The sequence below is a fragment of the Actinoplanes sp. NPDC049599 genome (assembly GCF_044465625.1).
Taxonomy (GTDB): Bacteria; Actinomycetota; Actinomycetes; order Mycobacteriales; family Micromonosporaceae; genus Actinoplanes.
The window spans coordinates 1-56,539 of the sequence record NZ_JBITLX010000040.1 but is presented as its reverse complement, the minus strand read 5'-3'; the positions used below and the strand labels follow the sequence as shown (position 1 = coordinate 56,539).

54 protein-coding genes (1 of these 54 cut by a window edge) are annotated in these 56,539 nt (G+C 70.4%); 30 read left to right on the top strand and 24 right to left on the bottom strand.

From position 1 onward, the window contains the following. Positions 1–355, bottom strand: partial view of an NADPH:quinone reductase gene (locus tag ACIBQZ_RS39950; RefSeq protein ID WP_396094160.1) — the 5' portion only. It extends 665 nt beyond the left edge of the window; only the first 355 of its 1,020 coding nucleotides appear in the window; it begins with the start codon at positions 353–355; its stop codon lies off the left edge, out of view. 250 nt (positions 356–605) lie between these two features. Here ACIBQZ_RS39950 and ACIBQZ_RS39945 point away from each other — a divergent pair, with 250 nt between their 5' ends. The 5 genes from ACIBQZ_RS39945 to ACIBQZ_RS39925 all read left to right on the top strand — a co-directional run bounded on the left by ACIBQZ_RS39945 (position 606) and on the right by ACIBQZ_RS39925 (position 4,043). Further along, a complete protein-coding gene (locus tag ACIBQZ_RS39945; protein ID WP_396094159.1) occupies positions 606–1,115 on the top strand; it encodes a fluoride efflux transporter FluC in 510 nt (169 codons plus the stop codon). Beyond that, positions 1,112–1,462, top strand: a complete 351-nt coding sequence (locus tag ACIBQZ_RS39940; protein ID WP_396094158.1) for a DUF190 domain-containing protein — start codon at positions 1,112–1,114, stop codon at positions 1,460–1,462. Before ACIBQZ_RS39945 ends, ACIBQZ_RS39940 begins: the two co-directional genes overlap by 4 nt. Then, positions 1,459–1,833 (top strand): fluoride efflux transporter CrcB, encoded by a 375-nt coding sequence (gene crcB / locus ACIBQZ_RS39935; protein ID WP_396094157.1) that lies wholly within the window; start codon positions 1,459–1,461, stop codon positions 1,831–1,833. The genes ACIBQZ_RS39940 and crcB overlap by 4 nt, the downstream gene beginning before the upstream one ends. Positions 1,834–1,945: 112 nt before the next feature. Beyond that, positions 1,946–3,205, top strand: a complete 1,260-nt coding sequence (gene eno, locus ACIBQZ_RS39930) for a phosphopyruvate hydratase (RefSeq protein WP_396094156.1) — start codon at positions 1,946–1,948, stop codon at positions 3,203–3,205. Between the two features lie 115 nt (positions 3,206–3,320). Then, entirely contained in the window at positions 3,321–4,043 is a 723-nt protein-coding gene (locus ACIBQZ_RS39925; RefSeq protein ID WP_396094155.1) for a DUF2202 domain-containing protein, read from the top strand. A 266-nt stretch (positions 4,044–4,309) separates the two neighbouring features. Here the strand turns inward: ACIBQZ_RS39925 and ACIBQZ_RS39920 are convergent, their stop codons facing one another. From ACIBQZ_RS39920 to ACIBQZ_RS39890, 7 genes are read right to left on the bottom strand one after another with little or no spacing between them, the layout of a single operon-like run. After that, positions 4,310–5,674, bottom strand: coding sequence for an ATP-binding protein (locus ACIBQZ_RS39920; protein WP_396094154.1), 1,365 nt, complete (start codon positions 5,672–5,674; stop codon positions 4,310–4,312). Next, positions 5,664–6,356 carry a response regulator transcription factor gene (locus ACIBQZ_RS39915; protein WP_396094153.1) on the bottom strand — a complete coding sequence of 231 codons (693 nt, stop codon included), beginning with the start codon at positions 6,354–6,356 and terminating at the stop codon, positions 5,664–5,666. The genes ACIBQZ_RS39920 and ACIBQZ_RS39915 overlap by 11 nt, the downstream gene beginning before the upstream one ends. Positions 6,357–6,371: 15 nt before the next feature. After that, positions 6,372–6,653 (bottom strand): metal-sensitive transcriptional regulator, encoded by a 282-nt coding sequence (locus tag ACIBQZ_RS39910; protein WP_396094152.1) that lies wholly within the window; start codon positions 6,651–6,653, stop codon positions 6,372–6,374. A gap of 10 nt (positions 6,654–6,663) precedes the next feature. Then, entirely contained in the window at positions 6,664–7,065 is a 402-nt protein-coding gene (locus tag ACIBQZ_RS39905; RefSeq protein ID WP_396094151.1) for an OsmC family protein, read from the bottom strand. A 9-nt stretch (positions 7,066–7,074) separates the two neighbouring features. Next, positions 7,075–7,587: a DsrE/DsrF/DrsH-like family protein gene (locus ACIBQZ_RS39900; protein WP_396094150.1), complete on the bottom strand. Its 513-nt coding sequence runs from the start codon at positions 7,585–7,587 to the stop codon at positions 7,075–7,077. Between the two features lie 15 nt (positions 7,588–7,602). Further along, the gene (locus tag ACIBQZ_RS39895) at positions 7,603–7,917 is read right to left on the bottom strand and encodes a TusE/DsrC/DsvC family sulfur relay protein (protein ID WP_396094149.1); all 315 of its coding nucleotides are present in this window, start codon (positions 7,915–7,917) and stop codon (positions 7,603–7,605) included. An 8-nt stretch (positions 7,918–7,925) separates the two neighbouring features. Then, positions 7,926–9,167 (bottom strand): NAD(P)/FAD-dependent oxidoreductase, encoded by a 1,242-nt coding sequence (locus ACIBQZ_RS39890; protein ID WP_396094148.1) that lies wholly within the window; start codon positions 9,165–9,167, stop codon positions 7,926–7,928. A gap of 174 nt (positions 9,168–9,341) precedes the next feature. Between ACIBQZ_RS39890 and ACIBQZ_RS39885 the strand changes: the two genes are divergently transcribed. Further along, positions 9,342–9,716 carry a thioredoxin family protein gene (locus ACIBQZ_RS39885; protein WP_396094147.1) on the top strand — a complete coding sequence of 125 codons (375 nt, stop codon included), beginning with the start codon at positions 9,342–9,344 and terminating at the stop codon, positions 9,714–9,716. A gap of 72 nt (positions 9,717–9,788) precedes the next feature. On the opposite strand, the gene ACIBQZ_RS39880 is transcribed toward ACIBQZ_RS39885, so the two are convergent. Beyond that, positions 9,789–10,055 carry a metal-sensitive transcriptional regulator gene (locus tag ACIBQZ_RS39880; protein WP_329018098.1) on the bottom strand — a complete coding sequence of 89 codons (267 nt, stop codon included), beginning with the start codon at positions 10,053–10,055 and terminating at the stop codon, positions 9,789–9,791. A gap of 197 nt (positions 10,056–10,252) precedes the next feature. Between ACIBQZ_RS39880 and ACIBQZ_RS39875 the strand changes: the two genes are divergently transcribed. From ACIBQZ_RS39875 to ACIBQZ_RS39825, 11 genes are all read left to right on the top strand, one after another. Then, positions 10,253–11,638 (top strand): rhodanese-like domain-containing protein, encoded by a 1,386-nt coding sequence (locus ACIBQZ_RS39875; RefSeq protein ID WP_396094146.1) that lies wholly within the window; start codon positions 10,253–10,255, stop codon positions 11,636–11,638. A gap of 36 nt (positions 11,639–11,674) precedes the next feature. Continuing rightward, a complete protein-coding gene (locus ACIBQZ_RS39870; protein WP_396094145.1) occupies positions 11,675–12,187 on the top strand; it encodes a redoxin domain-containing protein in 513 nt (170 codons plus the stop codon). Beyond that, positions 12,184–13,383, top strand: coding sequence for an FAD-dependent oxidoreductase (locus ACIBQZ_RS39865; RefSeq protein ID WP_396094144.1), 1,200 nt, complete (start codon positions 12,184–12,186; stop codon positions 13,381–13,383). Before ACIBQZ_RS39870 ends, ACIBQZ_RS39865 begins: the two co-directional genes overlap by 4 nt. Before the next feature lie 98 nt (positions 13,384–13,481). Further along, complete coding sequence (locus ACIBQZ_RS39860; protein WP_396094143.1) at positions 13,482–13,802, top strand: rhodanese-like domain-containing protein; 321 nt, start codon at positions 13,482–13,484, stop codon at positions 13,800–13,802. A gap of 33 nt (positions 13,803–13,835) precedes the next feature. Beyond that, positions 13,836–15,188: a rhodanese-like domain-containing protein gene (locus ACIBQZ_RS39855; RefSeq protein WP_396094167.1), complete on the top strand. Its 1,353-nt coding sequence runs from the start codon at positions 13,836–13,838 to the stop codon at positions 15,186–15,188. 80 nt (positions 15,189–15,268) lie between these two features. Next, complete coding sequence (locus ACIBQZ_RS39850; protein ID WP_396094142.1) at positions 15,269–15,868, top strand: rhodanese-like domain-containing protein; 600 nt, start codon at positions 15,269–15,271, stop codon at positions 15,866–15,868. Then, a complete protein-coding gene (locus ACIBQZ_RS39845; protein ID WP_396094141.1) occupies positions 15,865–16,833 on the top strand; it encodes a sulfite exporter TauE/SafE family protein in 969 nt (322 codons plus the stop codon). The genes ACIBQZ_RS39850 and ACIBQZ_RS39845 overlap by 4 nt, the downstream gene beginning before the upstream one ends. Further along, positions 16,830–17,885, top strand: a complete 1,056-nt coding sequence (locus ACIBQZ_RS39840) for an SLAC1 anion channel family protein (RefSeq protein ID WP_396094140.1) — start codon at positions 16,830–16,832, stop codon at positions 17,883–17,885. Before ACIBQZ_RS39845 ends, ACIBQZ_RS39840 begins: the two co-directional genes overlap by 4 nt. Positions 17,886–17,918: 33 nt before the next feature. After that, on the top strand, positions 17,919–18,254 hold the full coding sequence (locus ACIBQZ_RS39835; RefSeq protein ID WP_396094139.1) for an ArsR/SmtB family transcription factor: 336 nt from the start codon (positions 17,919–17,921) through the stop codon (positions 18,252–18,254). Beyond that, positions 18,251–19,321, top strand: coding sequence for a permease (locus ACIBQZ_RS39830; RefSeq protein WP_396094138.1), 1,071 nt, complete (start codon positions 18,251–18,253; stop codon positions 19,319–19,321). The genes ACIBQZ_RS39835 and ACIBQZ_RS39830 overlap by 4 nt, the downstream gene beginning before the upstream one ends. A gap of 29 nt (positions 19,322–19,350) precedes the next feature. Further along, entirely contained in the window at positions 19,351–19,602 is a 252-nt protein-coding gene (locus ACIBQZ_RS39825; protein ID WP_396094137.1) for a thioredoxin family protein, read from the top strand. Here ACIBQZ_RS39825 and ACIBQZ_RS39820 read toward each other — a convergent pair. Beyond that, positions 19,592–20,710 (bottom strand): PIG-L family deacetylase, encoded by a 1,119-nt coding sequence (locus tag ACIBQZ_RS39820; protein WP_396094166.1) that lies wholly within the window; start codon positions 20,708–20,710, stop codon positions 19,592–19,594. The genes ACIBQZ_RS39825 and ACIBQZ_RS39820 overlap by 11 nt on opposite strands. Before the next feature lie 186 nt (positions 20,711–20,896). Between ACIBQZ_RS39820 and ACIBQZ_RS39815 the strand changes: the two genes are divergently transcribed. From ACIBQZ_RS39815 to ACIBQZ_RS39805, 3 genes are all read left to right on the top strand, one after another. Continuing rightward, entirely contained in the window at positions 20,897–22,630 is a 1,734-nt protein-coding gene (locus ACIBQZ_RS39815) for an aminotransferase class V-fold PLP-dependent enzyme (RefSeq protein WP_396094135.1), read from the top strand. 71 nt (positions 22,631–22,701) lie between these two features. Further along, positions 22,702–23,259, top strand: coding sequence for a dihydrofolate reductase family protein (locus ACIBQZ_RS39810; protein ID WP_396094134.1), 558 nt, complete (start codon positions 22,702–22,704; stop codon positions 23,257–23,259). A 40-nt stretch (positions 23,260–23,299) separates the two neighbouring features. Next, positions 23,300–23,668 (top strand): hypothetical protein, encoded by a 369-nt coding sequence (locus ACIBQZ_RS39805; protein WP_396094133.1) that lies wholly within the window; start codon positions 23,300–23,302, stop codon positions 23,666–23,668. A gap of 77 nt (positions 23,669–23,745) precedes the next feature. Here the strand turns inward: ACIBQZ_RS39805 and ACIBQZ_RS39800 are convergent, their stop codons facing one another. From ACIBQZ_RS39800 to ACIBQZ_RS39785, 4 genes are all read right to left on the bottom strand, one after another. Next, a complete protein-coding gene (locus ACIBQZ_RS39800; RefSeq protein WP_396094132.1) occupies positions 23,746–24,519 on the bottom strand; it encodes an MBL fold metallo-hydrolase in 774 nt (257 codons plus the stop codon). Further along, positions 24,516–25,334, bottom strand: coding sequence for a hypothetical protein (locus ACIBQZ_RS39795; protein WP_396094131.1), 819 nt, complete (start codon positions 25,332–25,334; stop codon positions 24,516–24,518). The genes ACIBQZ_RS39800 and ACIBQZ_RS39795 overlap by 4 nt, the downstream gene beginning before the upstream one ends. Before the next feature lie 74 nt (positions 25,335–25,408). Further along, complete coding sequence (locus ACIBQZ_RS39790) at positions 25,409–26,002, bottom strand: TetR/AcrR family transcriptional regulator (RefSeq protein WP_396094130.1); 594 nt, start codon at positions 26,000–26,002, stop codon at positions 25,409–25,411. A gap of 193 nt (positions 26,003–26,195) precedes the next feature. Continuing rightward, on the bottom strand, positions 26,196–26,852 hold the full coding sequence (locus ACIBQZ_RS39785) for an ArsR/SmtB family transcription factor (protein WP_396094129.1): 657 nt from the start codon (positions 26,850–26,852) through the stop codon (positions 26,196–26,198). A 131-nt stretch (positions 26,853–26,983) separates the two neighbouring features. Here ACIBQZ_RS39785 and ACIBQZ_RS39780 point away from each other — a divergent pair, with 131 nt between their 5' ends. The 5 genes from ACIBQZ_RS39780 (at position 26,984) to ACIBQZ_RS39760 (ending at position 32,315) form a co-directional block, all read left to right on the top strand. Then, positions 26,984–28,345, top strand: a complete 1,362-nt coding sequence (locus tag ACIBQZ_RS39780) for a rhodanese-like domain-containing protein (protein ID WP_396094128.1) — start codon at positions 26,984–26,986, stop codon at positions 28,343–28,345. After that, positions 28,342–29,589: an MFS transporter gene (locus ACIBQZ_RS39775; RefSeq protein WP_396094127.1), complete on the top strand. Its 1,248-nt coding sequence runs from the start codon at positions 28,342–28,344 to the stop codon at positions 29,587–29,589. Before ACIBQZ_RS39780 ends, ACIBQZ_RS39775 begins: the two co-directional genes overlap by 4 nt. Before the next feature lie 91 nt (positions 29,590–29,680). Then, positions 29,681–30,025 carry a PadR family transcriptional regulator gene (locus tag ACIBQZ_RS39770; RefSeq protein ID WP_396094126.1) on the top strand — a complete coding sequence of 115 codons (345 nt, stop codon included), beginning with the start codon at positions 29,681–29,683 and terminating at the stop codon, positions 30,023–30,025. Further along, entirely contained in the window at positions 30,025–31,122 is a 1,098-nt protein-coding gene (locus tag ACIBQZ_RS39765) for a hypothetical protein (RefSeq protein WP_396094125.1), read from the top strand. The genes ACIBQZ_RS39770 and ACIBQZ_RS39765 overlap by 1 nt, the downstream gene beginning before the upstream one ends. Positions 31,123–31,379: 257 nt before the next feature. After that, complete coding sequence (locus tag ACIBQZ_RS39760) at positions 31,380–32,315, top strand: hypothetical protein (protein ID WP_396094124.1); 936 nt, start codon at positions 31,380–31,382, stop codon at positions 32,313–32,315. Positions 32,316–32,389: 74 nt separating this feature from the next. Here ACIBQZ_RS39760 and ACIBQZ_RS39755 read toward each other — a convergent pair whose 3' ends face one another. Beyond that, positions 32,390–34,039 (bottom strand): glycoside hydrolase family 44 protein, encoded by a 1,650-nt coding sequence (locus tag ACIBQZ_RS39755; RefSeq protein WP_396094123.1) that lies wholly within the window; start codon positions 34,037–34,039, stop codon positions 32,390–32,392. A gap of 83 nt (positions 34,040–34,122) precedes the next feature. On the opposite strand from ACIBQZ_RS39755, the gene ACIBQZ_RS39750 reads away from it, so the two are divergent. Next, entirely contained in the window at positions 34,123–35,106 is a 984-nt protein-coding gene (locus ACIBQZ_RS39750; protein WP_396094122.1) for an NADP-dependent oxidoreductase, read from the top strand. A gap of 93 nt (positions 35,107–35,199) precedes the next feature. On the opposite strand, the gene ACIBQZ_RS39745 is transcribed toward ACIBQZ_RS39750, so the two are convergent. Together ACIBQZ_RS39745 and ACIBQZ_RS39740 are read right to left on the bottom strand one after the other, a co-directional pair. Continuing rightward, the gene (locus ACIBQZ_RS39745) at positions 35,200–35,754 is read right to left on the bottom strand and encodes a CHAP domain-containing protein (RefSeq protein WP_396094120.1); all 555 of its coding nucleotides are present in this window, start codon (positions 35,752–35,754) and stop codon (positions 35,200–35,202) included. A gap of 74 nt (positions 35,755–35,828) precedes the next feature. Further along, positions 35,829–36,269: a hypothetical protein gene (locus tag ACIBQZ_RS39740; RefSeq protein ID WP_396094119.1), complete on the bottom strand. Its 441-nt coding sequence runs from the start codon at positions 36,267–36,269 to the stop codon at positions 35,829–35,831. Positions 36,270–36,637: 368 nt separating this feature from the next. On the opposite strand from ACIBQZ_RS39740, the gene ACIBQZ_RS39735 reads away from it, so the two are divergent. Next, positions 36,638–37,045 (top strand): hypothetical protein, encoded by a 408-nt coding sequence (locus ACIBQZ_RS39735; RefSeq protein WP_396094118.1) that lies wholly within the window; start codon positions 36,638–36,640, stop codon positions 37,043–37,045. Between the two features lie 31 nt (positions 37,046–37,076). Here ACIBQZ_RS39735 and ACIBQZ_RS39730 read toward each other — a convergent pair whose 3' ends face one another. Further along, positions 37,077–39,872 carry a BTAD domain-containing putative transcriptional regulator gene (locus ACIBQZ_RS39730; protein ID WP_396094117.1) on the bottom strand — a complete coding sequence of 932 codons (2,796 nt, stop codon included), beginning with the start codon at positions 39,870–39,872 and terminating at the stop codon, positions 37,077–37,079. Positions 39,873–40,068: 196 nt separating this feature from the next. On the opposite strand from ACIBQZ_RS39730, the gene ACIBQZ_RS39725 reads away from it, so the two are divergent. Continuing rightward, positions 40,069–41,835 (top strand): hypothetical protein, encoded by a 1,767-nt coding sequence (locus ACIBQZ_RS39725; protein ID WP_396094116.1) that lies wholly within the window; start codon positions 40,069–40,071, stop codon positions 41,833–41,835. On the opposite strand, the gene ACIBQZ_RS39720 is transcribed toward ACIBQZ_RS39725, so the two are convergent. Beyond that, positions 41,825–44,233, bottom strand: coding sequence for a ricin-type beta-trefoil lectin domain protein (locus ACIBQZ_RS39720; protein ID WP_396094115.1), 2,409 nt, complete (start codon positions 44,231–44,233; stop codon positions 41,825–41,827). The two genes, ACIBQZ_RS39725 and ACIBQZ_RS39720, sit on opposite strands and share 11 nt — an antisense overlap. Positions 44,234–44,261: 28 nt before the next feature. Next, the gene (locus ACIBQZ_RS39715; RefSeq protein ID WP_396094114.1) at positions 44,262–46,595 is read right to left on the bottom strand and encodes a beta-L-arabinofuranosidase domain-containing protein; all 2,334 of its coding nucleotides are present in this window, start codon (positions 46,593–46,595) and stop codon (positions 44,262–44,264) included. A 627-nt stretch (positions 46,596–47,222) separates the two neighbouring features. Between ACIBQZ_RS39715 and ACIBQZ_RS39710 the strand changes: the two genes are divergently transcribed. Continuing rightward, positions 47,223–47,507: a hypothetical protein gene (locus ACIBQZ_RS39710; RefSeq protein ID WP_396094113.1), complete on the top strand. Its 285-nt coding sequence runs from the start codon at positions 47,223–47,225 to the stop codon at positions 47,505–47,507. Between the two features lie 200 nt (positions 47,508–47,707). Next, a complete protein-coding gene (locus tag ACIBQZ_RS39705) occupies positions 47,708–48,754 on the top strand; it encodes a hypothetical protein (RefSeq protein WP_396094112.1) in 1,047 nt (348 codons plus the stop codon). A 443-nt stretch (positions 48,755–49,197) separates the two neighbouring features. On the opposite strand, the gene ACIBQZ_RS39700 is transcribed toward ACIBQZ_RS39705, so the two are convergent. From ACIBQZ_RS39700 to ACIBQZ_RS39685, 4 genes are all read right to left on the bottom strand, one after another. Beyond that, the gene (locus ACIBQZ_RS39700) at positions 49,198–50,694 is read right to left on the bottom strand and encodes a phosphatidylserine/phosphatidylglycerophosphate/cardiolipin synthase family protein (protein WP_396094111.1); all 1,497 of its coding nucleotides are present in this window, start codon (positions 50,692–50,694) and stop codon (positions 49,198–49,200) included. Further along, the gene (locus ACIBQZ_RS39695) at positions 50,675–51,841 is read right to left on the bottom strand and encodes a hypothetical protein (protein ID WP_396094110.1); all 1,167 of its coding nucleotides are present in this window, start codon (positions 51,839–51,841) and stop codon (positions 50,675–50,677) included. The genes ACIBQZ_RS39700 and ACIBQZ_RS39695 overlap by 20 nt, the downstream gene beginning before the upstream one ends. An 8-nt stretch (positions 51,842–51,849) precedes the next feature. Beyond that, positions 51,850–54,891 (bottom strand): DEAD/DEAH box helicase, encoded by a 3,042-nt coding sequence (locus tag ACIBQZ_RS39690; protein ID WP_396094109.1) that lies wholly within the window; start codon positions 54,889–54,891, stop codon positions 51,850–51,852. 146 nt (positions 54,892–55,037) lie between these two features. Continuing rightward, the coding region (locus tag ACIBQZ_RS39685; RefSeq protein ID WP_396094107.1) for a hypothetical protein at positions 55,038–56,539 on the bottom strand (1,502 nt) is incomplete at its 5' end.

Genomic DNA, 56,539 nt, shown 5'->3' with positions numbered 1-56,539 from the left:
AGCCCACCCCGTCGGGCAGCGACACGGCCTGCGCGGCCGGCACGACGGTGAACTCGGCGGCCGTCCCGGTCGGCCGGCCCGCCGCCGCCATGAACACCCAGACGCGCCGGCCGATCCGGCCTGGATCGACGCCGCCGCCGACCGCGTCGATCGTGCCCGCGCCGTCGAGATGCGGGACGACCTCGGCGAACTGCTTCGGGTTGGTCGCACCGGACCTGGTCTTCCAGTCCGTCGGGTTGACGCCCGACACGGCGACGCGGACGCGCACCTCGCCCGGGCCCGGCTCCGGCACCTCGCGGTCGACAAGTTCGAGAACCTCAGTACCGCCGTTGTCGCGGTAGATGATGGCCTTCATCCTCCGGATGTTATCCGTCACGGCGGCGACCATGTCGCGCCGCCCGCGACAAGGAAGGGCAGAGACCTGACGTTGACCTGGTGACCTGGGCTTCTCCAGCCCCGCGGCCGCCTGGTGGCGGTTGTACAGTGACCGTGAGGTTTCTCGGAGCCTCGCGGCGGTGGGGCCCGCCGTCCCGGGCGACGGGAGAACCGCGGCAGATCCGCCAACGGTCCCTGCCAGCTTGCACGCCACTGGTGGGGGACTCGTGATGTCGCAGACCACTCGACTGCCGATGGACTCAGACGTCGATCTGCACGTCGCCCGGCAGCGCCGGGAGATGGTGCGGGCGCCGTGGTCGGTGCTGGGAGCCATTTCCGCCGGCGGCGCGTTCGGGGCGCTCGGCCGGTACGGTCTGGCCACCGCGTGGCCGCACTCGCCGGGGCAGTTCCCGTGGGCCACCTTCGTCACGAACGTCTCGGGTTGTTTCCTCATCGGGATCCTCATGGTGATGATCACGGAGGTGTGGTCGGCGCACCGGCTGATCCGTCCCTTTCTCGGGGTCGGTGTGCTCGGCGGGTACACCACGTTCTCGACCTACACCGCGGACATCCAGCAACTCGTGGCGGCCGGCGCGGCCCGCACGGGATTGCTGTATCTCGCGGCCACACTCGCTGCGGCGCTGGCCGCCGTGTATGCCGGCATCACCCTGACCCGGCTGATCACCCGCGGATATCGCAGCAGACGCGACCGCCGTCGCGGCGAGGAGGCGCAGTCATGAAGATCGAAGGGCCCGCCGTGCGGCTCACCATCTTTGTCGGCGAGGACGACGTCTGGCACCACAAGCCGCTGTACCACGAGATCGTGCACCGCGCGCACGTCGCCGGGCTGGCGGGAGCGTCGGTCCTGCGCGGCATCGAGGGTTTCGGTGCGTCGTCGCGGATCCACACGACGCGGCTGCTGTCGCTGTCCGAGGATCTGCCCGTCGCGGTGATCATCGTCGACCAGCAGGACCGAGTCCGCGCGTTCCTGCCGCAGCTTGACGAGCTCGTCACCGAGGGCCTGGTCATCATCGACCCGGTCGAGGTGATCCGCTACGTCGGACGCCCACCGAAGACCGCGCCATGACCGCGTTGCTCGTCATTCTCGGCGCCGCCGTCGGCGCTCCCCTGCGCTATCTGGCCGACCGGGCGGTGCAGGCGCATCACGACTCGGTCTTTCCGTGGGGGACGTTCACCGTCAACGTCGTCGGCTCCTTCATCCTCGGCGTCCTGATCCGCGGCGCGGCTCTGCACGAGGTGCCGGGAGGGGTCAGTGCCCTGCTGGGTACGGGGTTGTGCGGCGCGTTGACCACCTACTCCACCTTCGGCTACGAGACCGTGCGGCTGCTGGAGGACCGGGTCCGCGCGTACGCGGTACTCAACGTCGCAGCCAGCATCGGCGCCGGCCTCGGCGCGGCGTTCTGCGGCATCGCCGTTGCCGATGCGCTGTGGCCCTGAGCCCACGCAACGCCGAGCGCCAGGAGGGCTCATAGGACGGGACCTTGGACCCGGGACACGAACCGGCCGCGGGAGCCATGGTCGAAACATCGCCCTATCAAGGAGCTGTGACATGACGTTGTCCATCACCGGCCTGCGCGCCGTGGAAGTGCTCGATTCCCGCGGCCGGCCGACGCTGGCGGTCACGCTGAGCCTGCCGGACGGCAGCAGTGTGCGCGCCGGGGTGCCGTCCGGGGCGTCCACCGGCAGCCGCGAGGCCGTCGAACTGCGCGACAACGACCCGGCACGCTTTGCCGGCAAGGGGGTGCTGCGCGCGGCGGGCAACGTCAACGGCGAACTCGCCGACCTGCTGCGCGGACGCGCGTTTCCCGACCTGGCGGCCGTCGACCAGGCGATGATCGATGCGGACGGGACGGCCACCAAGTCCCGGCTGGGGGCCAACGCGATCGTCGGCGTGTCGATGGCCGCCGCCCGCGCGTTCGCCGCCACGGCCGGGGTGCCGCTGTGGCGCTACCTCACCCCCGACGGGGTGACGCCGCGGCTGCCCGTGCCGCACTTCAATGTCGTCAACGGCGGTGCGCACGCCCCGAACCGGCTCGACTTCCAGGAGTTCATGATCGCCCCGGTGGGTGCGCCCACCCTGGCCGAGGCGGTCCGGGCCGGCGCGGAGGTGTACGCCGCGCTGCGGCGACGCCTCGCCGACAAGGGCTTCGCCACCGGTCTGGGCGACGAGGGCGGGTTCGCACCCGACATCGACGCCCCCGAAGACGTCCTGACCGCTCTGGTCGACGCGATCACCGACGCCGGCTACACCCCGGGCCGTGACGGCGTGGCCATCGCCATGGACCCGGCGGCCAGCGAGTTCTACCGCGACGGCTCCTACCACGTCGCCGGGGAACGGTTGAGCAGCGACGACATGATCGCCCGGTACCAGGCGATCATCGAGGAATTCCCGGTGTGGAGCATCGAGGACGGCCTGGCCGAGGGCGACTGGGACGGCTGGATCCGGATGACCGAACGCCTCGGCGAACGGCTCCAGATCGTCGGCGACGACCTGCTGGTCACCAACCCGGCCATCGTCACCGAGGCGATCACCCGCCGGGCCGCGAACGCCGCCCTGATCAAGGTCAACCAGATCGGCACCATCACCGAAACCCTCGAAACGATGCGACTGTGCCGCAACGCCGGCTGGGCGCAGATGGTCTCCCATCGTTCCGGGGAGACCGAGGACACCTTCATCGCCGACCTGGCCACCGGCACCGGCTGCGGCCAGCTCAAGACCGGCGCCCCGGCACGCGGCGAACGGGTCGCGAAGTACAACCGGCTCATCGAGATCGAGGCCGAAAGCCGGATGGCGTACGGGCTGCGCTGAGGCTGAACAACCGCAGGAAGCGGGTCTCCATGCGTTCCCCACATCGGCTACATCCGGCCCGCACAGCGCGGCGTCACGGTAGGGGTGTCAGCCAGATCGATGAGTGGAGGAAGCGATGAGGACGACGACACGCCGGACGGCGATTCTGGTGGCCGCGGGTGCGCTCGGCCTTGGTGGGATCGTGGTGGCGGCACCGGCGCTGGCCGGGGCGGGTCCGTTCGCCGGCCTACCGGTGGCGGCGGCAACCCCCGGGCCGGGATGGTCCGGCGGCGGTATGGGCTCCGGTTACGGCATGGGCAACGGGTACGGCAACGGCCACGGCATGGGCGGCTCCGGGATGATGGGGGCCGGCGCCCGGGACGGCACGTGCCTCGACCCGGCGATCACCGCCGCGAAAGGCACCCTCACCGAGCAGCAGAAGACGACGCTGATCGCGATGGCGCAGGAGGAGAAGCTGGCGCACGACCTGTACACGGCGTTCGCCGGCAAGTACGACGCGGTCGTCTTCGACCGGATCGCCGCCTCGGAGACCCGGCACCTGGCCGCGGTGCGGACCCTGCTCACCCGGTACGGCGTCGCCGACCCGACGGCGGGCAAGACCGCCGGGCAGTTCAGCGACCCGACGGTGCAGGCGACCTACGACAAGCTGCTGGCACAGGGCCAGGCCGGCCAGGCCGCCGCCCTGCGGGCCGGCGTGACGGTCGAGCAGACCGACATCGCCGACCTCACCGCCGCCCTCGACGGGCTGAGCGCCCCCGACGTCACGCAGGTCTACACCCAGCTGCGGGCGGCCTCGCAACATCACCTGGCCGCGTTCCAGAACTGGTCCACCCGGTAACAGGGCACGTCAGACGCGGCGGCGGGGTAATACCCGCCGCCGCGTTTTGCGCGGCCGGCCGGTCTCCTGAGGCCCGCGTTCAGATCAGGGAATGGCGCCGAGCGCGGTGAGGCACAGCACGGTGGCAAAGCCGGCGACCAGCCACCGGGTTGGAGGTGGGGGTGGGGGTAGTGGCGACGGTGGGAGCGACCCGCCCAGCTGGACGACTCGTTCGCGGCGTTCCCACCGGGCGTAGCTGGTGGCAGCGACCGCGGTGGCGCGGCGACCTACCGATCCGGGTAGGCGAGCGGGAGGCGGATGGTGATGGTGGTGCCGCCGCCGGTGGGTGAGGCCGCTGAGACGGTGCCGCCGTGGGCGTTGACCAGTTCGCGGACGACGGCGAGGCCGATGCCGGAGCCGGCGACGGTCCGGGCCCGGGCTCCGCGCCAGAGCCGTTGGAAGACGTGTGGAAGTTCGTCGGCGGGGATGCCGGGGCCGGTGTCGGCGACCTCCAGGACGGCGAACTCGCCGCTGCGGTGTCCGCGTACGGTGACGCGGTCGCCGGGGCGGCAGTAGCGGGCGGCGTTGGCGAGCAGGTTGGTGATGGCCTGGTGCAGCCGGTCCGGGTCGGCGTGCACGGGCAGCGCGACCGTCAGGTCGGTGCCGGTGTGCAGGCCGGCGGCGTCGAGGGGGGCCTCGTGCGCGCTGAGCGCGGTGCGGGCGATCTCCGCCAGGTCGGTGTCGGTGCGGTGCAGCGACAGCGCGCCGGACTCGGCGGCGGACAGGTCGGCGAGATCCTGCACGACCCGGCCGAGGCGCAGGGTCTGGTCGTGCAGGGCGGCGAGGCGTTCGGTGTCCGGTTCACGCAGGCCGTCGCGGAGTTCTTCGAGGCCGGCCTGCACCGCGGCGAGGGGTGTGCGCAGTTCGTGGGCGACGTCGGCGGCAAGGCTGCGGCGCACCTGGTCGGCGCGGACCAGGTCGTCGGCCATGGTGTCGAACGCGTCGGCGAGCTCGCCGAGTTCGCCGGGACCGCCGGTGGCCGCGCGGGCGCCGGGTTCCCCGGCGGCGAACCGGCGGGCGGCGCCGGTGAGAGCCTGCAGGGGCCGGGTCAATCTCCGGGTCACATAGCCGGCGGCTGCCAGGGCGGTGAGCAGCGCGACGGCGGCAGCGCCGAGCACCCAGGACCACGCCACCGCCCGCCCGGCGGTGGCGGTCGTGGTGAACGCGAGCCGCACGCTGCCGACGGTCTGTGCGCCGGCGACGACGGGGGCCTCGACCACGGCGGCGGTGGCGGCGGCGTGCATTCCGCTCATTCCCGGCCCCATCCCCCGGCCCGGCCAGACCATCTGGTCATCGTCGTCCTGCACGACGAGCCGGGCGCCGGCGGCGCCGGCGATGGCCGACGCGGCGCTCAGGTCGGCGCCGGCCCAGCCGCCGGCCTGCTGGTATGCGGCGGCCACGGCTTCGGCGGTGCGGGCCGCGGCCTGCCGGCGGTCGCTCTGCTGGGCGCTGGTCAGGCCTCGGGCGGTGCCGACCAGGGCCGCGGCGGTCAGGACGGCGACCGAGGACAGCGCGACGAACAGGAACGCGGCGAGCAGCCGCCGGCCGAGCGGGCTGCGCAGCGGGCCGAGGAACCACCGGTCAGCGGTCACGGGACCACCCGAGGCGGTATCCGACGCCGAGGACGGTCTCGACGATGTCGGCGCCGTTGTCGCCGAGCTTGCGGCGCAGGTTCTTCACGTGCGAGTCGATGGTGCGTTCGTAGCCGGCGAACTCGTACCCCCGGACCCGGTTGACCAGCTCGTAGCGGGAGAACACCCGGCCCGGGGCGGCGGCCAGGGCGGTCAGCAGCCCCCATTCGGTGGGGGTCAGCTCCAGCGCGACGCCGTCGAGGTGGGCTTCGTGCCGGGTGTCGTCGATCCGCAGGTGTCCGCCGCCGTACGTGGCCGCCTCGGCCGCGCCGCTGGTGCCCTGGGTGCGGTGCAGGACGGCCTGGACCCGCAGGACGAGTTCGGTGGGACTGAACGGTTTGGTGACGTAGTCGTCGGCGCCGCGGCGGAGGCCGTCGATGCGGTCCTCGACCTGGCTGCGCGCGGTCAGTACCACCACCGGCACCTCTCGTCCCTGGCGGGCGGCGGCCAGGATTTCCAGCCCGTCCACGTCGGGCAGGCCGAGGTCGAGGACGATCAGGTCGATGCCGCCGGTGTCCAGCAGGCTCAGCGCCTCGGCACCGGAGCCGGTGGAGTGCACGGCGTGGCCGGCGCGTTCGAGGTACCGGCGGACGACCTCCCGCAGTTCCCGATCGTCCTCGACCACGAGAACCGCACCTGACATGGCTTGGTGACCTCCTCAGCTGCCTGTGTTCCGGAGTTGTCCGACATTCTGGAATGCTCGCTCGACCTCGGCGAGCGTCACACCCCGGCGGTCCCCGTCAGCGGTGCATTGCCGCAACTGGTCCGCGATGATCAGGTAGGCGGTCCGGTGCACGGCGTGGGACACCGCGGCGACCTGGAGCAGAACGGCTTCGTGGTCCCGGCCTGACTCCAGCATGCCGATCACCCCTCGCAGTTGGCCGGCGGCGCGGCGCAGCCGCCGGCTCACGGCCCGCGAGTGCGGCTGGTCGATGTCCATCTCACGCCTCCTACCCGACGGTGACGGTCACTTCGGGCGCCTGGACAAGGCTGTTGTGCACGGTGCAGTGCCCGGCCACCGCGGTCAGCGCGGGAATGCGCTCGGCGGGGAAGCCCACGGGTGGGTCGACGCTGACCCGGATCGCGGCGACCCGGGCGGGCCGGTTCGTGGCCATGTCGAAGTCGGCGTGCACGCGCAGCCCGGTGCGGTCGTCGCCGTGCCGGTCGAGGTACCTGCCGACGTAGAAGGCGACACACGCGGCGAGCGAGGCGGCGAACAGCTCGGTCGGGGTGGGCGCCTTGTCGGTGCCGCCGGCCTCGACAGGCTGGTCGACGGTGAGGTGATGTCCGCGTACGTGGATCTCGTAGACGTCGCCGTCGATGTGGCCGACGCTCACTTCTCCGCTGGTCATGACAATCTCCTAGATGAACAGCAGCTGGGCGCCGGCGGTCTTCTCGATGAAGTCAGCGGCGTTGATGATGTCCTCGACACCGTCGTACAGGTCGTCCTTGGCGAGGTGCATCATGTCGGCGGACATCCGGCAGGCCCACAGGTGGCCGCCGGAGGCGACGATCTGCTCCAGGAACTCGGGGACCTCCGGCACGCCGACGTCGGCGATCTGTTTTTTCATCTGGTGGGTGGCCAGCGCGGTCATCCCGGGCAGGCCCCCGATCCCTTGGGGCAGGTGGGTGGCGGTGTTACCCAGCATGGTGAATTTCAGGTCACCCATCCGCGACTTCGTGATCATGTCGAAGCCCCAGAACGTGAAGAACAGGTGGGTCTCGACACCCTCACCGAGCGCGGCGTTGGCCAGGACAAGACCTGGGTAGGCCATGTCCAGGGTGCCTTTGGAACAGATGATGGCCAGCTTACGGTCGGTGTTCTGATCGTCGTCGAAGTTCGGCACGATCGCCGGAACGGCTTCAGTGGTCATGGCAGTACTCCCGTTTCAGACACAGCCGTGGGGCTTGGGCAGACCGGCGATGTAGGCCATCTTCTTGGCCGGCTTCTTGGGGAACAGGGCGAACAGGTCCTTGGTGCCGATGCCGCCGACAGTGGACACGCGGCGCAGCGTGGCCGTCTCGCCCTGCGCGGCGTAGTCCTCCCGCAGGAACGTGATCGCCTTCCAGTGCGCGTCGGTCAGGCCGATGCCGATCTGCTCGGCGAGCTGCTCGGCCAGGTCGGGGTCCCACTCGTCGTAGCTGGTCAGGAAACCTTCGGCATCAACGTGGACCGTACGACCGGCGATAGTGGTCACAGGCATGGCTTGTCTCATTCCTCCGAGGTCGGGATGTGTTTGCCGGCCATCGACATGTGCGCCGGCAGCGGAATCGGCCGTCCGGGGAGCAGGACGTTCCAGTACATCCACCGGAACGCGAGCTTGCCCCAATGGTTCACGGCCGCCTCGTCGAGCAGCCGGAACGGGCCCACGGCCGGCACCGGGTAGCGGCCCGGCAACGGCTCGGTGTCGTAGTTGAAATCGATCAGCAGCGCCTTGCCGTCACCGGACTCGACGAAGCAGTTGGCGTGCCCGTCGAAGCGCCCGGTCATCGGCTTGCCGGCCACGTACGCGACGAAGTTGTCGACGAACACCTCCACGGCGAAGTGCGCGACCGACCCGGCCTTGGAGGTCGGGATGTCGTTGGCGTCGCCGAGCGCGAACACGTTGTCGTACGCCTTGGCGAGCATGGTGCCCCGGTCGACCGGCACCAGGTTCAGCTCGTTGCCCAGCCCGGAACGAGCGACGTAGTCGGCGCCCATGTTCAGCGGCACGGTGACCAGCAGGTCGAACGGGATCTCCCGCTCGTCGTACGACACCAGCGTGGTGCCGTCGACGCGTTCGACCAGGAAGTCCGGCTCGACGGTGATCTTCCGCTCGTCCAGCATCGACCCCAGCCGGGCGGCGGCGATCGGTTTGGTGAACGCCCCGGGCAGCGGTGTCGCGTAGACCAGCTCGACGCGGTCGCGCATGCCGCGCTGCCGGAAGTAGGCATCGGCGAGGAAGACGAACTCCAGCGGCGCGACCGGGCACTTGATCGGCATCTCGGTGATGTGCACGACCAGCCGGCCACCCTCGAACGCGTCGAGAGCCCGGGCGAGCGCGAGGGCGCCGTCGTAGGTGTAGAAGTCGAAGATGCTCCGGCGCCACTGCCCGCCGTCGAGCAGGCCCGGGGTCTGGTCCGGCCGCGGACTCACGCCCGTGGCGATCACCAGATAGTCGTACGGAAGGGACCGGCCGCCGGACAACAGCACCCGGTTCTCCTCGGCGACCACCCGGGCGACCTCGCCCCGGACGAACTCCACGCCGTCGACGACCAGCGGCCGGGTCGGCTTGACCACCTGCTCCGGGCTGTACATGCCGAACGGCAGGAACAGATAACCCGGCTGGTAGAAATGCGCCTCGCTGGGCTCCACCACGGTGATCTGCCAATCCGGGCCGGCCAGGCGATGACGCAGCTTGTTGACCACCATCGTGCCCGCCGTGCCGGCACCCAGGACGAGCAACCGTCGCATCGCGTCCACCTCCCACTGATCTCTGATACCCCCCACGGTATCCACAGATCAGGCGGCCCCGTAGGGGACTAAGTCCTGTTTCAGGACGGGACCATCAGGCCGGGCGGAATACCTCGGCGCCGCCGTAGCGTTGGACCATATACCCGTGGGGGTATCTGTCGAGGAGGGTTTCAGATGGCAACAGTGGCGTTGACAGCCGACACGTTCGAGCAGGCGGTGACCGGCGACGGCATCGTCCTGGTGGATTTCTGGGCCGGCTGGTGCGGCCCCTGCCGGCGCTTCGCGCCGGTCTTCGAGCAGGCCAGCGTCCGGCACCCGGATATCGTGTTCGCGAAGGTGGACACCGAGGCCGAAGCCGGACTCGCGGGCGCACTGCGCATCTCGTCCATCCCGACCCTGATGGCGTTCCGGGACGGGGTGGCGGTCTTCTCCCAGCCCGGCGCACTGCCGGCCGCGGCACTGGAACAGGTCATCGCCGCCGTCGCGGATCTCGACATGGACGACGTCCGCGCCAAGATCGCCGCCAAGGCCGCAGCCGCCAAGCGCTGAACACTCCCGCACGCGACGGGCCGGTGGGATCCAGGATCCCACCGGCCCGCACTTGCGACCCAACCGCCCCGATCAGGCCAAGGACAGAAACAGCTTCTCCATCCGTTCCAGGTTGGCGCTCTGGTCCTCGCCCTCGTCGGCGGTCATGCACTGCTGCAGACCGCTGGCGATGATTTTGAAGCCGGCCCGGTCCAGCGCCCGGGAGACCGCGGCCAACTGCATGACGACCTCGGCGCAGTCGCGGCCCTCCTCCAACATGCCGATCACGCCGCGAATCTGGCCCTCGGCCCGGCGCAGCCGCTTGATCACGTCGCCGGTGGCGGTCTCGTCGACCTGCATCACGCACTCCTTCACCCCGATGTTCCGACCACCAACGCTACCCCCGGGGGTATACGACCGGCATCATCCTTAGGGACGGGAGCGGCGGGACCTTGGTCCCGAGAATCAGAGGCGTTCGGCGGCACGCCTTCCGCATACCCCGGGGGGTATGCTCAGTCGGGTAGGGCTCACCCGTTCCGGATGCCGTGGAGGCGCACGTGATCTTCACCCAGTACTACTTGGACTGCCTGTCCCAGGCCTCGTACCTGATCGCCGACGAGAACACCCGCCGCGCCATCGTGGTCGACCCGCGCCGGGACATCGCCGAATACCTGGCCGACGCGGCCGCACACGGCCTGACCATCGAGGCGGTCATCAACACCCACTTCCACGCCGACTTCATCGCCGGCCACCTGGAACTGGCCGCGACCACCGGCGCCTGGATCGGCTACGGGCAGCGCGCCGAGGCCGACTACCCGATCCGCAAGCTCGCCGACGGCGAGCGCATCAGCCTCGGCGACGTCACGTTGCAGATCATGGAAACCCCCGGCCACACGCCCGAGTCGATCAGCGTGCTGGTCTACGAGCACGCGGGCGACGAGGTGCCGTACGCGGTGCTCACCGGCGACGCGCTGTTCATCGGCGACGTCGGCCGCCCGGACCTGCTCGCCTCGCTCGGCCACACCGCCGAGCAACTCGGCGCGATGCTCTACGACAGCGTGCAGCACAAACTCATGGCCCTGCCCGACCCGGTCCGGGTGTTCCCCGCGCACGGCGCCGGCTCGGCCTGCGGCAAGAACCTGTCCACCGAACGGGCCTCCACCATCGGCGAGCAACGCGCCACCAACTACGCCTGCACCCCGATGCCGGCCGAGCAGTTCCTTGCGATGGTCACCGAAGGACAACCGGCCGCACCGGGCTACTTCGTCCATGACGCCGTGCTCAACCGCCGCGACCATGCCCTGTTCGACGCCGGCAACCCGCCGACCCCGCTGACCACCGACGAATTCCTGACCGCCCGGACCGGCGGCGCCGTCGTGCTGGACACCCGCGACGCCCCCGACTACGCCGCCGGGCACCTGCGCGGCTCACTCAACGTGCCGGCCGACGGGCGATTCGCCGAGACCGCCGGCACGGTCGTCAAGCCGGACCAGCGGATCCTGATCATCGCCGCCCAGGACCGGGAAGAGGAAATCGTCACCCGGCTCGCCCGTATCGGCCTGGACAACGTGGCCGGCTACCTGCGCGAGCCCGAGGCCGCCTTCCTGACCATGCCCGACCAGATCGAGCGGGCCAGTCGGCTCACCGTGGCCGAACTGCGCACCGCCCTGGCCGGCGGGAACCCACCGGTCGTGCTCGACGTGCGCAACCCCGGCGAGGTCGCCGCCGGCAGCATCGACCAGGCGATGCACATCCCCCTCGCCCAGCTACCCAACCGGCTCGGCGAGATCCCCACCGACCGGCCCGTCGTCGTCTCCTGCCAGGGCGGCTACCGCTCCTCGGTCGCCGCCAGCCTGCTGCGCCACGCCGGCCACCCCGACGTCTCCGACCTGCTCGGCGGCTACCTCGCCTGGCAAACCGCCCACCAGCCGGCCACCGCCTGACCACCCCCGGACTGTTGCGAGGAGCTGAACGTCACCATGACCGATGATTCCCAGGTCGCAGCGCCGGCCGCGCTGCCGCGGATCGGCGACCCGGCACCCGACTTCGACGCCGACAGCACCCACGGACGAGTACGCCTGGCCGGGACCCAGGCGATCACCGACAAACTCGGCGTGCGGATCCCCTTCCCGATCATCGCCGACCTCGACATGAGGGTGGCCCGCGCCTACGGCATGCTGCACCCGAACACGTCGCAGACCGCCGCCGTGCGGGCGGTGTTCGTCATTGATCCGGAGCAGACCGTCCGGGCGGTGCGGTACCACCCGATGAATGCCGGCCGGATGATCCCGGAGATCCTCCGCCTCATCGACGCGCTGCAGACCTCTGATCGCGACAGCGTGTCCTGTCCGGCCAACTGGCGGCCCGGCGACGACGTCGTGCTCGGTGCGCCCACCACCGAGGCGGCGCTGGACGCGCGGCTGGCCGATCAGGACCTCAAGCTCATCGACTGGCGCCTGGCGACCGTGCCCGACCGGGGAGCGGACCGATGAGCGCCGCCCGGCACGACGTGGTCATCGTCGGCGGTGGCACCGCGGGCATCAGCGTCGCCGCCCGGCTGCGCCGAGCGGGAGTCGCCGACGTGGCCGTCGTGGAGCCCTCCGACGTGCACTACTACCAGCCGCTGTGGACGCTGGTCGGCGCCGGCCAGGCCACCACGCGCGAGACGGTGCGGCCGGAGGGGAAGGTCATGCCCCGGGGAGTCACCTGGATCCGCGACCGGGCGGTCGGTATCGATCCCGCCGCACACACCGTCACGCTCGGTGACGGCACCACGGTGGGCTACGACCAGCTCGTGCTGGCGCCCGGTATCCAGCTCAACTTCGACGCCGTACCCGGTCTCGCCGAGACGCTCGGCCGCGATGGGGTGTCCAGCAACTACCGGGTTGATCTCGCGCCACGGACCTGGCAGTTCATCCAGCAGGCCAGCTCCGGTACCGCGCTCTTCGTCACCCCGCCCGGCCCGATCAAGTGCGCCGGGGCCCCGCAGAAGATCGCCTACCTGGCCGCCGACTGGTGGCGCCGCCAGGGCCTGGCCGACCGGATGAAGCTGATCATGGTGTTGCCCACCGCGGCCATGTTCAGCCAGCCCGACTGGGGCCGGGTCCTCAAACGCGTCGCCGCGGACTACGGCATCGAGGTCCGCCACAACACCCAGCTGGTGGAGGTCGACGGCCCGAACCGGCGCGCCGTGCTGCTCGACACCGCGAACGGCACCAAGGAGGAACTCGACTTCGAGGTCCTGCACACCGCACCACCGCAGAGCGCCCCCGACTGGATCCGCAACAGCCCGCTCGCCGACCCGGACAGCCCGTACGGCTATCTCAAGGCCGACCGGCACACCCTGCGCCACCCGGACTGGCCGGATGTGTTCGCCCTCGGCGACGCCGCGAACCTGCCGACGTCGAAGACCGGCGCAGCCATCCGCAAACAAGCGCCTGTCGTGGCCGCCAACGTGCTCGCCGCCCGCCGCGGCGCACCACCGGTCGCCCGCTACGACGGCTACACCTCCTGCCCCGTGGTCACCGCACACAACCGGATGCTGCTCGCCGAGTTCGACTACACCCTCACCCCACGACCCACTTTCCCGGTCATCGACACCATGCGCCCCCGCTACGACATGTACCTGCTCAAGAGATACGCCCTGCCGCAGCTGTACTGGCACGGCCTGCTCCGCGGCCGGGCGTGAGGTTTCCCGGAAGACGTTGACACGACCACCGATCGCCGCGCTATCGTGGAGAGTAGATACCCCCGGGGGTATACGAACCGAGAAGGAGAACAGCCCAGATGCGCGAGATTGACCAGAGGAGCTTCGCCGCCGCCCACCGCGACGGCGCGCTCGTGATCGATGTGCGTGAGCCTTTTGAGTACGTCGAGGGCCACGTCCCCGGCGCCCGGCTGATGCCGCTCGGGCAGCTGTCGTCCCACGTCAGCGAACTGCCGCGCAATGCGCCGGTCTACGTCGTGTGCGCGAGCGGCAACCGCAGCCTGTCCGCCGCCGGCTACCTCATCGCCGCCGGCATCGACGCCTGGTCGGTCGCGGGCGGCACCGGGGCATGGATCCACTCCGGCCACCCGGTGACCCGCGGCATGCACGCCGCCGCCTGACCGTCAACGAAGGAGCTCACCACCGTGCCGCACATCCTGCCGATCGACACCACCACCCTGGGCGACCGCAGCTACCTGGTCCACGACGGCCGGGTCGCGTTCGTGGTCGACCCGCAACGCGACATCGACCGGATCCTCGCCCTCGCCACCGGCGCAGGCGTCCAGATCACCCACGTCTTCGAAACCCACATCCACAACGACTACGTCACCGGCGGGTACGCCCTCGCCGCCGCGACCGGCGCCGCCTACCACGTCAACGCCGACGACCCGGTCACCTTCGACCGCACCCCGGTCCGCGACGGCGACATCATCACGGTCGGCCAGGACATGCACGTACGTGTCCTGGCCACCCCGGGACACACCTTCACCCACCTGTCCTACGCCCTCGACCACGACGGGCAGCAGGTGGCGGTGTTCTCGGGCGGATCGCTGCTGTACGGCTCGGTCGGCCGGCCCGACCTGCTCGGCCCCGACCACACCCACACCCTCGTCCGGCACCAGTACGCCTCCGCCCACCGCCTCGCGAGCGAGCTGCCGGACAGCGCCGCGGTGTATCCGACGCACGGTTTCGGCAGCTTCTGCTCGGCGACCCAGAGCGCGGCTGACACCGCCACCATCGGCTCGGAGAAGCTGATCAACCCGGCGCTCACCCGCGACGAAGAGGCCTTCGTCGACGAACTGCTCGCCGGACTGGACGCCTGGCCCGCCTACTACGCCCACATGGCCGCCGCCAACACCGCCGGCCCGGCCGCACCCGACCTGTCCCCGCCGGAGCGGGCCGACGCCGAGCAACTGCGCAAACGCATCGCGGCCGGGGAATGGGTGGTCGACCTGCGCAACCGGGTCGCGTTCACCGCCGGCCACCTGGCCGGCACGCTGAACTTCGGCCTCGACGGCAGCTTCGCCACCTACCTCGGCTGGCTCATCCCGTGGGGGACACCACTGACCCTGCTCGGCGAAACCCCCGACCAGATCGCCGAGGCCCAGCGGGAACTGGTCCGCATCGGCATCGACCGGCCCGCCGCCCACGCCACCGGCACCCCGCAGCAGTGGGCCGGCGGCGAGGACCTGGCCACGATCCCGCGGGCCACCTTCGCCGACCTCGCCCTGATCCGCCACCACCGGCACGTCACCGTCCTCGACGTCCGCCGCGACCTCGAACGAGCCGGCGCGCACATCGACGGCGCCCTGCACATCCCGCTGCACGACCTGCTGCGCCGCCTCGACGACGTACCCGGCGGCGAGATCTGGGTGCACTGCGCCGCCGGTTACCGCGCCACCGTCGCCGCGTCGCTGCTCGCCGCCGGGGGTCGCCACGTCGTCGCTGTCGACGACGACTTCGACCAGGCCCGCGCCAACGGCCTGCTCACCCTCGCCGCGAGCTGACCCGCCCGGACCCGCGCCGGACCGGCCCAGGCCGGTCCGGCCGACCCATCCTGCCCGAAACCCGAGCCGAACGAGGAGCCATGACCTCTCCCGAGTTCACCAACCCCACGACCGTGGATGCCGCGACCCTGCGGGACCTGCTCACCACCGGCGGCGACCTGCGCGTCCTGGACGTGCGCACGCCGGGCGAGTTCGAGACCGCGCACATTCCCGGCGCCTACAACGTGCCGCTGGACCTGCTCCGCGAGCACCGCGCCGAGCTGCGGGCCCACCTCGACGACCAGGTCGTGCTCGTCTGCCGTTCCGGCGCCCGCGCCACCCAGGCCGGGCAGACCCTCGCCGAGGTGGGCCTGCCCAACGTGAAGATCCTCGACGGCGGCATGCTCGCCTGGCAGCACACCGACGCCCCGGTCAACCGCGGCCGGTCACGCTGGGATCTGGAACGGCAGGTCCGCCTCGTCGCCGGCGTCATCGTGCTGTCCAGCGTCCTCGGCTCCCTGCTGCTGCCCGGCCTGCAGTGGGTCGCGGCGCTGATGGGTGCGGGCCTGACCGTCGCCGCGCTCACCAACACCTGTGCCATGGGCATGCTGCTGGCCAAGCTGCCCTACAACCGCGGCACCGCGAGCTGCGACCTGACCACCATCGTCGGGCAGTTGCGCGAGACAGGGGCCCGGCGGTGACCGCCACGGTCGTGCTCACGGTTGTGCTCGCCGTGGGCATCGGTGTCAGCCTCGGCCTGCTCGGCGGCGGCGGTTCCATCCTCGCGGTCCCCCTGCTGGTCTATGTCGCCGACCTGCCCGCGAAAGAGGCCATCGCCACCTCGCTGCTGGTCGTCGGCGCCACCAGCGCCGTCGCCGTCATCCCGCACGCCCGCGCCCACCGGGTCCGCTGGCGAACCGGCCTGATCTTCGGGGTGGCCGGCATGTCCGGCGCCTACGCCGGCGGGCGCCTCGCCGCCTACATCCCCGGCACCGTCCTGCTCGCCGGGTTCGCGCTGATGATGCTCGCCACCTCGATCGCGATGATCCGTGGCCGCCGGCCGAAACCCGGAAAGCCCGTTCCGCACGAGCTTCCCGTGCTGCACGTCATCGCCGACGGCGTCATCGTCGGCCTGGTCACGGGTCTGGTCGGCGCCGGCGGCGGCTTCCTCGTCGTGCCCGCCCTGGCCCTGCTCGGCGGGCTGCCGATGCCCATCGCCGTCGGCACCTCCCTGCTGGTCATCGCGATGAAATCCTTCGCCGGCCTCGCCGGATACCTCTCCACCGTGCACATCAACTGGCCCCTCGCCGCCGCCGTCACCGCCGCCGCCATCCTCGGCAGCCTCGCCGGCGGAAGGCTCGCCGGACGGATCCCCGAGGTGATCCTGCGCAAGACCTTCGGCTGGTTCGTGGCCGTCATGGGCGTCTTCGTCCTCGCCCAGCAACTGCCCTCCGGCCTCTCCACCAACCCGATCCTGTGGGTAGGCGCCGCCGCGCTCGCCGCCGCCGGCACCGCCTGGGCGCTCACCCGCCGGCACCGACGGTCGGAGACCTCGCGGGACGCCCACCCGACGCCGCCGACGGAGATCCCCGGGCCCGTGCCGCCCGGGCCGGCGGCACGGCCGTCGGACCTGCCATCGGCCGACCACCATGGGGTGCCCTCGTGACCACCGGCGTGGCACCGGCACCAACCGGCGGCACGCTCACCCGGCGGGCCGGCGGGCTGGCCCACCTGCCGGTCAGCGTCTTCGCGACGGTGATGGGGCTGGGCGGGACCGCACTGGTATGGCGACGCGCCGCGGGCACCTTCGCCATCTCGCCGCTCCCGGGCCGGATCCTGGCCTGGACCGCCCTCAGCGCCTTCGCCGTCACCGGCACCGCCTACGCCGCCAAAGCGTTCCGGCACCCGGACGCCGTGCGCCGGGAATGGCGTCACCCCGTGATGCTGGCGTTCACCGCGACCATCCCCGTTTCTGCGATCATCCTCGCCGCGGCGCTGCTCGACGCGTCCCGGCCGCTGTCAGCGATCCTGTGGTGGGCCGGCAGCCTGACTCAGCTCGTCCTGACCCTGCACGTGCTGCGGGTGTGGATCGGCGACCCCCGCTTCGAGCCCGGTCACGTCCACCCGGCCTGGTTCATCCCGGTCGTCGGCAACCTCGTCGTCCCGCTCGCCGGAACCACCCACGCCCCGGTCGAGGTGTCCTGGTTCTTCTTCGCCGTCGGCGTGGGCTACTGGCTCGCCCTGCTCCCGGTCATCCTCAACCGCCTGTTCCTGCACGGGCCGCTCCCCCCACGGCTCGCACCGACCCTGGCCATCCTGATCGCCCCACCCGCGGTGGCGTACCTGTCCTGGCTGCACCTCGGCGGAGCCGTCACCGACCCGGCCGCCCGGATCCTGCTGCACCTGGCCACCTTCCAGGCACTCCTGCTCGCGGTGCAGGCGGGCCGGCTCAGCAGGCTGCCGTTCGCGCTGTCCGCGTGGGCGTACACCTTCCCGCTCGCCGCGCTGACCGCGGCGTTGCTAGCCGCCGCCCACGCCGGCATGAGCGGATACCGGCCCGCCGCCGCGCTCGCCCTGGGCGTGGTCAGCGTGCTGACCGCCGGCCTCACCGCACGAACGCTGCTCGCCGCGCGAAGAGGCGACCTGAGCCGCCCCGAGCCGGCAGCAGCGGAAACCAGGGGCGTCGACATACCCCACAATGCTGACCTTCGACCCTGATGACCTGGCCGGGCCCGGGCGCACGATCGAGACGTGGCTGGTCAAACTTTTCTTGAAGCAGACTCCGTCGCAGCGGCGAACCTGTTGGGCGCGGTGGCGAACCCGGTGCGGTGGCGACTGCTGGTGTTCCTGAGCGACGGGGTCACCCGGTGCGTGTGTGAGCTGCAGCCGGTCGCGGCCGTGTCCGCCGGTCTGCTGTCGTACCACCTGAGAGTGCTGCGGGAGGCGGGACTGCTACGGGCCGACCGGCGTGGCACCTGGGTCGACTACACGATCGTCCCGGACGTGCTGGAGCAGCTTCACCGGGCCCTTCCCACGCCTGGATACGCCGGCTCGGATCCGGCGGCGGACCAGGAGGTGGCCCGGTGAGTGAGCACATCGTCCCCGCGGAAAGCCCGGTCTCGCGATGGCGGCGCCCCGCCACGGGTGCGGCGGTCGGCGCCGGCGTGTTCGCGGTGTGGCTGGCCGCGTACCGGGTCAACGGGCCGTGGTGGGACCTGGTGGTGTACCGGTGGTGGGGGCTGGATCCCGAATCGCGGTGGGGATCGGGGCTGCACTTCTTCTTCTACGACACGGTGAAGATCGTCCTGCTGCTGGTGGGGATCATCTTCGTGGTCACCGTGGCGCGTTCGTACATGAGCGTGGAACGGACCCGGGCCTTGCTGGGCGGCCGGCGTGAGGGCGTGGGCAACGTGATGGCCGCCGGGCTGGGCGTGGTGACCCCGTTCTGTTCGTGTTCGGCGGTGCCGGCGTTCATCGGGTTCGTCGCCGCCGGGGTGCCGATCGGGGTGACCTTGTCGTTCCTGATCGCCAGCCCGCTGGTCAACGAGGTCGCGATCGCGTTGCTGCTGGGCATGTTCGGCCCCGGCGTCGCCGGGCTGTACGTGGCCGCCGGCCTGGCGGTGGCGGTGATGGCCGGCTGGGTGCTGGGCCGGCTGGGCGTGCAGCGCTGGGTGGAGCCGTTCGTGTTCGAGACCCGCCTGGGCGGGCAGGTCATCGACTCCACCGCCGGGCTGACGGTGCGCGAACGTGTCCAGATGGGCCGGGAGGAGGTCCGGTCGATCCTGGGCCGGATCTGGCCCTACCTGCTGGTGGGCATCGGACTGGGCGCGGTGATCCACGGGTGGGCGCCGCAGGACTTCTTCGCCCGCTACGCCGGGCCGGACAATCCGTTCGGGGTTCTGGTGGCCGTCGTAGTCGGGGTGCCGCTGTACTCCAACGCGGCCGGAGTGATGCCGCTCGTGGAGGCGCTGCACGACAAGGGACTGCCGATGGGCACGCTGCTGGCGTTCATGATGAGCGTCGTCGCGTTGAGCCTGCCCGAGCTCATCCTGCTGCGCCGCGTCCTCAAACCCCCGCTGCTGGCGGCCTTCGTGGCGGTCACCGCCGCCGGCATCGTCGCCGTCGGCTACCTGTTCAACCTCATCCTCGCCTGACCGCGAGGCTCACCCTTCGGGAGATTCTCATGCTGATCAAAGTGCTCGGCCCGGGTTGCGCCAACTGTGTGGCCCTGGAACGCGCCACCCGCCAGGCCATCGAGGAACTCGGCGTCGCCGCCGAGATCAAGAAGGTCACCGACTTTCCGAGCATCGTCGGTTACGGGGTGATGTCCACCCCCGCGCTGGTCGTCGACGAGCAGGTCGTGCTCGCCGGCCGCGTACCCACCGCGGGGCAGTTGCGCGACCTGCTGGCCGCTCTGCCGGCGTTCAGCGGCTGAGCTGGTCCAGGGCGGCGCGCAGCCGGACGGCGGCGTCGTCGGCGATCTCCTGGATCTCGGTCCGGCCGGTGACCTGGACCATGGTCTGCGGGTCCAGCGCCTGCACGAGGGTGGCGTCGGCTCCGTCGGCGCGGACGACGACGTTGCAGGGCAGCAACAGCCCGATCTCCGGGTCGAGACCCAGGGCGCGGTGCGCGAGCGACGGATTGCACGCGCCGAGGATCAGGTAATCCTCCATGGCCACGCCGAGTTTCGCGTGCAGGGTCGCCTGGACGTCGATCTCGGTGAGCACGCCGAAACCCTGATCCTTCAGCGCGGCGCGGACCCGGTCCACGACAGCGGCGGAGAACGGCTGCGGGAGGCGGGTGGTGTAGGCGTACGACATGTGCGGTTCTCCTTGGTTCGGCTGGTAGAGCACCCGCAGGTGCTCACGGTCACGCAGCAGCGCCAAGCGGCGGTGCAGCACGTGGTTGTGCAGCGACTGGCTGCGGTGGGCGACGATCGCCCGTCGTTGGCGGGTGCGGGAGACGCTGAGCCGCGCGTTGATCTCGTCCGGCCGGCGGCCGACGAAGGCGGTGCCGAACTGGTCGTTGAGCCGGTCGGCGATGTCGTGCGGAAGGGTCCAGGCCAGCACGGTACGGCCGGTGGCGCGGGCTGCGATCAGCGCGGCCCGGGTGGCCTGCTGGTGGTCGGGGTGGCCGGTGACCCCGCCGGTGTCGAACACGAGCAGGTGGCTCGGGTGTTGTGCGGCGATCAGCCGGCGGACCTGCCCGGCCAGGTGATCCAGCGGGTGCCGGTCGAGGTGACCGTCGGGGTAGTCGAGCAGTTCCACCGAGTCGAGACCGAGTACCGCCGCGGCCGTACGCAGCTCCGTGTCGCGGATGGTGGCCAGGTCGCCGGCGCGGCCGTGCAGGGTGGACGCCTCACCGTGGGTGAAGCACAGCAGCGATACGGGAATCCCGCAGGCGACGAGACGGTCCAGCACCGCGCCCAGCGCGAACGACTCGTCGTCCGGGTGCGCGACCACGGCGAGGACACGTTCCATGTCGCGGGTCAGCGCGGGGCGCTGGTCGGGCCGGCCGATGGCCGGATTCGTCGGACGGATCATCACCCGGTAAGCATACCCCCGCGGGTATTCTTGCCGGGGATGTGCGGCAGGCTCCGCGGCCATGAGGGGCGGAAAGGCCCGGCCGGCCGGGACCGGGGTCTCTGCCGTCGATACCCCGGTAGGTATTTGATGAGGGGAGTCCGGTTTCGGATCGGTGACATGCTGACAAGGACCGAGGGCGCGAAGATGACAACGCCGAAAGCGCGGACGCCGGCCGGAACCGGTGCGGCTCTGATCGAACGGATCCGGGCCGGGATCATCGGCGAAGGCCAGATCCTCGACGGCCCGTACGGGCCCCGCCGGATCACCTACGCCGACTACACCGCCTCCGGACGATCGCTGGACTTCATCGAGGACGCCATCCGCGACCACGTGCTGCCCCGGTACGCCAACACCCACACCGAGTCCTCCGGCACCGGCCTGGCCACCGGCCTGCTCCGCGAGGACGCGCGACGCCTCATCCACGACGCCGTCGGCGGCACCGACGAGCACGTGGTCATCTTCTGCGGCTCCGGCGCCACCGCCGCGATCAACAAACTCGTCGGCATCCTGGAACTGCGGCTGCCCGACGGCCCCGCCCGCCGGTACGGGCTGCTGGACCGGATCCCCGCCGAGCAGCGGCCGGTGGTGTTCGTCGGTCCCTACGAGCACCACTCCAACGAACTGCCGTGGCGGGAAACCTACGCCGAGGTGGTCGAGATAGGCGCCGACCCGGACGGGCACCTCGACCTCGCCGACCTCGCCACCCAACTCGAGCGGTACGCCGACCGGCCGCTGCGCATCGGCAGCTTCTCCGCCGCCTCCAACGTCACCGGCATCCTGACCGACACCGACCCGATCGCCGCGCTGCTCCACACCCACGGGGCGCTGTCATTCTTCGACTACGCCGCCGCCGCACCGTACGTGCCCATCCGCATGGCCGCGTCCGCACCGGGCGTGCCCGACGGGAAGGACGCGGTGTTCCTGTCGCCGCACAAGTTCATCGGCGGCCCGCAGACACCCGGCGTCCTGGTCGTGCGGCGCGACCTGATCCGCAACCGGGTGCCCACCACCCCGGGCGGCGGCACGGTCGCGTTCGTCGACCCGATCGGGCACCGGTACCTCGACGACCCGGTCGCCCGGGAAGAGGGCGGCACCCCCGCCATCGTCGAGTCGATCCGCGCCGGCCTCGTCTTCGCCCTCAAACAGGCCGTCGGCACCGAGGTCATCGCGGCCCGCGAGCAACGGCTGTGGCGGCGTGCGCTGCACCGCTGGGCCGCCGACCCGCACATCGAGGTGCTCGGCAACCGCCGGGCACCGCGGCTGTCGATCGTGTCGCTGCGGATCCGTCACGGCGCGAGGTACCTGCACCACAACTACGTGGTCGCGCTGCTCAACGACCTGTTCGGCATCCAGGCCCGCGGCGGCTGCTCCTGCGCCGGACCCTACGGCCACCGGCTGCTGGGCATTGACGCGACACACTCGCATGCGTTCCGCGACGAGATCGGCCACGGCTGCGAAGGCATCAAACCCGGCTGGGTCCGCATCAACTTCAACTACTTCATCTCCGACACCGTCGCCGACTACCTCATCGAGGCCGTCGACCTCATCGCCGTCGGCGGACACCGACTGCTCGCCGACTACCACTTCGACCCGCACACCGGCCTGTGGCGACACCGTCACGCCGCACCGGGAGCGCCGGTGCGCCTGGCCGACCTGCACTACACCGCCGACGGCACCCTGGCCGGCCCCGCACGGCAAGCCAGCGCCGGAGAAGAGGTCCTCGGCGGCTACCTACGCCACGCCGCGGAGGTGATCAGCGACCACCCCGACGACGTCGACGACGGCGCCACCGGGCTCCCGCCGGGCTTCGAAACATTGCGCTGGTTCCATCTGCCACCGGCCTGCCTGACCGCCGCCGGCGCTGTCCGCCGGAGATAGAGGTCGTCATCTGGGTGGCACTGGTTCTGAGCGCGAGTAGCGGTCCTGTAGGGGCGCTAGACTCGCCGGCCATGGGACCGCTCATCTTCAGCCTCAACCTCACCCTGGATGGTTGCGTCGACCACCAGGAGGGGATCGCCGACGACGAGACACACGCCTTCTTCACCCGGCTCATGGACGAGTGCGGGGCGATGCTGTGGGGTCGCGTCACCTACGAGATGATGGAGAGCGCCTGGCCGGCCGTCGCCCGCGGCGACGAGGAGGCGCCGCCGGCCCTGCGCGAGTGGGCGGTCAAGCTGCAGGCCAAACCCAAGTACGTGGTGTCGTCGACGCGCAAGGATTTCCCGTGGGCCAACAGCCACCACGTCGCCGGCGATCTGCGCGAGGGCGTGCAGAAGCTCAAGGACGAGAACCCGGCCGGGGTCCTGCTCGGAAGCGGCAAGCTCGCGACCGGGCTCGACCGGCTGGACCTGATCGACGAGTATCAGCTGCTCGTCCATCCCAGGATCGCCGGACACGGCCCGACGCTGCACGAGGGCGGGCTGCCCGGCACGCGCCGGCTCGAGCTGCTCTCGGCGGAGCCGCTCCGCAACGGCGCGGTGGCCATGCACTACCGCCGCGCGCGCTGAACCCCCGGAGTCCATCGCTGCAGCGGACGGGTAGAAGCCGGTGAGCCTGCATTACGAGTGGACGCTTTCGCTGCGCCTGCGGCCGGACGTGCCCGCGTCGTTCCTGGACGAGGTCCGCTTCCACCTCGGTCTCGTTGCGCGGTTGCCCGAAGATCCTGAGCTGGACATTGACTGGCCCTGCCTGGTCACGGAGCCGGACGATGCTCTGCCGGGCGGCGGTGTCCGGTCGTTGATCGCCCAGCAGCCGTACTCGAACCGGCCGGGCTCGTTCGGGTTGTTCGTGCGGACGTTTGTTCTCGACGATGCCATGTATGAGCTGATCTCGGTGGTGCCGGCCTGGTTGGCGCGGTGGTCGCTGACGCAGGGGTGGGTCGGTCAGGCGCGTGAGGAGCTGTCGCTGCACCCCTGATCGGCGACGCCGACCTCCTCGAGATCACCCCCGGCATGGCCGACCAGCGGCTCGGCTTCCTCGTCCCGGTCGCCTGATCAGCCTGCCTGACGCGGCTCAGTGCGCCGGCGGATCCGGCCACGGGCGGCGAGCCGGTCGAGGCGTCGTTGTTCCCGGCCGGCCCACCGCGCCACCCTGCCCGGGTCGAGGCGGCCGCCGTGGCCGACATGCAGCGACCCGGGGTTGAGGTCGAGCATCGCGCGCAGGCTGGCGAGGTTCGCCGCCGGGTCGTCGTGAAACGGCGGGTTCGCCGGCCGGCCGGTGATCGCCCCCAGGAACGAACTGGCGATCAGATCACCGGCCACCAGGTCACCGTCATCGGTGAGCACGGAGACCGACCCGGCGGTGTGGCCGGGCGTGGGCATGATGCGGGCGGCGACGCCGAGATCGTCGAGGCGCTGCGGGCCGTCGAGCACAAGATCCGGCTCCACCGCGTGGGTGGTGCGGTGCAGCGCGGGCAGCCGGCTCAGCAGCGCACCGAACGGGCCGGTCGGCAGATAGGGCTCGCGGGCCCGCCCGGCCCGGTACGGCTCCAGGTCCGCACGGTGGGCAGCGATCGGCGCGCCGGTCACCTCGCGGACGTGTGCCGCGGCTCCGAAGTGGTCGATGTGGGCGTGAGTGAGCACGATCAACGCCAGGTCGGCCGGGTCGACCCCGTGAGCGGCGATACCGTCGACGATCCGGTGTCCGCTGCCGGGAATCCCGGCGTCCACGAGGATCGGCCGGCGACCGAGCAGCAGGTAGGCGTTGATGGAGTGCCGGCCTGCCACCGGGATCGCACGCACGCTGACCCGACCGGAACGCACCGTCATCGCGCCACCGCCACGGCGAACGCCACGGCCAGCACTGTGACCGCAGCGGTGAGTACCGCCGCGATCGGACCGCGACGGTCCGCCGGCAACCGGCCGAGAAGCCGGGAGACACGGCCGAGTACGGCCAGCGGCGCCGCGGCGACCCAGATGTCGCGTTCCACCCGGCCACCGGCGAACCTCACCACCGCGGGCAGATGGCCGACCGCGCGCAGCAGTGGCCCGACCATCGCGCGACTGCGCGGGTGCTGTGGTTGCTGTCCGGCGGCGACCGCGGTCAGCGCAGCTCGCAGGCCGCGCTCGTCGTTGGCCCAGTGAGCGCGGAACCGGATCACACCGCCGGCGTCGAGCAGGTACGCCGAGTTGGGTTTCGGGCTCATCGCCCGGTGCAGGCCACCATCAAGATCGTCGACGGCCACCTCGAAGCCGGCCCCGTGATGGCGCCGCAGCTCCTCGGCGTGACGCCGTTTGTCCGCCACGGTCCCGGGCTGACCGAACCGCTCCCCCGGGTGCGCCTCCCGGGTGTTCACCAGGACGAACCGCACCCGGTCACCGAAGTCGCGGTGCAGCGCGTTCAGGATCGGCCCGGCGCTCTCGGTGACCGGGCAGGTCCGGGAGCCGAAGACCAGCAGCACCGGCAGCGGGCCGAGGCCGGCGTCGGTGAACCGGCCGCCGTCGACGGTGGGCAGGTCGAAAGCCGGCACCCGGTCGCCAGGGGCAGGCGCGTCCCGGTCGAAGGTCAGATCGTCGAGCAGCAGGGCGGTGCGGAACCGGGTGAACCGGTACTGCTCGCCCGCGGTGGTGGTTGTTGATGGCACAAAAATCTCCTCGGTATTTGACTGATCGGTCAACTCTTCGGGCATGAAGAAGCGGGCACGTCACTGAGCGATGCTCAGCGAGACGCCCGCAGCAGCAATCGGATGTCGGCTTTGGCCAGCAGGACAAGACTCGGGTCGTCGTGCGCTTTGGCCAGCAGCGCCAGCCCCTGCATCAGCGCCAGCACGCGGGTCGCGGCACTGGTGGACTCGATGTCGGCGGGCACGTCGCCGCGCCCCTTCGCCTCACTGATGGCCGTCGCGAAGTAGCCCATCCAGCCATCCAGCACCCGGCCGGCTCGGGCGCGGCCCTCCTCGCCGTGACCGGCGACCTCGGCGGCCAGGCCCCCGAGCGGGCAGCCCGGCGTGGCGCCGAACCGCTCCCGCATGAGCGAGAGCATCCGCCCGAAACTGTCGACGAAGCGGTCGATGCGCTCCAGCGGCGGCACATCCGCGGCGAAGGCCTCGTCGAGCACCGCGTGCATCATGTCCCAGTTGTGGTCCAGGACCGCTCCACCGAGAGCCTCCTTGGACGGGAAGAAATGATAAAGGCTGCCCTTGTGAACACCGGCAGCCTTGCAGACGTCCTCGGTGCTCACCTCGGCCAGCGACGCGCCATGCACCAGATCGCGCGCCACCGCGACGATCCGTTCCCGCGTCCCCTTGGCCATAGCCACCCCCGGCTTGACTGCTCGGTCAAAAGTTAGCCGTCGTTGACCAATCAGTCAAGTCGGTCCATGAACCCGACGGTACGACGCCCTCCGGCCGGCGCCTCCGCCCCTCGCCGGTCGCGGCGAGGACCACCGGGGCCAATGAGCAGGAGCACGCAGCGGCGGTCGCCGCTGTCGAGGACGACCGGGTCGGTCACGCCGCGACGGGCAGGTCGGCCAGCCGCCATTCGAGCATCCCGTCGGTCAGCCGGGCGGCGCGGCGGCCACGGACCGTGAGCAAGCGGACGGCGTCGTGGGCCAGCACGCAGTACGCACCGCGGCAGTAGGCCACGACCGCGACGTCGTCGGGCAGTTCGGCGAGCCGGTCGGGCAGCTGGTCCAGCGGGATCGAGACAGCGCCGGGGATGTGCCCGGCGGCGTACTCCTCGGCCGGGCGCACGTCGACGGCGACAACGTCCCCGGCGGCGAGACGACGTTGCAGCTCCTCGCGGCCGACGGCTTCGGTGTCGTCGTCACCGAGGTAGGTGTCGCGGGCGGCGGCGGCCGGCGTGAACCGGGTGCCGGCGACGTCGCGCAGCAGCGCGTACAGGGCGGCCACGTCCGGGCCGGCGAGCCGGTAGTAGATCTTCGTGCCGTCGCGGCGGGTGGTCAGCAGCCCGGCCTGACGCAGCTTCTGCAGGTGCGCCGAACAGGTGGTCAAACCCAGGCCGGCGGCACGGGCCAGGTCCTCGACGCTGCGTTCGCCTTGCGCGAGCAGGTCGAGCAGTTCGAGACGCTTGCCGCTGCCGAGAGCTTTGCCGACCTGCGCGAGCGCGTCGAACAGCCGGGCCTTGACGACCGGATCACCCATGACACTCCTCCAATGTTCTATGGAATATTGTAGTAGTGAAGGGGCGACGGCACGGTGCCACCCCCGGGTGAACTACGCGGTCCCCACGCGGCGACCGCCGTCGTGTCTTGCCCTTCGAAAGGAGAACTGCCGTGGATATCGCCTCGCGGCTGGTGCCGCTGGTCGATGAAGGCCTGGGCAACAGCGCCTACCTGCTCGACGTCGGCGACGGCCGGGCCCTGGCCGTGGACCCACCGCGCGACCTGAGAGCACTGCGGGCGGCGGCGGCCCGGCGCGGGCTGCGCGTGGCATGGGCGGCCGACACCCACCTGCACGCCGACTTCCTGTCCGGGGCCGTACAGCTGGCCGCCGACGCCGGTGCGCAGGTCCTCGCGTCCGCGGCGGGCATGCGCGCCTTCGACCACCGGGGCCTGGACGACGGCGACGAGACCGACCTCGGCGGGCTGACGCTGCGGGCGGTCGCGACGCCGGGGCACACCGACGAGCACCTGTCGTTCCTGCTGCTCGACGGTGCCGCACCGGTCGGGGTGTTCACCGGCGGATCGCTGATCGTCGGCTCCGCTGCCCGCACGGACCTGCTGGGCGAGAACCGCACCCGGGAACTGGCCCGGGCGCAGTACGCGTCGCTGCACCGCCTCGTGCAGCTGCCGGACGCCACGGCGGTGTGGCCCACGCACGGGGCGGGATCGTTCTGTTCGGCCCCGCCCGGCGCCGCCCGGACCTCCACCATCGGCCAGGAGAAGCTCGGCAACCCGCTGCTGGCCGCCGGTGACGTCGACACGTTCGTCGACCGGCTGGTGGCCTCGCTCGGCTCCTACCCGGCTTACTTCCGCCGGCTGGCCGAGATCAACCGCCGCGGACCCGCTGTCATCGGCGGCGGGCCGCAGCTGCCGGCGTTGTCCGTCGAGCAGGTCCGCCGCCTGGCCGCCGACGGTGCCGCGATCGTGGACGTACGGCCCGTCCCGGATGTGGCGCGCGGTCACCTGCCCGGGTCGGTGTCCATCCCGCTGCGAGCACAGTTCGCGACCTGGCTCGGCTGGGTCATCGAACCCGGCGTGCCCGTGGTCGTGGTCCGCAACCCCGACCAGGACCCGGCCGACATCCTGTGGCCGGCGCTGACCATCGGCGTCGAGCACATCGTCGGCGAACTCCACGGCGGCGTGCCCGCCTGGACCGCCGCCGGTGGCGACATCGTCACCACCCGCCTCGTACGCCCGGACCAGATCAACGCCCCGGTGCTCGACATCCGCCAGCGCTCCGAATACACCGCCGGGCACCTGCCCGCGGCCGTCCACCTCGAACTCGGCGAGCTCGCCGGCCGCACCGGCACCGCCCCGGCCGGACCGGCCGTCGTGATGTGCGGGCACGGCGAACGCGCCATGACCGCCGCCACCCTGCTCGAGCGTGCCGGCCGCCGGGACCTGGCCGTGCTCGTCGGCGGCCCCGGTGACTGGGCCGCCGCCACCGGCCATCACCTGCGGGAGGGCCAGTGAACCTCACCGGCCCGCCCCGGCTCGGGCTGACCGTCAACGCCGCCCAGTTCAGCCTGCTGATCGTCATCAACGCCCTCGTCGGCGGCGTGCTGGGCTCCGAACGCACCGTGCTCACCCCGCTCGCCGAACGCGAGTTCCACCTCGACGGCTACACCGCCGCGCTGACCTACATCCTCGCGTTCGGCGCCACCAAGGCCACCGCGAACTTCTTCGCCGGCACCTGGGCCGACCGCTACGGCCGCAAACCCGTCCTGCTCGCCGGCTGGCTGGCTGCCATCCCCGTCCCCGCAATGATCATCTGGGCGCCGAGCTGGGGATGGGTCGTCGCCGCGAACGTGCTGCTCGGCATCAACCAGGGCCTGTCCTGGTCGACCACCGTCATCATGAAAATCGACCTGGCCGGGCCCGAGCGCCGCGGCCTGGCCATGGGCCTCAACGAAGCCGCCGGCTACCTCGCCGTCGCCGCCACCGCCATGGCCACCGGGGCCCTGGCCGCGCAGCACGGGCTGCGCCCGGCGCCGTTCCTGCTCGCCGCCGCCTACATCGCCCTCGGTCTCGGCCTGTCGCTGGTGTTCGTCCGCGAAACCCACGGGCATGCCCAGCACGAAGCCACCACCCACCCCGGCACCGGACCCGCCGGCAGCCACGACCTCACCGCCCGGCACGTGTTCACCCTGACCAGCTGGCGCGAACCCGCCCTCGGCTCGGCCAGCCAGGCCGGGATGGTCAACAACCTCAACGACGGGCTCGCCTGGGGACTGTTCCCGGTGCTGTTCGCCGGGGCCGGGCTGTCGCTGACCCAGATCGGCACACTCGCCGCCCTCTACCCCGCCGTCTGGGGCCTCGGGCAACTCGCCACCGGACCCGCCTCCGACCGCTACGGCCGCAAACCGTTCATCGTCACCGGCATGCTGCTGCAGGCCGCCGCCCTCGCCCTCGTCGCCGTGGCCGACACCTTCCCCCTGTGGGCGCTCGCCGCGGTCCTGCTCGGCGCCGGCACCGCCGCGGTCTACCCGACCCTGCTCGCCACGATCAGCGACGTCGCCCACCCCACCTGGCGAGCCCGCGCCGTCGGCGTCTACCGCCTGTGGCGCGACGGCGGTTTCGCCGTCGGCGCCCTCCTCGCCGGGATCGTCGCCGACCTCGCCGGCGTCCGCGCCGCCGTCTGGGTCGTCGCCGCCCTCACCGCCGCGTCCGGGCTGCTCGTCTGGGCCCGCATGTACGAAACACATCCGCGGTCCTGACGCAAATGCCGTAGCGGCGTGCTGTGACCCGCGTCGATCGTCAGCCTTCCAGCCGAGTACCGGATATCTTGTCATGCAGTATATTGTGGTGATGGCAGCCAGGGCGATGACCGAACCGGCGTTCTTCATCCTCACCGCGCTGATCGACGCTCCCCGGCACGGTTACGGCATCGTCGGCGAGGTCGCCGACCTGTCCGCCGGCCGGGTCCGTCTGAAGATCGGCACGCTGTACGGGGTCCTCGACAGGCTGGTCACCGACGGCCTGGTCGAGCTGGACCGGGAAGAGCCGCACCAGGGCCGGCTACGCCGCTACTACCGGCTCACCGAGCGCGGTCTTGACGCGCTGACCACCGAGGCGACCCGGCAGGCCGCAAACGCCGAGGCCGCCACTCGACGGCTGGCGGCACATCGCCCCGCCACATCGGGAGGTCTGTGATGAGCAGTCTGCTGGAGGACCGGTATCGGCTGATTCTGCGGATGCTGCCACCCGACTACCGGCAGGCGTGGGAGGAGGACATGGTCGCCTCGTTCATGCAGGCCGCCTACGCAGCCGCACCCGACGACGTCGAGGGTGTGGAGATCAGCAGGCCGAGCGTCGCCGAGACGGCCAGCATCGCGGTCCTGGCGCAGCGGGTGCGCCTGGGTGGGGCCGGCGCTGCCCCCCGCCCGTTCGTCTGGGGTGAGGCAGTGCGGCGCGTCGCACTGATCGGCCTGCTCGCCCACGCGATCGGCGCGCTGGTCGGCGTCCTGTACGCGATCTGGACCTTCGAGCAACTGGATGGTGTCATTCCGCTGACCGATGGCGAGCCACTGTTCGCCGATCCCTGGGTGGCACTGTGGAGTCTCACCGGCCTGCTGTGGCTCCCGCCGTACCTGTCAGCGGTGCACGGCCATCATCGCGCGGCCCGCACCCTGGCCGTCATCGCCTTCCTTCCCGTGATGATCAACAGCGTCGTGGGTATGACCAACGGCCTGGATGGGTTCTCCCCGGTGGGGGTGTACTGGCTGCTCTTCGGCGCCCTGCCCGTGCTGGCCATGGCCGCCTTCGGGGCGGACGCGCCGCGCGTGCGCGCCCGGCCGTGGCTGATCGCGCTGCCGGTCGGCGTCGTGGCCGCCGTGGCGGCCACCGCCGCCCTCGCCGTCCTGGCCGCCCAGCCCCGGGTCGACCAGAATGATCTACTCCCGCTCCTGGTCCTCACCGATCAGGCCGGCCTCTGGTGCGCCGGACTGGCCGGCGCCGCCGTGGTGCACCTGAGCATCGAGCACCGCCGGCCCCGGCGGATACCGGTATGGCCGCTGGCGCTGGCGCTGCTCATCCCGCCGGTTCTCATCCTGCGGGTGATCACGCTGGTGAGCTATCTCCGCTTCACCGCGACCACCGACATCACCCTGCCCGTCGTGATCGGCGCCCTCCAGTGCGCGGCGCTGGTGGTCACCGGCGCGATGGTGGCGCGCGTCGCCGCCCGAAGGCTGCGGCGCCTGCCCGCAACCACCGAACCCGCACAGGGCCAGACCGCCCCCACCGTCATCTGACGCCTGGACGGAGCCGAGCCGGGTGCGTCCGTCGTTGAGGTGACGCTCGACCCACCGGCTAAGTGACGGGATCGCTCGGCGACCGTTCGAGAGCCGCACGCCGTGCCGTGCGGAGAACGGGCGTGCTGAGCGCTGGTCCATCGACAGCCGCGGTCGGCGTGGAACACCAGCCCGCGGGCGGGGCGACGCCGGGTCGTCCCATCGGGAGTTAGCCCGCCTCGGACCGCCCGCAGTAACAGCCCCACTAGGCTGCGGCGGTGATCGTCGACGCAGCGCAGTGGTCCCGTCTTGATGCCGAGGCTGCCGAGCAGGTGGCGAAGTCGATCGCCGTGCGCTCCGGCGCCAAGTTGGCGGAGGTCCGACCGCACGAGTACGCCGGTCGCCGCGGACCGGTCGCAATCTTCGTGGTGGGCGGCAAGCAGTTCGCGTTCGTGCCGGGCGGTGAGGTGACGGTGGGCTTCGACGGCCATCGTTTTGAGCCGACCCCGCAGCAGGAGGCCAGCTTCACGGAGGCCGGCCTTGAGGGGGACATCCGGGAGTTCACCGACTCGGTCACCTCGCGCCTGCGGACCGTGGTGGTGCCGCCGCTGCTGGTGGCGGCGGAAGCTGTCGAGGCGGGCGCCGTCGCGGTGCCGCCCGACCATCCGGACATCGTGCGACGCGTCGACCGGATCCGGCGCCGGCCACGACCGGCGGCAGAACCCGCGCCGGGGCAGGTCGAGTGGTCGGGCACCGCCCGCGCGATCCTTCGACCGGACTGGACGGTCGAGGCCGCCTGGTTGCTCGGCAGCCCCTCCTACAACGGCGAGGTCGCCCGGCTGGCCGGGCTGGGGCAGCGGCTGCTGACACCGGACGAATGGGAACACGCGTGCGGCGCCGGCGCCACGACCCTGTTCCGATGGGGAGCCGCCAATCCGGACAGCGACCCGTGGTCGGCGGCGACGGGCCCGCACCGCGGGCCCAATCTCTTCGGCCTGAGCATCGGGCAGGACCCCTACCGCGAGGAGCGCACCTCGGTTCGCGACGTGGTGTGCGGGGGTGACGGCGGGAGCGTCGTTTGTGGTGGTGCCGGCAGCTTCCTGTCCTGGCTGACGATCGCTACCGCGTATCGCGACCTCCACTATGCGGCCGAGGTGGCGAGCGACGACAGCTTCGGCACGATGCGGCTCCGCCCGGCGATTCCGTTGGTGTGAAACAGGTCTGCGGCAGGCGACTCACGGCAGATCCGCACGCCCGCTCACGCCGACGTGGCCGGCGCCGGCGGGAGTCAGCGTCGGGGCAGGACGAGGAGGGTGAGTGAGTCTGCCGGGTAGGTCGCCTCGATGGTGCCCCGGTTCGCGGCCACATCGTCGCCGCGCACGATCGAGGTCAGGTCGGCCGGGCCGTAGGTGTAGCGCTGCGCCGTACCGTTGCGGTTGACGCCGGTGATCGACAGGGCCGAGGTCAGGTCCTCGCTCGTCTTGTTGATGACCATCAGGGTCAGCGCCTTGTCGGAGGAGCGCTGCGCGGCGAACACCGACAGCTGCCCTTGGTCGCTGCTGGTCGCCGACACGCTGACGTCGCCGAAACGGCCCCCCGCGCCGTCGTAGTTGCGGTACATCCGGAATGCGAAGGCGCCGGGCTGTTGCGGCTGCGGTTCACCCCACATGGTCGCGAGGTCGAGCGCCTCGCGCCCGAAGATGCCGAGGACCTCGGCCTGCGTCAGGGCACCGTTGATGTGGTCGAGCGCACCGAAGTTGTACTCGGTGATGGCGGTCTTCGTGCCGGGGTAGTACCCGGCGATCCAGTCCTTCATCGTCCGGATGAACTGCAGCGGCGGGGCGTTGACGCCGGTGGGGCCGATCCACGATTCCTCGACGTACGTCGGGTCCCACAGCGAGCGGGTGGACCGCAGCCGCAGCGCGTTGGCGTCCGGGTCTGTGCCACCGCCGATCTGCGGGTAGTAGTGCTGGTCGAAGTAGTGCAGGAAGCGCCGTCCGCCGTGGGCGTCGCTGAAGTCCTTCATGTTCTTGAGGTACCACTGGGACAGGTTCAGCCCGCCGTGCGCGGCCGCGTCGGCGCCCAGCGCGCACCCGTCCACTCCCGACGAGATCCACTCGCAGTAGCCCCAGCCGGACGGACCGAGCACGGCGGCGGTCGGATCGGCCTTCTTGATGGCCGCGGCTGTCGCTGTGCCCTTGCTGCCCAGCTCGTCGTAGGTCACCAGCTCGGGGTGCACGTCACGGTGCGTGGAGGCCCACAGCACCGGCTCGTTGTCGAGCTCGTAGATCTTCACACCGCCCTGCGCCGCCGTGCCGAACCGGCTCACCAGGTGCGACACCATCTCGCCGTCGAACGACGCGTCGGCCGGGACGGAGGTGTCCGTCGGGTCGGCCCCGGTCAGGTTGGTGTCGTTGAGCCGGCCGTTGCCGCAGTTCGGGTCCCACTGGTCGAAGCTGTCCTGCTCCGGGAACCGGGTCGCCGGAAAACCACAGGCGAACGGGTGCTCCCGCGGTGAGTCCTTGGCGACCCAGCCGACCATCGGCACAGTGACGATCTGCTTGGCCCCGCGGGCCCGGCTCCGCTCGACGAACGCCTCGACCGTGTTCTCCGGACCGGCCACGATGTTCTCGAAGAACCAGTCGCTACCGGTGTTGTAGGTCTGGTTCTTGAAGTTGTAGCGGCTGCTGGCGTTGCCACCCCAGCGCGCCACCGGCAGGCCGATCTCGGCGGCGAACGCCGGCTCGGCACCGTTCATGCCATAGATGTCCGGGCTGATCCGGTGCCGGGCGGCGGACACGTCGACCGACAGCGTGAGCGTGGCGGCCGCCGCGGCCGGCGCCGGGACGACCTGGGTGGTCACCACCGTCGCCACCAGGGACAACGCCACCCCGGTTGCCGTGGCCCGGCGCAACCTCCGCTGCCGTCGAGCGCGCATGACAGACCCCCACCATCGATCATCCATCGACAAACGTCGAGCTAAGCTTTGCCGGGCGGCACCTCCGCAGTCAAGCGGCGACGGTGTACGTGCGGAACCGGACCGGCGCCTGCCGGGCGGAGGCGGTCTATAGTGGACGGGTGCTGGGAGTCGTCGCGGCCGCGCTTGGCGGGCCTGAGGTGTTGCAGGTGACTGAACTGCCCGAGCCCGAGGCGGGGCCCGGGCAGGTGGTGGTCCGGACCCGCGCGGTCTGTGTGCACCCGGCCGACATCGCCGCCACCACCGGAGAAATTCCCCGCGGGCCGGTGCCGCCGCCGTTCCTGCCCGGGTGGGACATCGCCGGCGAGGTGGCCTCGGTCGGCCCCGACACCGCAGGGTTCCGGGTGGGTGATCGTGTCGTCGGGATGATTCCGTGGTACTCGACCCGGGGTGCACCGGGTGGTTATGCCGAGTTCGTGGCCGCCGACGCGGACTGGCTGGTGCCGTTGCCGGACGAGCTCGACTTCGTGTCCGCGGCCACGGTGCCGCTCAACGCCCAGACCGCACACCAGGGGCTGTCACTGGTGTCATTGGCCATGCTGCCGGCCGGCAGCAGCATTCTGGTCACCGGCGCCAGCGGCGGTGTCGGCGGCTTCGCCACCCAGCTTGCCGTTCAGGGCGGCTACCGTGTCCTGGCACAGGCCAGCCACGGGGACGAGCAATGGGTCCACGGTCTCGGCGCCCACGAGGTAGTTTCCCGTTCCGCCGATCTGGCCACGGTGGGGCCGGTGGCCGCGGTGTTCGACGCGGTCCCCATCGGCGAGGCGGCGGCCGCCGCCGTCGAGGACAACGGAGTCGTGATCACCACCCGGCCCACACCGGCCATCGTTCCGGCCCGTGGTGTGCGCCAGGAGCTGCAACTCATCCGGCTCGACCGCGAACTGCTGGCCGACCTGGTGGGGCAGGTGGCGGCGGGACAGCTGCGCACGCGAGTGGCGGCCACGATGCCGTTGACCGAAGCGGCCGACGCCCACCGGCGGGTATCGGCCGGTGGCCTGCGCGGAAAGCTCGTGCTGACGGTGGGCTGAGCGAGGCCGCGGCGCCGCGGGGCCGGCAGGAACGCCGGAACGACGTTCCTGGTGATCCCGTCACCAGGAACGTCGTGCGCCGTTCGGCAGGCGCTACGAGGCGAGCTTGATGTAGTAGCGCGCCACGCCTGTGCTGTTGAGGCGCCGTTTCGCGAAGACGCCGTCGCGGCCGCCGTTGGGGTTGGTGACGTTGCCCTCGATGGTGTAGTAGTAGCCGTTCCCGACGGACGTGATGATGGCCAGGTGGTCCCAGACGCTGTCGCCGTCCCACTTGTAGGCCACCAGGTCCCCGGCGCGCGGTCCCGATCCGGGCGCCAGTCCCTTTCTGCGTGCGGCCGCGTCGCTGACCCAGTCGCCCACCCAGGCGCTCTTCTCGGTCGAGGCGCCGGCCATCCAGGAGACCCAGGTAACGAACGCCGCGCACCACGAGGTGGTCGCCGTGTCATGGCTGCCGAGGCCGGGCTGACTGAAGTACTTGTTCGCGGCTGCGGTGCCCTCCAGGGTGCCGATCTGGCCCGCGGCGATCTGGTAGATCGTGGCGTAGGGCACCGACGCCTGGGCGGGCGCACCCACGAGCAGCGTCGCCACCATGCCGACGATCCCGGCCACGGCGGCCACGGCGCTCTTCCGGATACGAATGGATGACATTTCGATTCTCCGATCGATGAGGGGTCAAGAGATGAGGTGACTGCGTCGGGGCGGACGCCGGGCGACGCTCGTTGTCATGTCGTTTGAATGATTCCGATCTGCATGGAGGCGGAGATCTCCTGACGCAGCGGGACGTCGTAGGCACCGCCGTAGACGTTGATCCAGACGCCCGGGGAAACGGAGGCCGGCGGCGCGAAGCAGACCGAATAGCTGGATGCCCCGATGCCCGACGCGGCACACGAACCGTTGCTCACCCGGTCACTCGTGATGACCGCCGAGGCCGACCTGGTCGCCGTCGACCGGTTCCGGACGAGGACCGCACCCTGGTAGTAGCTGCCGCCGTTGTCGATGATGCAGGCCTGGATGGAGAACACCCGGCCGTTTGTCGTGGCACCGCAATACCACTTGTCGGTGATGGCCGGACTGGTCCGCCAGCCGACCGGCGCAGCCGCCTCCGCCGGTGCCCCCAGCAGCAGTGTCGCGCCGGCGGCGGTACACATGACGATGCTGGTCATGAGCTTTTTCATTCCGTCACTCCCCTGAAATTGGTATTCCGCACCGGCCGGCCGCCCGCCGTGCACATACCTGCGACAACCGTGACGGTCGCCTATGGCTGTCGGGATCCCGCCGGGACGATGGCCACATCCTGACCGGACCGGCATGTGGATCGGCTGTGGAAATGCTGCGGCCCGCCTGGTCCCCCCGGATCTGCCCCTCGGCTGGTGCCTGAATGGCCGGACCGAGCTGCGGAAACACCGCTTCGGCCGGCCGTGCCGCAGCATTTCCGCAGCCGATCCGCAGGTCCGGTTTCCTACGCTCCGGCCAGCGGGTGGCCCACCGGCAAACGCGCACGGATCGTCACCGTCACCACAGGAGGAATGACATGAGCAGGCTCAGCAGGACGGCTACCAGGACCATGGTGATCGCGGCGGCGGCAGCTCTGGCGGGCGGATTGACAGCCATCCCGGCCCAGGCGGCGTCCAGCGGCGGCGGATGCACCAACCGGTCGGCCGGCGGCACCACGATCAGCGCCTGCATCTCGTACTCGGCGGACTTCGTCCGCCCGGACTACTACGTCGATGTACGAGGCGCCGACTGCAAGGGCGTCACCTGGTACATGATCGACAACGGGTCCGTGCGGCAACAGGGCATCGGCACGTGCAGCAGGGGCCACTGGGGTCCGTACCCGTGGTTCGTCGCCACGATCACCGGCAGCCACTACTACTACATGAAGATCGTCGCGAACACCGGACCGACGGTGTACTCCCCCAACCTGTACGTCTCCCCATAGCCCTGTCCCGGAGCGACGGGTATTTCGCGGTTCACGTCGTCCGCGCACCCTCCAGTCTGGCTCTGACGCCGGCGGCATCGGGGTGGTCGAGGTCGTCGAGAATGGTCAGTGCCTGCTGGTACGCGGCGTCGGCGGCGCACCGGTCGCCGGCGGCGCTGTACGTGTCGCCGAGACTTACCCGTACGGTCGCCTCGTAGTACCGATCGCCCAGTTCCCGGTACATGTCCAGCGCGCGCTGGTAACACTCGACTGCGGCGGCGTACTCGCCGCGAATGTGTCGGGTGTAGCCGAGACTGTCCCAGGTGGTGGCCTGCCCCTGCCGGTCGCCGGTGCGCCGGTGCAGGGCCAGAGCCAGCCCGCACCGGCGCAGCGCCGTGCGGTGGTCTCCCAGTTGGGCATACAGCCAGCCGATGTTGTTCAGCGAGTTGGCCTGGCCTGGCTCGTTGCCGGCCTGCCGGTAGAGATCGAGGGCTTCCTCAGCGTGGCGCAGCGCGTCGCTCAACAGCCCTTGCCGCACGTAGACCTCACCGAGGTTCAGGTGCGCGTGGGCCTGGCCGACCTGATCGCCGATCGCCGTATGCAGCTCGACCGCCTCCTTCAAGGAGCTTTCGGCCTCGTCGTAGCGAGCCAGCCGGATCAGTGCCAGGGCGAGCGCGCGATACGCCGCGGCTTGCGCGTCGCGTTCGCCGGTGCGAAGGGCCGCGGCCAACCCTGTCTGCTGGGCCGCGAGCCACTCCCGCCAAAGTCCCTGCCATTTGAAGTATGTCCGGAACGTCGCGGCCAGTTGCCAGGCATGCTGGTCCAGGCCCCAGGTGGCGGCCAGGTCGACCGCCGCCAGGAGAACCGAACGCTGCGCGCCGAACCAGGCCCGGGCCCGTTCACGATCGGCGATCTTCTCCGGCTCGACGCCCGGTTGGGTGCGCACCATGGTGAATCCGGTGCCGGCAGGCTGCAACTGCCGTTCCGCGGCGTACGCGGTGTGCAGATAATGGTCGAGCACCCTGCGGATCGCGGCCAGACGCTGCTCGTACCCGTCGTGCAGCTTCACCAACTCGAGCGCGTATGCGCGCAGCAGGTCGTGGAACGCGTACCGGCCCGGTCCCGTTTCGATGATCAGGTGTGCGCCGACCAGTTCGGCCAGCGATGCGCGTACGCGCGAGACGGGCAGCCCGGCGAGACTGGCCACGGCGGGCTCCGCCGTCGCCGGGCCGGGCGCGAGGGCCAGCAACCGGAACAGCCGGGCCGCGCCGTCGCTGAGGATCTCGTACGACCAGGAGAACACCGTCCGCACGTCAGCGGCGGGATCGCCGGAGGAGAACGCATCCAGGGTGTCCGGAGCCTGGCGCAGCTGCGCCGCTATCGCCGTGAGCGGGCGCCGGGGCTGAACGACCGCCTGGGCCGCCACGATGGCCATGCCCAGCGGCAGCCCGGCGCACCGGCTGATGATCTCCTCGACCGCCTGGGGTTCGGCCGCCAGCCGCGCTTCGCCCAGGCGGCGGGACAGCAGGTCGTACGCCTCGTCGTGGGTGAACAAAGCCAGTTCGACATGGTGGATGCCGCCGGTGGCGACCAGCCCGGCCAGGCGATTGCGACTGGTGATCAGGACCAGGCAGCCGGGCGTGGCCGGCAGCAACGGTCGGACCTGCGCGCTGTCGCGGGCGTTGTCCAGCACGACCAGCACCCGCCGGCCAGCGAGCAGGCTTCGGTAGAGTCCGGCCTTCGCGTCCAGGCTCATCGGAATGCGCCCCGGCGGCACGTCGAAGGCATCCAGGAAGGTACGCAGGCCCTCGCCGGGCTCCACCGGCGCACCAGCGGGGTCAAATCCCCGCAGGTCAAGGTACAGCTGGCCGTCCGGGAACCGATCGGACATCCGGCGCGCCGCTCGCACGGCCAGGGTGGTCTTGCCGACGCCCGCGGCGCCCGAGACGGCGCAGATCACCGTCGTCCGGTCCGTGTGGTCGGCCGGCAGCGCGTCCAGTCGCGCAAGCTCCTCCACCCGGCCGGCGAATCCCGGTACGCCCACGGGTAGCTGGACGGGCACCACGGCCGCCGGCGTCGGGGTGGGCGCAACGGCCGCGGCGAGCTCGCCGCGCAGTATCGCCTCGTACAACTTCTGCAGGTCGGCGCTCTGGTCAGTGCCGTACTCGTCGGCCAGCCGACGCCGGTGCGTCCGGCAGAGCTCCAGCGCCTCGCTGGGCCGGCCGGCGGTGATCATCGCGCGCATCAGGGCCGCGGTCAGTGGTTCCAGCAGCGGGTGCGCCTCGGCCAGTTCGGGCAGCATGCCGAGCACTTCTCCGGGGTTTCCGACCCGTACCTCGGCCTCGGCCCAGGCCGCGACCGCGTCCAGCCGTTCCCGGCCGAGATGTTCCCGGATCCGCTCGGCCCAGTCGCCGGCCAGGCCGGTGAGCGGCTCGCCGCGCCACAGTGCGATCGCCTGCCGCAACAGCTCCGCCCGCTGCTGGTCCGAGCACCCGGCGTCGCGGGCCTGGCGGACGAGGCGGCGGAACAGGTGCAGGTCGACCTGGTTCCGATCGACGTCCAGCCGGTACCCACCCGGAAACTTGACCACCGCCACCGACGACCCGGCCGTGGCGGCCCGTTCGAGGACGCGCCGGATCCGGCTGACGTGGCTGCCGAGTGTCCTGATCGCATGCCCGGGCGGGCTCTCGCCCCAGACCCGTTCCACCAGGGTTGTCGACGGGACCACCCGGCCCGCGTCGACCAGCAACGCCGCCAGAACGGTGCGGCGGCGGGGCTCGCCGATGTCGAACACCAGCCCGTCGGCCCGCACCTCCACCGGTCCGAGCAGCCGTATCTCTGTCCCCATATGCCCCGTCCAGCCGACCCGCACCAGCTCCATCGACAGTAGTCGACCTCAAGGCCGGGCGACGGTCATCCGCACCGCGGCGGGCACCCCGAAAGCCGGTAGCAGCCCTTGCCCGGTGCATCGCGCGCAGACTACGGGAGCGCTCCCATGCTAGCTTCCTCGTATTCACCGTGATCGCTGCGTACCGGGGGGCGCTGTGTCCGATGTGGTCACCGAGCCGGCAACGAGGTCATCGGTTGTCCGGGTCCTGCGGCACGAGTGGACCGTCGCCACCGTCGGCTCGGTGCTGCTCGCGATCGTCATGGTGTGGCTGCTCCCGCCGTACGCGAGCCGGCTCGTCACCGGCGGCGTCAAGCAGGAGACCATCGCCGACCCGGTGCACACCATCATCGGCGACACCGGTGACCCGCCGGCGCAGGCCTGGCTGGTCGCCTGGAACGGCCAGTCCCTGCGGCACGGCCTGCGCGGATGGTGGCACACCAACGCGTTCTACCCCGACTCCTTCGGCCTGGCGTACACCGACACGCTCTTCGGGTACGCGCCGGCCGGGCTGATCGGCCAGGGCGTGACGGCCGCCGTGCTGCGCTACAACGTCCTGTTCGTGCTGACCTTCGCGCTGGCGTTCCTCGGCGGCTACGCGATGCTGCGCCAGCTGGGCGCCGAACGGGTGGCCGCCGCGCTGGCCGGCGCCGCTCTCGCCTACGCGCCCTGGCGCTACGACCACGCCGGTCACCTGAACATCATGTCCACCGGCGGCATCACCCTCGCCGTGGCGATGCTCGCCCGCGGCCACGGCTGGTCACTGACCCGCGGTCACCGCGGCGAGCGGATCCGGCCCGGCTGGGCGGTGGCCGGCTGGCTGGTCGCGGCCTGGCAGGTGAGTCTCGGCTTCGCCATCGGTATCGGTTTCGTCTACCTGCTCGCCGTCGCCTGCCTGTGCGCGGCGATCGGCTGGCTCGTGCGGGGGCGCCCGCCACTGGGCCGCCGGCTGATCCTCGCCGACCTCGCCGGCGGGCTGATCTTCACCGCGGTCACCGCCTTCTTCGCGTACGGCTACCGGCAGGTCCGCGAGCTGTACCCGGAGGTGGCCCGGTCCTGGGACTACGTTGCCGTGTTCTCGCCGACACCGCGCGGCTTGCTCGTCGCACCGCAGTACTCCCTGCCCTGGGGCACCCTGCACAACGACGCCCGGGCCGCCCTCGGCAGCGCCGCGAACGAGAAGGCGCTGCTGTGCGGGTACGCGCTGTATCTCCTGGCGCTCGGCGGGCTCTTCCTCTCGGCGTGGTCGGTGCGGCAGCGCCTGCTTCTTCTCGCCGGCGCGGTCCTCGGGATCCTGTTCGCGCTCGGTACGAACGGACCCACGTACCGCTTCCTGCATCTGTACGTGCCCGGCTTCGACGGCAGCCGTACCCCCGGCCGGTTGATCCTTTGGCCGACCATCTGCCTGGCGGTCCTCGCCGCCGGCCTGCTCACCGAGCTTGCCCGGGCGGCCCGGGCGGCGACGCTGCCGCAGTGGCAGACGATCGCCGTCCGGGTCCTGACCATCCCACCGTTGCTGCTGGTCCTCGCCGAGGGCATGCCGGACATGGATCACCCGGACACGCCGGTCGCACCCGCCGCGTTCGCCATGGCATCGGCACCGGTGATGGTGCTGCCCTCCGACGAGGGCGTCGACACCAACGTCCTGCTCTGGTCGACCGACGGTTTCCCGCTGATGGTCAACGGGTCGTCCGGCTTCAACCCGCCCAACCACCAGGCGCTCCGCGACCTGATGCAGACCTTTCCCAGCGAGCCGAGCCTGGAACGGCTACGCCGGCTCGCTGTCCGCTGCGTGGTCGTGGTGCGCGACCGGGTCCACGGCACGCCGTACGAGGCGGTGCTGCAGGCACCGACCCCGCCCGGCGTCATCCGGCAGGACATCGGCCCGGACGTCCTCTACACCATCACACCGGTCACGACCTGATCCATCGCTGGTTGCTGCCGCCGTTGCAGGTCCACAGGCCGACGGTCGTGCCGTTGGCCGTCGCCGCGCCGGTCACGTCCAGGCACAGGCCGGACTGGACGCCGGTGATGGTGCCGTCGGCGTTGATCCGCCACTGCTGGTTGGCGCCACCGGTGCAGGACCAGATCCGCACCTGGGCGCCGGCGGAGGCGTTCGCAGCGTCGAGGCACTTGGTGCCGTACACGGTCAGCTGGTTGCTCGAGGTAACCGTCCATCTCTGGTTGGCGCCGCCGTTGCAGTCCCAGATCTGCACGACCGCACCGTCGGCCTGGCTCTGGGCGTTGACGTCCAGGCAGCGGTTGGCGCCCGCGCCGCGGATCTCACCGGTGGGAGTCGTGCCGCCCCCGAGCGGGGTGATGGACAGGTTGTCGAACTGGGCCGTCACGCCCTGGCCGGTGGCGTAGCCGATCTGGCCGGCGACCCACGCCGAGTCCGAGACGCTGCCCACGGTCGTGCCGTCGACGGCCGCGGTCAGAGTGCTGCCGTTGAGCGTCAGGGCCAGCTTGTGCCAGCGGCCGGTGCCCAGGGCCGCCGTGGTCCCGCCGGCCAGGGTGCGCTGGTTGCCGGCGGTGTTGTTGCTGCGGATCGACCACGAGCCGTTGTCGGCCACCCGCAGGTAGTAGGCGTTGAGGTTCTGCGGGCCGTCGTGGTTGTAGTTGCCGGCCCGGCCGACGAGCTGGGCGTAGCCGCTCTTCTCCAGCATGACGTCGGTGGACACGGTGTAGTTGCGCCAGTTGACGTCACCGAGCAGGGTGAACGGCTCGGCGTGGCCGGAGGTCCAGAAGATCGGTGCCTGTTCCGACATCTGGCGGATGCACTGACCGGTACGGCCACCGCCGCACGCGGCCACCTCGAACGAGCCCTGGTGGTCCGACAGGTACTTCGCCTGCCGGCCGGTCGGGTAGCCGTCGAAGTCGTCGGCGTACGGCAGCGCGAGAGCGCCCTGCGCGGGGCTGGTCGCCGTGCCCTTGCCCGCTGTGGTGGTGGTCGTGATGCTGTAGACGTAGCCGGGCTGGACGGTCAGCGAGTACGAGCCGTTCGACGGCGTGATGTCGGTGCGCCGGACGAAACGGTCGGCCGGGTTGCTCGACCTGACGTTGGTGGACCACACGCGCACGGTCCCGGTCGACAGGCCGCCGGTGACGCTGAACTGGAGGTCCTGGGCCGAGCCGGCGTCCATCGTCTCGATGACGGTGCTGTAGTCGCCGTTGGTGGGAGACCTCAGCGAGACGTAGCTGCCGTTGTTGCGGTTACCCCCGAGGTATCCGGAGGCGCTGTCGAGATAGCGCCATCCGGGTGCGGTGAACTGGGTCGTGTGGGCCATGACCCAGGTGCTCGTACCGATCGAGTAGTAGCCGGACCAGGGTTGCGGCGCCATGGCCACGCCCGTGGTGGCCCAGGGGATGTTCGGGGTGATCGCGGCGATGACCGGCCAGTTGAGGTACGCGGTCATCTTCCCGTCGAGGTAGTCGCGGTTGATGCCGCGGGCCAGCGCCGGCGCGCCCGCGTGGTGGTCGTCGGAGCCGTTCTCGCTGGCCCACAGCGTCTTGCCGGAGTTCACCGCGTTGGCCGAGCTCGGGCAGGAGGTCTGCGCGCTGCGGTAGCCGCAGACATAGTGGCTGCCGACCACCGAGATGGCCGCGCCGAACGCCGGGTCGCGCAGCGCGTCGTCCGCCGAGCCCCAGCCGAAGTCGTCCGACGCCACGATCTTCACGCCCGCGTACCCGCGTGCGTTCAGGGCCGAGCGCAGGTTCTTGTACCAGGTCAGGTCCCGGCCGCGCTCGTTCCAGCCGCCGAGGTAGTCGATGGTCAGGCCGTGGGAGGTGGCGCAGCCGAGCCACGCGATCAGGTAGTCGATCGAGTCGTTGGACCAGAAGTTGCCGTTGCCGATCCAGCCCGGCGCGCCCCAGGACAACCCGACGAGCTTGATGTTCGGGTTACGCGCCTTGGCCTGGCCCATCATCCACCACTCGTACCCGCGGTCGCAGTTCACGGCGCCCCGGGTGTGCTCGTGGCTCGGCTCGGCGCCGGAGGTCGAGTTGGTGTCTCCCCCGATCTCCACCTTCATGATCTGCATCGCCGCGCCGTAACCCGGCTTGAACAGGTAGTCGAGGATGTCGCTGCGCTGTGGTTCGGGATAGTCGAACAGCAGGCGGCTGTTGCCGCCGCCGCCGCTGATCGCGCCGACGCCGTCGAACACCCGCCCTCCCGACGAGCCGTTGATGGTGACGGCCGTGGCGGCCTGCGCCGGGGCGGGGTACGCGACCAGTGCGCCGGCCAGTGCCAGCAGCAGGCTCGCGGCCGCTGCCCAGCCGCGACGCAGCCGGCGGTTCGACCGGTCGACCTCACGTGTTGTCATCAGAATGCCTTTCTCCGTGCGGGCCGGGTCAGGCGAGCTTGACCAGGCGCCAGACGTTGTCGGCGGAGCCGTTGTCGGGGTCCTGGACGACCTGGGTGCCCCAGGTGGCGGCGCCGTTGAGGATGGCCAGCAGCTTCCCGCTGTTGACGTTGCGGATCTTGTAGGTGCCGTTGCCGAGGTCGACCAGGGTCCAGCGATGGTCGGCGGTGCCGTTGTCCGACCACTGCAGAACCCGGGCGTTGTCGGCGGTCGACATGTTCTCGACGCCGAGAACCTTGCCGCTGTTGACGTTGCGGAACCTGACCGCGCCGCCGTCGGTGATGGTGACCCAGTTGTGGTCGGCCGTCCCGGTGTCGCCCCAGGCCACGGCGAGCCCACCGTCGGCGGTGGACATGTCCTGCACGCCCAGGACCAGGCCGGTCCCGACGTTGACCAGCTTGTAGGTCTCGGTGCCCCCGCCACCGGTGGCGTTCCAGTAGACGGTGTAGTTGAAGCCGTGCGCGTCGTGGAACGGCCCGATGGCAACGGTCGTGCCGTTGGCCGTCGCGGTGAAGCTCAGGCTCGACGTGCTGGTCCTGGCGATGGACGAGACCGTCAGCGACGGCGGCGAGGACAGTGCGGTGGTGCCGTAGTTGCCGCAGAGCACCGCCGGCCCGTAGGTGATCGCCTGGACGTTGGCGTTGTCGTTGGCGGCCAGCATGACGACCCGCATCGGCAGCTTGACCGTCAGCGTGTCCCCCGCCGCCCAGGCCCGGGTGACGGTCGCGTAGCTGCCCGGCGTCGCGGTGACTGCCTGGGTGACCCCGTTGACGGCGAGGACCGGGTTCTGCGTCCAGGACGGGATCCGTACCCGGATGCTCCAGGTGCCGCTCATGGTGCCGGACAGGGTCAGGGTGGTGGTGTCGCTGACCGGGTACGTCGTGGACTGGGTCACCGTGATGCCGCGCTGCGACCAGTTCAGCGTCGAGGGCACGAAGAGGTTGACGGTCAGGGTGGTGCCGGCGAAGAAGTAGACGGAGTCCATCAGCTTGGTGTTGGTCTCGATGCCGGTGCCCTGGCAGCACCAGAACGAGTTGTAGTCGGTCGAGTAGGTGCCGCCGCCCCAGGCCGGGCCGACCCCGCGCCGCCCGCCGGGCCGCAACGGGGTGAAGTAGGTGACACCGCCGTGGCTGTCGGCCGGGTTCTGCGCACCGATCAGGTGGTTGAGCAGCGCCCGCTCGTAGTAGTCGAAGTAGCCGGCGTTGTTCGGGTCGAGCAGCCACAGCTCCCGGGTGAGCTTGAGCATGTTGTAGGTGTTGCAGTGCTCGCAGGTGTCGTTGCTCAGGTAGCCGGCGATGGCGTTCGGGGCGCGGAAGTGCTCGGCCTGGCTGTTGCCGCCGATCGCGTAGGTGTGCGCCCGGGTCGTGATGGCCCAGGCGTTGGCGGCGATGTCGCGGTAGCGGGTGGTGCCGGTCGCCTTGTACTCGCGCGCCGCGCCGACCCACTTGGGCACCTGGGTGTTGGCGTGCTGGCCGTTGAGCTGGTCGGTGTTGGCGGCCAGCGGGTTGAACGCGGCCTGGTGGTCGAAGCGCTGGGCGACGGTCAGCCAGCGCGCGTCGCCGGTCTGCTGGTAGATGTCGGCCAGCACGTCGTTCATGCCGCCGAACTCGGTGCCCAGCATCGCCTGCAGCTGGCTCCCGCTCAGCCGGGCGGTGCGGCTGTCGACCCAGCCGGCCAGCGCGAGCAGCACCGTACGGGCCTGGTCGTTGCCGGTGAGGCGCCACACGTCGAGCAGCCCCGCGAGGGTTTTGTGGACGCAGTAGTAAGGCACGTTGCCGTTCGACAGCGTGCGAGCCTCGAGCGCGGTGAAGTCCGACTCCGGAAAACCCGACAGGTAACCCGCGCCGAACCCGGCGGCGCCGTTGTTCGCCTGGCACCTGGCCAGCTCGGCGACCATGTAGTTGGCCTTGTCCCGGCAGGTCGTGTCGCCGAGCACCGCGTACGCCTGGGCCCAGGCGGTCAGGAAGTGCCCCTGCATGTGGGAGCGGAACGGAAACGACGGGGCGTCCCAGCCGCCGTTGCTGGCCGCGCCGTTGGTCGCCAGCCGGTGGTTGGCCCGGAAGACGTAGAGCAACCGGTCGACGTCGACGAACCGCAGGTAGCTCAGGGTGCGGTTCTGGTTGTCCAGGAACCGGCCCGCGGTCAGCCGCACCTCGCCCGGCCGGAAGGCGAACGCCGCCGCGCCGACATCCGGACGGACCGGCGGCACGACCGCGGCCGCGGCGGGCCGGGCGTCGAGGACGCCGGCCCCGGCCGTGCTGACCAGAGCGGCGGCACCGGTGGCCTGGAGCAGGCGACGGCGGCTGAAAGCGGGGAACGACATGGGGAACTCCTGTCGAAGGCGGTCGGGAAACGGTGGATCCGGTACGGGCAGAGATGGGTGAGCAGTCACCGCTGCCGGGTGAGCAGTCCCGGCCGGTACGGCAGCAGCCCGTAGCTCGCCGCTCCTTACCGAAGGACTCCCAAAAGTGAACGTTCACATCTTGCCGAGGACGGATGCCTGGAGGGATCAGACATTCAAGGATGGCAATGTTGCCAGAGTGTTTCACTCCGCTCAAGAGCGGCGACCACCGAAGTTGCACCAGCCGGAGTTTCGCCTGCTAGGAGCCTTGGACTGCGGCTCACGAGACCGACCCGCATCGACCCTCGGAAGTCGGGTGAACTTCGAGATCGATCAGTCGTAACACTTTTTCCGTGCCATTTTGACAAAGCGTGCGTGTCGATTTGCACACATGGCGATTGCCGAGCGGCGCGAAACCATTCGCGTCCGCATTCCGGCGAAAACCAAAAATGCGTAACCTCGCCGGAGCGCATTGACGGACGGCGCGGCAAGGGTCGGACATCCGTCACTCGCGGACTTCCGTTCCGACCTCACCCCAAGATCACGCTCGGGCCAGGGGTCAGCGCGTTTGGGTTCGGGATCACTCTGACAGCCGACGAACTCGCTTCGTTGGCCGATCGATTCAGGCGGGACCCGGCCTACGGCGGCCCCTGCCTCATTCACAACCGGGACCATGTCTGGCTCGATTCGAAAGTGCGACCCGACTGGTCCAACCAGCGGCGGCTGAAACCCACAGACGACCGGGTGGCGTTCGTCATCGAGAACGCCGCCTCGGTGCACGCGCTGGATCCCGGCCACGTCGCGGCGGATCATCAGGGAGCCGATCCGCACGTGTGGAGTACGCACTGGGAGCCCTATCAGCAATGGATGATCGTTCGGCTCCCGCTGGCGTGACGGCGAGGACAGCGCACGCTTGCCTCCGCAATCAGGCCGCACCAGCGCGAAGGGCACGTCCTCGGCGCGGTGGCCTTGGCTGCTCCGCTCAGCACGCTGCAGGCCGCCACCACACCTCGATTTCGTGGAACGAGCCGGCGGGGTGGATCATCCCTGCAGCGTTTCGGCCCGAAACGGCGTCTGTGGGTGTGGAGGTGGGTATGGACCCGAGTGCGGAGACCCGGCGCCGGCGGTGGTGGATCGGCCTGTCCGTCGTGTTGCTCCTGGTGGCCGGCGTCGGCGTACCGATCTCGGTGGTGCTGCTGCGCGACCACGTCGCGGGTCCGGTCGCGGAGCTCCCCGCGGGCACCGCGGGCCCGCGGCTGGTCACCGCCTACGCGGCCGACCAGAAGTGGTATGTGATCGATCCGGCGGCGGGGCGGTACCGGCAGGTGGACGGCGGCGGCGTCGCCTCGGTGTCGCCGGATCTGCGGCTCTACACCGACGTGGCCACGCAGAAGGGCATCACGAGCCTGTTGCGGATCACGCCGACCTCGGGCGCCGGTCCGGACAAGTACCACAAAATTGCCGGCGACGCGGGCATCCCGGTGTGGTCGCCGGACGGCAACTGGCTGGCACTGCCGGTGTTCAAGACCTCGGCCGACGGCCTCAAACCCGAGCACGGCTTCACCGAGCTCGTCCTGGTCGACGTGCGCGCAGGCACGATGCAGCGCCGGAAAATCCGGATCGGCGACCGGTACGGCGAATGGGCGAGATGGGCCGGCGACGACACCCTGCTGGTCGGCGCCGACGGGGCGGGCGCCGAAGAGGAGGCGGGCGTGGCCGTGGTGCGCCGCGACGGCAGGATGCTCAGCTGGCACCCGCTGCCGGCCGGCGATCCCTGCGAAGCCCTGCCGCGCACGGCCCCGCCCAACCACGGCGGCAAGGTGTTGAGCTGCACGCAGGACGGGTCGGACCAGATATACCGGGTCTTCGACCCGCGGCGCGGAACGACCGGGCCCGAGCTCGGCCGGATCCCGCTGTCGCCGGACCGGCGCATTGAGCCCCTGTTCTGGCAGGGCGACGACGCCCTGGTGCTGCGGCTGTTCGACATGGTCGGCGACGGAGATTTCGCCGATGTACGGGTGGCACGACTGTCCACCGGCCAGATCGGGCCGGCGCCGCGGGGCTTGCCCAAGGCGGCGGTCCAGGCAGCGGTGGGCTCGTCGGACGGCCTGTCCGCGGCCGGCGCGAAGCTCACCTTCTAGCGCGGCCCACGGCATTTGACCCGCGTTCGAGTAGGTCAGGCAAGCAGTCCTGGCGCGTTGGCCGCCAACGCAGGGCAGATGGCCGCACTGCTCCATGCAATAGCACCGTCATCGTCGCGTGAGCGCGCTACATTCACGGGCGTCCTCGGAATGTGCATGACCGCGTACATCTTCCTGCGGCAGCCGCGCTCGGCGTCGTAGCCCGCCAGCGGTCGACACGAAGCATCAGGGCGAGGTGGGGTCGAGCGAGACTCTCCCCGTCGCGTCGCTGAGGCGGCCAGGATGCACGCCTACCTCGCGCGGCGTCGAACGACCTCGATGCGCTAGCCGCGCGGACTCTCGCCCGCTCGTCTCCGAACCGGTCCCGGACCAAGGATGGATGACATCGCCACCTGACCTACATGCGCGTCCTCGAAGAACTCACGCAACCCGGTCCTGGCGATTCACTCCCGCATCAGGACCGCCGAACAGAAACCGCGACGGTCCCCATTCGCTGGCCCGGCCCACCAGCTGTTCATCATGTCCCGGGTCTGTGAGGCCCGCTGCGGCGTCTTCGTCATCGTCAGGCGCGAGCCATCCACAGCCCACTCGCCGCCGCCGGCGTGCAGCCGCGTCACGCCACGGCTTTGGGTATAAAGCACCGGTGCCTCGACCACTGCGAGTGCGTGCCAAGCCTCATCGTCGACGGACATTTTGGCCAGGGCCGGCCCTGGCCAAGGTCGACGCCACTCCGCACCGAGGCGAGCGTTCAGCTGCGCCTGCGTCGGCGACACCACGAACTCGAGATCCGCATGCTCGATCGCGTGACGGAGATACCGTTCCGCTTCCGCCAGCGCGGGAGACCCGTCGAGGCGTACACCGACTTCCGCACCGCTGGTCAGACCGTGTTCGCCGTCGAGATTGGCCGAGAAAAGCGCCCCGTGCCTGCCGTCGGCGATGACGCCTTTGGCGTGGTTGAGCGAGTCACCCACGACACGTACGCCCAGGGCGCTCAGGGCGAGCGCCTCATCGCGGTGGCCGGCGAGATTATTGCGAGCCCGGCACAACAGGGTCACCTGCACGCCGCGTTCGACGGCCGCTGCCAGGCGGTCGTGCAGCAGACCGGGTTCGCTGATCAGACCACGCAGCCCGAAGGTGGCGAGCAGTACCTCGTGCCGGGCGAGGTCGATGACGTCGTGGATGGCTCGCAGGATGTACCGCTCGTCGTCGTGGGTCCAGATCACGCCGGCCCGACTATCGAGTGGTGGGTCGGGGCGGCACGGTGACCTCGTCGGAAGCCTCCTGGCCAGGGCGTAGGCCTCTCCCGGCGGCGCCTCCCAGCGGCAGTCGGCATGCCACATCCGGGTGAAGAACCGCGCCAGCCGCCGGGCCTCGCCGGCGTCCGTCATCAGGATTCCGCTCTCGCCCGTCACCTTGCGTTCGGGCCGGTCGATGAGCGCGCTGGTCTCCAGGTTCGCGCTCGACACGAGCGCAGCTTCGTCGTCGACCACGAGGAACTTCGCGTGGCAGTTGTCGTAGCCCCGAACGAAAATCCCGCGCTTCGTCATCTCCTCGAAGCGATGACGTTGGGCGGCGATGTCCGCACCCGCGTCCTCCTCCAGCGCCGAGAGTCCTCGTGAGAGGCTCCGTTCGTTCCAGGCCGTAATGACGTAGACACCGCCTCGCAGCCGCTCCACCGCTTCGAAGAGCGCATTCAGCAAGGCCTTGTCACCGATGCGGAAGCTGGCCAGGAAAATCTTCTTCCGGGCACGGCGGACCAGTTCCACGGCGGCCTGCTGGATGCCGGGCTCGGAGTCGCGGTAGCTGAAGACATGGCGGTGCGCCCCCGGCTGCGGCGTGGCGGCAAACGGTGTCGGCCGCACGTCCCGGAGCAGGAAGAAGCCACCGGGAACGGGCATCGCGCCCAGATCCAGGCGACCTTCAGGCGTAGTCGAAGTCATCGCGCTCCCGCAGGGCGTAGGCGAGACGATAGTGACCGAGCTGCCAGACCCGCTCGACGACCTTCGTGGCCCCCAGCGCACCGACGACGTCGTACGGCAGGCGGGCGGCATCCTCCGCGAGCCGCGCATGAACGACGGCCGCAGCCGATCCGTCGCTGACACCGGCGTTGATCGCAGTGTCCACGGCGATGGCTGCGGCCGCGGTGGCATCGGCCGCTGCGATGCCGAGCGCGACCTCGACCACCACCTCCGACGTCTCGATCGCGAGGCCGGCCGGCTGTGCCAGGTTTCTCCCCGCTGCCGACAGCACGGCGGCCTGCCCGCCCGTCACCTCGATCTGCCAGCGGGCGGGCGAAACCCGCCGCGGAACGGGCGCCTGATCCGTACGCTGATCGCCGCCCAGCAACGCCCTCCAAAGCGCCGATGGACGCTCGGCCAGCACCCGATCGACTCCCCGCCATCGCTCCACGAGGCTCTTCACTCCGGGCAGCAGGATTGCCGGTGCTCCGTCACCGATCGAGAGTCTCACGTCGGCCCCCGAGTCACCGGTCACCTGAGCTGTACATCGAAAGACAGGACACAAACCTTGATCGAACGCGACGACGTCGGTCTCGACTCCCCTGATGCCGGCCCTTCCGGTGAGCAGGTCGCCGAGGCTGCGCCCACTCATAGCCTCGTCCACTGGGTAGCGGCCGGCCGGCTGCACGCGGGCCTTCTCCCAGCCGAGCAGGGGATCATCGCCGGCAGTCGCGCGGTCCAGAACGACGATCTCGCCGACGCCCGGAAGCACCACCACTTGAACGCTCTCGACCCGGTCCTGCGCGATCTGCTCGGACAGCAGCATGCGCCGGCACAGCGCATCGTCGGCGGGCGTACCGGCCGAGGTGATGGCACCGGCCGCCACCAGGCGGCGGCCCAGCACCGGGAGCAGGCGGGCGGGCAGGTCGGTAACCTCTTCGAACTCCGCCGGCGCTGCGGCGCCGAACGCCAGTACCGCCTCCAAGACGAAGCGTTCCATCCCGGTCAGAGCGGTGGCCGTTTCCATCCGTACGGGGATGTTGCGCCACCAGCGCAAGGGAACCAGCGACTCCTGCACCACCACTCGTGTGTCCGGGCGCACGTCGGGGGGTGCGTCGAGCAGGTACAACTTTCCGCTCACAGGTCCTTCACCAAACCGTACCCGTCGGCGTCGCTGTCCAGCAGCCGGAAGAGGTTCGCATAAAAGCGTTCGGCGGGGTCCGCACCGGTGAGCCGGCGCAGCGTGTCGCCGTGACCGACCAGGATCAGCCCTCGCCGGGCCCGGGTGCAGGCGACGTTCAGGCGACGGATGTCCTGCAACCAGAGTCCGGCGTTGCGGCGGGGACCGGCGCGGCCCGGGTAGGCGCGGCAGAAGCTGACGATGACCAGGTCGGCCTCCTGCCCCTGAATCTTGTCGATCGAGTCGACCACCCGGAACTTCAGAGCGCGGAAGGCACGGCACGACGGCCAGCCGAGCGCCTCCCTGATCAGCGTGGCCTGCCTGCGGTAGAACGCAAGGACGCTGACGGTGACCGATGGGCTGCCGATGCTCCTCAGCTCGCGTTCCAGTCGCCGGCAGGTGGCGACGACCCACTCCACCTCGAGAGTGTTGAAACAGCCGTTCTTGTACTGCTGGTGTCGTGCCTTCTCGCCGTAGCTCGAGGTGTCCAGCAGCGTCACCGGATGACTGAGTGCAGCGGAGGTGAACGGTGTGACCTGCAGGCCGGCCACCGGCGTGCGGTAGTTGCCGCCGTACACCGGACCCTTGACCAGGTCGGCGATCGGTTCGATCATGCGGCGCTGTTCGACCAGCGCCTGACGCAGGCCGGCGGGACAGGCGGTCACCACGCGATCGAAGAGGCTCCGCACAAGGTGATCCACCGTCGTTTTCAACATCGACGGGTCGAACTGCCGCCAGGTGTCGGAGACAAGATCTCGATACCGGTCGGGCCAGCTGTGGTCGGCGAGACATCGCTCGGCCTGACGGAGAACCTCCCCGGTCCGGAACACGTGCATCTCCTCGTCCTCGCGCCAGATCCTCGCGAGTTCGTCCACGGCTGCCGGCAGCTCCTTCGCGGCGCGGTCACCGGCTTTGTGCAACGCGGCAAGGGCATGGAGATGATGCTCGTCGGCAGGCTCGACGTAGGGCGGGAGCTGGTGCTCGTCGCCCACCATGATCCAGCGCCGAGCGTGGACCGCGCCCATCAGGAACTCGCTGTCGATCACCCGGCTGGCCTCGTCGACGATCAAGGTGTCGAAGTCCAGGCCCTCCAGGAGCTTGGAACCGACGCCTGCCGTCGTGCAGCAGACCACGTTGGCGGCCTGACGAAACTCGCTGGTGAGCCTGCCGGGATCTTGGGGCTGCGCCAGGTCGAACCATCGCTGCTCAAGCGCGATCCGCTTCTCCAGCACCGAGATCTGCGAGCCGACCTTGATCAGGCTCGCGTGCGGCGCCGGATGGGACGGCCGGCCGGATGCCTCCACTGCACGTTGCAGTTCCTGCTCAGCCGCATCGAGGTTGTGCCGGTGAAGCTGCCACCCGGCGTACCGCTGCCGGCCGTCGCGTTCGCGAGCCGCCTCCAGCTCCTGGAGGGCCTGCTGTGCCGTGTTGCGTTCGTGGAGCCAGTCCTGGTGTGCGGCGCCGAGTCGCACCGCGTCGGCGGTAGCTGTCCGGGCGGCGCCCCGAAGACGTCCCAGCTCATCAGTCCCGCCCACGAGACCGGCGAACCACGATCGGACACGCCGGCCGGTCGGTGCTGCCGCCACCTCGTTCCGTAGAGCCATCGCACGCCGGTCCGCCTCTTGCGCCGCCTCGGACAAGTCATCGACGGTGCGTTCTGCGACGTTCAGGCGCTCGGTGCCCGCGGACCAGGACGATCGAAACCAGGACTCCCAGGCCCGGAAGGACTCAGCCGCCGAAGATTCCTGCTCAACCGCCGCCGCGAGCGCCTCCGCCGCGTGCACGTGCGAAGCCAGATTCCGGCGGACGGTCACGAGATGCTCCAGCCGGTTGCGCCACTCCCCCGCCTTCGACCGTTCCGGTGTCCGGGTACGTCGCAGATATTCGCTGCTGATCCGCTGCAGGAGGAAACGCTGCAGATCCTCGCTCACCTTGGTGTCGTCGTAGGCCAGCCGGACGGGAAACACCTCGGGCCGGTCACCGATCCGCCGGAGTACCTCGTCGACGGCCACATGCATCGGGGCGAGCAGCAAGACCCGCTCGCCCCGGGTCACCAGCTGCAGGACGAGCTCCATGATGACGGTCGTCTTACCGGTGCCGGGTGGTCCCTGGACCAGAAACGCGTGCGGCGTCGCCAATGCGCCGTTCACCGCAGCCTTCTGTTCGTCGTTGAGGTCGATGCCGCTGAGGTAACCGATCGGCTCCGTCGGCGGCGCTCCCGGCGCCAGTTTTTCCGGGACCGTCAGAAGCGTGGCCAGATGATCCCAGTTGCCTTCAACGTTCCCCTTCAGAAAGGAGGCGAGGGCACTGCTGTGCTTTGCCATCGCGAAGCGATCCTTCTGAACCATCTTGATGCGGTCGCCGAGGACGAGGGTGCGGCGAGGCTGCGGAATCTCGCAGGCCTTGCCGTCGACGACGAGGATCGGCACCTGATACTCGTCGCCATCGATGTGGACAGTGACGCCGCGATCCTCGGAGAGCGTCACCATGGACGACAACTCCAGCTCCACCCGGTCGGCGTCCGCGTCGACAACCACCGCCGTCACCTCGACCGTCCCGGTCAACACGCTGCGTGCCGCCAGCACCTTGAACACGGTCTGCAAAGGGCGATAGTGCTGACGGACCCTGCGCTGCATGAGTCCGTGAGCCGAGAACTCGGGCCTTCCGCCGACAAGTGCGCGCTCAGCCCTATCCATCTCGGTCCTCCGGCGGCGAACCTGGTCCAACGCCTCGTCGAACGCCGGCTTCAGCTCCGTAAGATCACAGCTCGCTTCGTCCCACAGCTCGCTGAACACGACGCTTGCAGGACGCACCGGTTCACGACGCCCGAGGCCGTCACCGTCCTTGATCAAGCCGACCTTGGCGATCGCAACCCCACTGTCCCTGCCGATCCCCGGGTTCAGGAACACCTGGTGATATGCCCCGCGTAACAAGTAGTAGGAACCTTGCCGCCCGGACCTCTCTTCGAGGACCACGCCGGCCGTCAGGTCGGCCGCCACCTGCGCCAGCTCGAACCCGTAGTCACGGCGAGGATCGACGCTCAGGCACAGACATGTCGACTCGAACCGGCTCGGCCGGAAAAGCTCAGGTCGGCGGTGGTGCAGATATCGCGCGGTCCAATCGCCCGGAAGGGACAGCCGACCTGTCATATGTCGACCAGGAAGGTGAGCTGAGCGATCCGGTCGTCCACGTCCTCGCCGTCGAACTCAAGCTGCCAGAAGGCGCGCAGGCTCCGCAGAGCCAGGTTACCCAGCTGCTCCCCCAGCTTCGGGTCGATCGTCTTCGTGCCGTGAGCCAGCACCGAATGATTGCGGACCCGGATGATGTCCTTCAGGTGCCGAAGCCCTCGCCCGGAGGACAGCTTCAACTGCCGCAGCAGCGGATCATCGAGGGCGCGCAGCAGCACTGCGGAATCCATCAGCGCGATCAGCGCGGGAAGCCCGGCGGCAGGTGTCCCGTGAACTTCGGCGCTGACCTCGCAGTAGCGCCCCTCCAGACCCTTCACGTCATTGGTCAGCAACGCATAGTCCGGACTACCGGTCTGGAAACCCGGCGCGATCCCGGCAAGTCGTTGAGCAAAACAGCTCTCGACGGTCCGATAGCAGAGCAACGCACCGAAATCGTTGCGGCCGAGACGCAGGTAGTGCTGTCCGAGAAGGTGAAAGTTGAGCAGCAGGGAAGCATCCGGCGCGACCGTGAGCGCATCGAGGAAGTCCAATTGCACACGTAACCGGCGGAGTGCATCGGCGGACACCCGGTGCCCGGGATCGGTCAGCCGGGTCCGCATGGTCCGTACCCGTTCCCCGATCTCGATGAAGTTCAGGTCGCACCACGCCTCGTAGACCGCGGCCAGGTCGCGGAGGAAACGGGCCCGAGCCGGTTCGTACGCCGAGTCGGCGACCTCGGCGAAGCGGGCCTTGGCCGAGGTGAAAGCACCGTGTCGGAAGGCGACCAGGGCAGCGTCCAGCTCCCGGTCCGCGAACATCTTGGTGGGGTTCGGGATGATCACGAGTCGTTCGGTGCCTGGCAAGGACTGGCGCAGCTCGGGATCGAAGGTGCTGTCGATGTAGCACATCGGCAGGTCGAGCTGGGCTGCGGCGAGGGCAGCACTCGCACTCATCACCTTCTTGCCGCCCGTGATGTCGATGAGGATGTTCGGGCGCGCCGCCCCGCTGTTTCCGGCCGGCCGCACCGCCTCATTGATCAGCTGGTAGATCTTCATCGGATCGGTCGGCTCAACCGAATGGGCCTGGATCCGTGAAAATGGCAGGTCCAACGCACTCTGGATGGTGTCGAGACTCGACCGGGTGGCGTCCGACCCGATGATCATCAATCGCGCGGGCTGCACCAGCTTGAAAGCGATGATCGTCGTCTCCGGCGAGAATCCGGAAAGACTCACCAGCAGATCGACCCGCTCCTGCGGCACCTCGGTGGAGTTGATCTTCGCTTGCTCCACAACGGCGGTCAGCAGCTCCGTCAGCCGAAACCGGCGTGCCTGTTCAGCGGGAGGACCGTCGCCGAACACTTCCTCTCCTCGGAAGATGCGGCGCAGCCTGAGCCTCGATCCACCGACGCGATTGGTGCCGGTGCGGGTTGATCGTTTCGATATTCGGTGATCCGGTAGGCGTGCGGGAGTCGCCGATCGCG

Coding starts and splice junctions, on each gene's coding strand:
- ACIBQZ_RS39815 (WP_396094135.1), top strand. CDS start 20,897: ATGACAACGCCGAAAGCGCGGACGCCGGCCGGAACCGGTGCGGCTCTG.
- ACIBQZ_RS39700 (WP_396094111.1), bottom strand. CDS start 50,694: ATGACTTCGACTACGCCTGAAGGTCGCCTGGATCTGGGCGCGATGCCC.
- ACIBQZ_RS39790 (WP_396094130.1), bottom strand. CDS start 26,002: ATGGCCAAGGGGACGCGGGAACGGATCGTCGCGGTGGCGCGCGATCTG.
- ACIBQZ_RS39940 (WP_396094158.1), top strand. CDS start 1,112: ATGAAGATCGAAGGGCCCGCCGTGCGGCTCACCATCTTTGTCGGCGAG.
- ACIBQZ_RS39825 (WP_396094137.1), top strand. CDS start 19,351: ATGCTGATCAAAGTGCTCGGCCCGGGTTGCGCCAACTGTGTGGCCCTG.
- ACIBQZ_RS39745 (WP_396094120.1), bottom strand. CDS start 35,754: ATGTCATCCATTCGTATCCGGAAGAGCGCCGTGGCCGCCGTGGCCGGG.
- crcB (WP_396094157.1), top strand. CDS start 1,459: ATGACCGCGTTGCTCGTCATTCTCGGCGCCGCCGTCGGCGCTCCCCTG.
- ACIBQZ_RS39870 (WP_396094145.1), top strand. CDS start 11,675: ATGACCGATGATTCCCAGGTCGCAGCGCCGGCCGCGCTGCCGCGGATC.
- ACIBQZ_RS39720 (WP_396094115.1), bottom strand. CDS start 44,233: ATGACAACACGTGAGGTCGACCGGTCGAACCGCCGGCTGCGTCGCGGC.
- ACIBQZ_RS39860 (WP_396094143.1), top strand. CDS start 13,482: ATGCGCGAGATTGACCAGAGGAGCTTCGCCGCCGCCCACCGCGACGGC.
- ACIBQZ_RS39740 (WP_396094119.1), bottom strand. CDS start 36,269: ATGACCAGCATCGTCATGTGTACCGCCGCCGGCGCGACACTGCTGCTG.
- ACIBQZ_RS39765 (WP_396094125.1), top strand. CDS start 30,025: ATGAGCAGTCTGCTGGAGGACCGGTATCGGCTGATTCTGCGGATGCTG.
- ACIBQZ_RS39850 (WP_396094142.1), top strand. CDS start 15,269: ATGACCTCTCCCGAGTTCACCAACCCCACGACCGTGGATGCCGCGACC.
- ACIBQZ_RS39770 (WP_396094126.1), top strand. CDS start 29,681: ATGGCAGCCAGGGCGATGACCGAACCGGCGTTCTTCATCCTCACCGCG.
- ACIBQZ_RS39905 (WP_396094151.1), bottom strand. CDS start 7,065: ATGACCAGCGGAGAAGTGAGCGTCGGCCACATCGACGGCGACGTCTAC.
- ACIBQZ_RS39755 (WP_396094123.1), bottom strand. CDS start 34,039: ATGCGCGCTCGACGGCAGCGGAGGTTGCGCCGGGCCACGGCAACCGGG.
- ACIBQZ_RS39800 (WP_396094132.1), bottom strand. CDS start 24,519: ATGACGGTGCGTTCCGGTCGGGTCAGCGTGCGTGCGATCCCGGTGGCA.
- ACIBQZ_RS39705 (WP_396094112.1), top strand. CDS start 47,708: ATGGACCCGAGTGCGGAGACCCGGCGCCGGCGGTGGTGGATCGGCCTG.
- eno (WP_396094156.1), top strand. CDS start 1,946: ATGACGTTGTCCATCACCGGCCTGCGCGCCGTGGAAGTGCTCGATTCC.
- ACIBQZ_RS39895 (WP_396094149.1), bottom strand. CDS start 7,917: ATGCCTGTGACCACTATCGCCGGTCGTACGGTCCACGTTGATGCCGAA.
- ACIBQZ_RS39715 (WP_396094114.1), bottom strand. CDS start 46,595: ATGTCGTTCCCCGCTTTCAGCCGCCGTCGCCTGCTCCAGGCCACCGGT.
- ACIBQZ_RS39735 (WP_396094118.1), top strand. CDS start 36,638: ATGAGCAGGCTCAGCAGGACGGCTACCAGGACCATGGTGATCGCGGCG.
- ACIBQZ_RS39820 (WP_396094166.1), bottom strand. CDS start 20,710: ATGATCCGTCCGACGAATCCGGCCATCGGCCGGCCCGACCAGCGCCCC.
- ACIBQZ_RS39885 (WP_396094147.1), top strand. CDS start 9,342: ATGGCAACAGTGGCGTTGACAGCCGACACGTTCGAGCAGGCGGTGACC.
- ACIBQZ_RS39915 (WP_396094153.1), bottom strand. CDS start 6,356: ATGTCAGGTGCGGTTCTCGTGGTCGAGGACGATCGGGAACTGCGGGAG.
- ACIBQZ_RS39900 (WP_396094150.1), bottom strand. CDS start 7,587: ATGACCACTGAAGCCGTTCCGGCGATCGTGCCGAACTTCGACGACGAT.
- ACIBQZ_RS39785 (WP_396094129.1), bottom strand. CDS start 26,852: ATGGGTGATCCGGTCGTCAAGGCCCGGCTGTTCGACGCGCTCGCGCAG.
- ACIBQZ_RS39925 (WP_396094155.1), top strand. CDS start 3,321: ATGAGGACGACGACACGCCGGACGGCGATTCTGGTGGCCGCGGGTGCG.
- ACIBQZ_RS39810 (WP_396094134.1), top strand. CDS start 22,702: ATGGGACCGCTCATCTTCAGCCTCAACCTCACCCTGGATGGTTGCGTC.
- ACIBQZ_RS39865 (WP_396094144.1), top strand. CDS start 12,184: ATGAGCGCCGCCCGGCACGACGTGGTCATCGTCGGCGGTGGCACCGCG.
- ACIBQZ_RS39910 (WP_396094152.1), bottom strand. CDS start 6,653: ATGGACATCGACCAGCCGCACTCGCGGGCCGTGAGCCGGCGGCTGCGC.
- ACIBQZ_RS39890 (WP_396094148.1), bottom strand. CDS start 9,167: ATGCGACGGTTGCTCGTCCTGGGTGCCGGCACGGCGGGCACGATGGTG.
- ACIBQZ_RS39730 (WP_396094117.1), bottom strand. CDS start 39,872: ATGGGGACAGAGATACGGCTGCTCGGACCGGTGGAGGTGCGGGCCGAC.
- ACIBQZ_RS39880 (WP_329018098.1), bottom strand. CDS start 10,055: ATGCAGGTCGACGAGACCGCCACCGGCGACGTGATCAAGCGGCTGCGC.
- ACIBQZ_RS39945 (WP_396094159.1), top strand. CDS start 606: ATGTCGCAGACCACTCGACTGCCGATGGACTCAGACGTCGATCTGCAC.